Below are 57,671 nucleotides of genomic sequence, written 5' to 3' on the forward strand. Positions count from 1 at the left end.
AAATAATGGAATAAATTAATAAAGGGACTGTTCCTGCTTTTCTAGGGTACTGCCCCTTCTTCCTTGACGGCTTTATTTTTTCAATCCAGCTGCAAAGAAAGGTCCATTAATTGTTATCGTTGATAAAATTTGAGCCATTTCTTGAGGAGATTCTTTCCTCCCGCTATTCAACCATTGCTGAATGACCCCTATATGAGCTGATGCGATATAAGAAGTTAAATATTGTCCTGGAACAAGCAAATTTTCCTGCTTAATAAGTGAGTTTGGATTGTTTTCAAATAGCGTTTTCCACATAAAGTCTTTCAGTTTTGTTTGGAAAGATAAATCTCCTTTTGGACTTAACACCGCTTTCATAAACCCACTATTTTCATCTAGGTATTCGAAAATTGAAACAATAAAGGTAAATGGTTTTACTGGAGTAGAGTTAGTTCCCAGTTCTGCAATAACATCTGGGAAGCTCGGTTTTACAATGTTGAACATTCCTTGCATAATTTCTTCCTGACATTTGGTCATTAAATCAAATTTGTCCTGATAGTGAGCATAAAAAGTTCCCCTGTTTATTTTTGCTTTATTTGTAATATCTTTAACCGTGATTGCTTCAAAGCCTTTTTCCTCCATTAATTCTACTAATGCATTTCGGATCGCATCTTTTGTACGAATCACCCGCAAATCCATGTTTTTATCCCGCAAGGTATTTCCTCCTTAATTTTATCCAACACATTTATTAAAGGTGTATGATAACCAACATATATGCGATTTTTGATTGTTGTATATGACTTCATCTGAACATATACTTTAAATAAATATAAATAAACAACACGTTGTTCATTATTATAACTCAAATCAAAGGAGGAATAAATTGAAATGTTAAAAAGCAAACTTGTCCTTTTATCACCAATCATTGCGCTGGCAGTTATATTTATTTTTTCACTAACCTTATTTCCATCGGTCCAACCTCAACCGAAAAATTTACCGATCGCAATTGTAAATGAGGATCAAGGAGTAGAGATTCCAAATCAACCAAAAATGAATATGGGGCAAACCATTGTTGACATGATACAAAAGTCATCAAAAACGGATAAAGATCCTGCTGTTAAATGGGTGGAAGTAAAAAATAAAGAGGCAGTCCAAAAAGGTTTAGATAATCAAAAATATTATGCGACATTAGTGATTCCCGAAGATTTTAGTGCCAAGCAAGCATCATTACAGACACCAGAGCCTTCTTTACCTGAAGTACAAATATATATTAATCAGGGAATGAATATGGCGGCATCAACCGCGGCGGGCCAAATATTGAATGGAGTAGTTGACAATATGAACAATAATGTTCGTACTCAACTGCTAAAAGGATTTGAATCACAAGGTAAAACTTTGACAGTTGAACAGGCTTCAAGTTTAGTAACGCCAATTACAAAGAAAGTTACAAATGTAAATGAGGTTGGAAAAAATAGTGCAAACGGTAACTCTCCTGTTTCCTTATTCCAACCACTATGGATGGCAAGCTTAGCTAGTGCGGCAATAATCTTCATGGCCGTTAGCAAAACGCCGATCAGCAATAGAAAAGAAAACCTTGCGGCAAAGTTAGGACAAATTTTAATAGGTGCTGTTGCAGCACTTGTAATTGGATTTGGCCTTACCTGGATAGCGGATGGAATGGTAGGATTGAATATCCCAGATTTCATGGATACAGCTTTATTTTTAACCATTACTTCCTTTACTTTCTTCCTAATGATTTCGGCTGTACTTTCATTAGTAGGGTTTAAGGGTATCGTTGTCTTCGTCTTAATGCTATTCTTCGGTGCACCTTTATTAGCATTGGCACCTGAAATGATGTCTCCATTTTACCAAGATTGGATTTACTCTTGGCTGCCAATGCGATTTATGATAGAAGGTCTACGGAAATTATTCTTCTTTGGGGAAGGATTGACCTGGAATACTCCTGTTTCTATCCTTGTTTGGATTGGGTTAGTAAGCATGTTGATCATACTAGGTACTGCTTTAAAACCTAATTCAGTAAAGGAACAAGTTACCGAAGTAAACATTTGAATAAATAAGTAGAGTATAAAGCCGTTTCCTAATAAAGGAACGGCTTTTCTTGTGAAATATGAAAAGTGCTTTTCTTTAAATGAAATTGTAAAAGCTCATAGGCACATTGAAAGTGGACGGACAAAGGGGAAGGTTGTTCTTAAAATCTAGTAAATATATTTATGGATCATATCTATTAATAAAACAGTCTCATAAAAAAAAAAGTTAAATTAAAATGGATGCAATTTCAGAACGGTCAAAGAGCTGAATATTATCGGATTTCGGCTCTTTATTCTTGTGTAAAAAGGTCAGATTAAATTATTAAGAGATGGTGAATTTCAACGCTAATGCAAAAAAGAAGGCATTCAAATATGTTTGTTCAGAACGTCTTCTTTCTCGTTTGGCACTATTTATTCTATGTACCCCAAAAAGCTAATCTTTAATGATTAACCCCATTAGGGTTGCAAACTGAACAGCTTGATGTGTGGATACTTTACATCCTTTTAAATCGTTTATTGAAACCGTAAGTGTCTCAAAAGTAGAAGAACTAATATCTATTCCTTTTAGTGAAGTTTCTTCAAAGTTTGCTCCATTAAGATTACATAATTCGAATTCCACTTTTTTTAGTTTACAGTTATAAAAATCTGCACTTTCTAATGAAACATTTTTAAATATCACTTTTTCAAGCTTTGAATTTCCGAATATAGCCAAGTTTATTATCGAGTTCTCGAAAGTAACATTACCAATATAAGATTCAGGAATGTTACTACCAAGTAATTTACAGTTAATAAATTCGACTCTATGAATGGAAGATTTACTCAGATTCACATTTGATAAATCACAATTATCAAATCTGACATCTGTAAGATCAATATTACTAAAATCTGTATTGGTGAACTTGCAATTCTTTATGACCGCGTTATATAGTCGTACTCTGTCTACAGCCTCATTGGTAAAATCAGAGTCGGTGATTTCACACATTTCAAGTATTGGATCCTCTTCATAAAAAATATCATGAAAATTCCTCGCCGTTAACTCCAGCGATATTCTTGGAGTATCAATTTTCATTTTATATCCTTCTTTCAGTTAATTAGTTAGCTAACTAGTAATTAAAGTGTATCATACACATAGTTAACTACTGTTATTTATGAAGTGTTTTGATTGCTTTGACTCAATATTCCTTAAAAAACTAAACAATCAGATAATATTCACCGGTATCATTAGGGTGAAAGTACAATTTGAGAAGTGTGGGGGTTATGTTTTTAAAAATTTTTATCAATGTGTCGATTTTGAAGATACCGGTTCGTTGTATTTATAAAGAGGTCAATTAGGGGATTAACCTCTAAAAAAGAAGGAGGAAATTTTTATGCTGTTTATGTTGATTGTCAAAGCCTCGAAGAATTCGGAAGGCGCAAATCTCCCGAACCCAGAGCTCATGGAAGCCATGGATAAGTACAATGAGGAATTAGTTAAGGCAGGCGTCCGGGTTATGGCTAAAGGACTTCATCCAAGTTCAAATGGGATTCGCATTTCGTTTCCGAAACCAGGGGAAAAGCCAGTGGTTACGGATGGCCCATTTACGGAATCGAAAGAATTGATTGCCGGGTTCATACTGATTGATGTGGAATCGAGAGAAGAAGCCATCGAGTGGGCCATGCGGATGCCGGACCCGCAAGGACATGGGGAAGGTCAGATTGAATTGCGTCAAGTATTTTAGGCACTGGAGCTGACCGAGGATCTTTTGAGCAAGAACTGAAGCTAAATATTGGTTGGCGGCCCTTGTTTCTTATTCCACTAGCGGGGGCAAGAGTTAAAGAGCAGAGCTGTCATTTTGGCAGCTTTTCTTTTTGAGCTAACGGGTCAGAAGAGCTGAATAGCAAAATTTTCCTAAAAAGATATTTTTGGGTGCTGTCTACCTTAAATAATCGGAGGATAAATAATTGATTAAACTTATTTCAGTGTCTTATGAAAGTAAACATATTCTGGAGAATATGTTTCAGTTTTATCTTTATGATTTTAGCGAACTTACACAGGAAGATATAAATAGACACGGATTATATGATGTAGATTTAGAGTATTTTTGGCAAGATCCTCGATGGAATCCCTTTTTTATAAATCACGATGGTAAAATTATAGGTTTTTTAGTTGTCTTATTTGAAAATTATGATGTTGCCCCTGACCCAACTCATGTTATTTATGATTTCATGATTCTTAGGAAATATAGAAGGAATGGATTGGGGAAAGAAGCGGCAATAAAAGTATTTAATCTTTACAAGGCAAATTGGAAAGTTGCTCAGATGGCTTTAAATGAACCTGCCATACAATTTTGGCGAAATATAATTAAAGAATACACGAATGATTCATATACTGAGATATATAGACAAGACTTAAAAAAGTACATCCAATCTTTTTGTACCAAAGATTTATGAAACCCTTAAATGGTTAATGTTCAACTAAAAGGGTAGCTTCTATTGAATATCAAAGATCCGATCCACCTATATGAAAAGTGGATTTTTTATTTTGCCGAATGTATGAATTTGGTTTTACCTATCTGTATAAGCAAAAAGAAACCTACAATCTATATGTGTTGTAGGTTTAACTATTTGTTAATGATAGTTAGTTTAAGTGGTTTGAAAATATTTATATGGACGATTCCTTTTACTTTCTTTTTTATCACCTAATTGTCCGTGGTCATTACTCCCCCACAACCATACGCTACCATCCTTCTTCATTGCGATAGCGTGCTTTGTCCCAGCCGCAATATGAATGACATCATTCAATTCGGGAATTTCTCTTGCTTCACATTTGTTTTCGTAGGTACTGTCTCCAAGTTGACCGTAATTATTTGATCCCCATGCCCAAACTGTGCCATTTTTCCTCAGAGCTAATGTAAATGCACCACCAGCTGTGATTGCTTTTATATCGGTTAATCCAGAAACCATTCTTGGTTCACATGAACACCCGTTTACAAACTTTCCATCTCCCAATTGACCTTCATTATTGTACCCCCATGTCCAAACTGTACCATCATCTTTTAAAGCTGCACCGTGCGAACCTCCTGCAGCAATTGCAACTATTTGATCAATAGTTTTCACACGCACAGGAATCGGACTTTGATCCTTTATTGGAAACTCGCTGGTCGAATCTCCAAAACCGCCCCATCTCCAAACAGTGCCATCACCTTTTAAGGCTAATGAGTGGAAGAAACCTGCAGCCACTTCTTTAACACCTGCCAAATTCTCAACAATTAAAGGAGACTTACTCTCATTGTATGATCCATTTCCAAGTTGACCATACCAATTTGGACCCCATGTCCATACCCTCCCATCGCCTTTTAATGCTAACGTATGAAACACACCTGCTGAAACAGAAACAACATGATCTAGACCCTCTATTTTGATGGGTACAGTAACATAGTCTTCGTTAGCATTTATTCCAAGTTGACCGTGGTCATTACTCCCCCATCCCCAAACAGTACCATCGTTTTTTATAGCAAATGAATGATAATGCCCAGATGCAGCTGCTACTGTCTTTACATTTGACAGAAGAGGAACAAGGGGCTTTTCAGATCCAACTGAGCATTCTTCCTGACCAAAATTCCCCCATCCCCAAACAGTACCATCAGCTTTGACTGCCAAGGTATGTTCGAATCCTCCTGCAGCGTACTTTTTCTTGCTTTCTTCGATGTCTGTAATATCAAAACCTTCGAACATATCTTTCGGATTCATTTTCATCCCTCCATTTATGGATTCAATCGTTTTATATACCGTGTTGATGATATCTTCCAGGCGTTTTTTCTTTTGGAGAAGAACATCTAAATGGACTTCTAACGCCCGTTTGCGATCAAAATCTGAATGGTCTAGATTTTTTTGGATTTCCTTTAGTGAAAACCCCATTTCTTTGAAAAACAATATTTGCTGTAATCTCTCCAACTCGTAATCTGTGTAAAGACGATATCCTGCTTGGTTAACCGATTCAGGTGAAAGGAGACCGATTTTATCATAATGATGGAGTGTAGCAATACTCACACCTACAAATTCGGCAACTTCTTTTACTTTGTATTTCATACCATCATCACCTCTATATATAATTATAGATTCTCATGTAACATGAGGGTCAATAAAAGTAAGGAAATCTTTTTAAGATAAAGGGTGATTAATCGAAGAAGGATTAACGTTTTTTTTGTTGAAGTTATTAAGCTAACGGGCAGCTTAGTTGAACAAGGTATTAACAAAGGATAGAACGAATATCCCTTAATAACTGTAGAGTATAGGGGGAATAAAATGAAAACGTATCTCGAAGAAATAGCGAAAGATGTGTATGCTTTTTTAGTGTGGGATGATTCTTGGGACTCATATAATAACTGCTACTGGTTGCTCGAAGACAATGATATTTTACTTATTGACTCAGGAAAAGAAGAACATTCTCGCTTCCTGTTCTCGGCTTTAAATGGTAAAGGGATTTCTAATAGTGATGTAACTCACTTTATTGCCACACACGGTCATAAGGACCATATTGGAGGAATTCAATACTTAGGAGAAGTAGACGGATTTATTCATAATAACGATTTAGAGTTGATTCCTAAAAATCTTAGACACAAACTAAAGATGAATCTCCCAGATCATGGTTTAACTGCTGGTAATTTAAAATGTGTCCTCCTTGGACACCATACAAAAGGTTCTGTTTTACTATATCATCGTGAAAGCAAAGCGTTATTTTGTGGAGACCATATTTGCTTCTTTGCAGAACCTTTAAATGGTAATAAAGTTGTAGATACAGGTACCCTTGAAAGAGAAAAGTTTCAACAGTTTGTGTCTGATTGGTCTCAAAACGAAGAAATGAAAAGACAACATAATTTTAATTTATTTATCGAAGGTTTAAAGGCTGTAACAAATTTGATGCTGAATATTTATGTACGGGACACGGCGTGATCTTAAAAGGAAATATAAATAGATTTATTTCGGATTTACTCGAATTTGAATAGTAAACCAAAGATTCCTTATTCAACTAATGGTGCTTGAGTTTAGCAAAAAGTTATAGCGGCAGCTCTTTATCTTGTTACAATAAAGGACAGATCGTTTAACAATAAAATCTTTTTTATATCTAATAGGAGGTCATGATTATGAAAATTAAAGGATTCGGTGGGGTTTTTTGGAGAACAAAAGATGTTGTTTCATTAAAAAATTGGTATAAAGAAACTCTAGGCATATCGATGGGAGAGTGGAATGGTACTATCATCAAGCCCGACGCTGACAACGAAACAATCTTTTCTTTGTTTCAAGAAAGTAATGATTATTTTCCAGAAGAACAATCTGTGATGCTCAATTTTCAAGTAGAAAATATCGAAGCTTGGATGGAGCATTTCAACAGAATTGGTATACCACTTCTAAAAGAACCTGAAAGTAGCGAGTTTGGAACATTTATTTGGATTTCAGATCCAGAAGGGAGATGGATTGAAATTTGGGAGAGGAATTCAAAATAAATTGTGCAATGGAAAGATAAATTTTACTTACTATTCTCAAAAAGGAGAATAGCTCTTTCTTATTGAAGTAAAGAGGAAGTTAGTTCAAGTGAAAATATCCACAATGTTAATTATATATTAAATAGAAAAAGGAGAATGCACCTTGTGTTTAAACTAGGTGTATTCTCTTTTTTCCTATTAACGCATCTTGCAACAGATGTTGGTTAATCTTACTACGTCAGGAGCAGAGGCTGCCGTCAAGTTGGCAGTAACCGATTTGGACGCATTGATGTGCAGGTCAACAATCCAGGTAACCTATGGTGGCTTCTACGAAGAATACATTATTCATAATATGTTTACGAGATTATCCTCTACATCGAAAATTTCGCCTGAATTTCTTTTGAAAACATATCAGCAGCTGCAGAAAAAACCTTATGCTTTTTCCAAACAATATTTAAGCCAGATTCAAGTCTTGGCTCTAACGGTCTAAAACAAAGATTACTGTCACTAGACGTATTCACTATTTTATCAAGGGTTATCGCATAACCAATGCCCTCCTCAACCATAATGGCAGCATTGTATGCAAGATTGTATGTAGTTACGACGTTTAATTTATCAAAATCTTCACCAAACCAATCCGCAAATTCATTTTTAGAAAATGTCTGTTTAATAGCCTGTCGTGAACAGATTAGCGGAACATTTAATAAATCTACTGCTTGAATGGCATCTTTGAAAGAAAGAGGACTGTCTTTCCTCATAACAACACCCCAAACATCTTTGGCTGGGATGTTCATATAATTGTACTTTGATAAATCAGCTGGTTCAATTAATATACCAAAGTCAAGCAATCCCATGTCCAGTCGTTCCGTCACATCGTCTTCGTTTCCGCTGTAGAGGTGATACCGTATATTGGGATAACTTAATTGTAAATCTTTTACTACCCGTGCAATCTGCTTCATGGCGTCCGTCTCCCCACCACCTATGTAAACATCCCCACGTATTGTTTCTTCCATGGAACTGAATTCTGCCTCTAATTTATCAACCATATCAACGATTTCTTCTGCTCTCTTTCGTAGGAGCAATCCTTCATCTGTGAGAATGATACTGTGACTACTGCGAATAAATAGTTTTTTCCCTAACTCTTGTTCAAGGTCTTTTAATTGTCTTGACAAGGTTGGCTGTGTAACATGCAAAAAATTAGCAGCACCTGTGATGCTTCCTTCTCTTGCAACAGTAAGAAAATATCGCAAAACTCTAATTTCCATCTCATAACTCCTCCTTTATTATGTTTTAGTTTATACATTTCAGAAATGCCCTTCAAGCATATCTCAATATAAGATATAAGTATTAGATATATACAAAAAGCATAGCTAGAATAAATAACAAAGGGCAAAAAAACAGTAAAAAAAGCGTTTTTATATGTCTATTATTCAAGATAAAGCTGTTGAAATTATGGGTGCATCAAGTGGAATTGGTGAAGCAACTACGAAGAAACTTGCACAAGAAGGAGCAAAACCAGTCATTGCGGCTCATCGATAAGATCGCTGGAGTCATGCCACATTCACCTTTTAAGAAGGGCATCTTTAGAATTTGAAACATGCCAAATTTCGAAGACAGAACACTTCATGGAACAGTTTCGGTTTTTTAAAATTGACTAATGATTATTGTGACTAAAGGAGTCTTTTCCAAGTTTAGAAAAAGAAACCAGGAGGAAATAAATATGACTGAAAATAAGAAAGTTTGGTTTATTACGGGCGCCGGGCGCGGGATGGGTGTTGACTTCGCGAAGGCGATTCTGGCTACTGGTAATCAAGTCGTTGCGACAGGCCGAAATACAGACAGAGTTGCAAAAGCCCTTGGCGATGACGAAAACCTGCTGGTCGTAAAACTGGATGTCACTAGCCCGGCTGATGCCGAGGCAGCTGTCAAAGCTGCGGTTGACAAGTTCGGAAAGATCGACATACTCGTCAATAACGCCGCGAACTTCTATGGGGGTTACTTTGAGGAGCTGACCCTGGACCAAATAGAGTCGCAACTGAGGACGGCACTTATCGGACCAATGAACGTTACCCGAGCAGTTTTGCCTGTAATGCGCAAGCAGCGTTCCGGTCACATCATCTCGATTTCTTCAGGCGCTGGCATTTCTGGATTCGAGTTTAATACCGCTTACGCCGCGTCTAAGTTCGGTATCGAGGGATGGATGGAGTCGTTGCAGCCCGAGGTGTCGCCGTTCGGCATCCATACTACCATTATCAACCCAGGGATGTTCCGCACCGAGCTCCTCACGAAGAAGTCGGCGACCTACGCAAATCCTTCGATCGAGGACTACTCCGACCGCAGAGCAATTAATCAAGATGCGTATAATGCCCAGAATGGCAAGCAAGCCGGCGACCCAGCCAAGCTCGCCAAGGCACTGATTAAGATCTCAAATGAAGAGCGGCCACCACGTCGCTTTATCGCCGGCGCTGACGCCGTTGGCATCGCAGAGCAAAAGATTGCTGACCTCCAAGCGCAGATAAATGCCTATCGAGACCTTTCGACTTCCCTCGCTTGCAAGGATGCATAAGCTGTTAGACGAAAGTTAACTGAATTCAATTTGAAGAACCTTTTAAATAAAATGCCCCCTATTGTTTTTTGGGGGGTATTTTATTGAAGATCGGAGTTGTTTTTTTGACTAAACGAAATAATTTATTGATTTTCATATTAACTATAGGAGTATTCGGTATCTTAAATACCGAAATGGGGGTTATTGGCATCCTGCCTTCCATTGCTGATCACTTTCAAGTCAGTGTATCAAAAGCTGGAATGCTGGTGAGTCTTTTTGCCCTTGCTGTTGCTGTATCCGGTCCAACTATGCCGTTATTATTTTCGGGCATCAACCGGAAAAAGGTTATGTTACTGGTACTGGGTGTTTTCGTTTTGGGGAACATCGTATCCATATTTACATCTAACTTTACCATTCTATTAATTGCTCGTATCATTCCAGCCTTTTTTCATCCAATTTATTGTTCTTTGGCATTTTCGGTAGCTGCTGCTTCAGTAAGTAAAGAAGAAGCTCCAAAAGCTGTTTCCAAAGTATTCATTGGAGTATCTGCCGGTATTGTGATCGGTGTGCCTGTCTCAAGCTTAATTGCTAGTGCAGTTTCTTTACAAATGGCGATGGTATTCTTTGCTCTTGTAAATGCTCTAGCATTCATTGCTACATTACTATTTGTACCATCTATGCCGGTTGAGGAAAGACTTTCTTACGGGGCTCAATTATCGGTATTGAAAAAATCAATTACTTGGCTTTCCATTGTGACTGTCATTTTATTAAATTCTGCCATATTTGGAGTTTATAGTTATCTTGCTGATTATCTGAAAACAGTTACGAATATGCCTTCGTATTCTATTAGTTTAATGTTATTCATCTACGGTGGGGCCAATATTATTGGAAATATTGTGGCAGGGAATTTATTAACCAAAAATGCGAACAAATCTGTCATATCTTATCCTTTTGTATTGGGGGCAGTGTATATCATCTTATTTTTCACAGGACAGTTTTCCATACCTATGGCGATCATTACTTTAACTTGGGGAATATTGGCTGGTATTGGGGGTAATATCGCTCAGTATTGGATTATGTCTGCAGCTCCCGAAACTCCTGATTTCGCTAATGGATTATTTCTAACATCCGCTAACTTAGGAACAACGTTTGGTGCAGCTCTAGGCGGGTTATTCATATCAGAAATAGGTACACAATACGTCGTATTGGTTGGAATCCTATCATTGATACTAAGTTTGTTAACTATTTTACTAAGAAATTATATGTATAGTCCTACAAAACAACTCTCCGCATAAGGAGTATCCCTTTTAGGATTTTTATATGCCACTCAATCAAAGAACGAGAAATGGAGGAGTAAAATGACACACGATAAACAAGTTGCGCTTGTAACTGGCGGGAATCGAGGAATTGGGAATGAGCTGGTCAAACAATTGGCTTTGAAAGGTTTTAAGGTGATTTTGGCAAGTCGGGATCCAGAGATGGGTTATGAATCTGTGCAAAAACTTATGGAGTCAAATCTTGACGTTTCTTTTGTAGAAATGGATGTAGATAATCAAGAAAGCATCAGTCAAGCCACAATTACAATAAATGAGCGATATAGAAGATTAGATGTATTGATTAATAATGCAGGCGTGCATTTAGAAAAGAATGAAAAGTTATTGGCAATGGACCCTTATATTCTGGAGAAAACAATAATTCATTGAAAATTTGAAGCGGAAAACCTCAAAATATAATGTTCCATTTTATGACCGTAAAAGGGCGATTTCTTCAATAGGAAGGTCGCCATTTTTGTTAAATCCAACAGTTTGATTGCACTTAAACTAAAGGGGCTGAGTTTTAATAAAGAGTTGCTGCAGCGACTCTTTTTCTTATTCCACTAACAGTCAGTTTGTTTAATAGGATCTTAATTATTTTTGCAAGTATTGGGGAATAGTGCACTCTATCAATTTTTAACATATTTACACTAATTTGTAAGGTTTATCTTGTATACTAAAGCAGTATAAAAGTCTGGATCCAAAGGAGAACAATATGACTAAAGTGAGTAAGTGGAAAGCACTCTTAACACCCATTACCCCTGATATTTATTCAAGGAATGATATTTTGGCTGGTACAGCAATCACTAGCTGTGCAATGATTGGTATTTTTGTAGCAAGTATAATTTTGGGATTAGTAGAGATAACAAATATCGGCTTTCATCTAAAAACCTTTGTTTACTATACAGGACTCACATTACTATCATCAGGCTATGAAGAATTATTATTCAGATGTATCTTATTAACTATTCTCGTAAAGGTATTCAAAAAACCATGGTTCGCAATACTTATTACATCTATGTACTTTGGCTATGTGCATCTTGATAATGACCATGCCACCCTATTATCTGCTTTCAGCAATGGCTTAGGCGGGGTTATGTATGGACTAGCTTTTATCTATACACGTAAAATTTGGCTTCCTTGGGCACTACATTTCGCTTGGAATTATGTACAAGCACCAATTTTAGGTTTCCCTCTTAGCGGATTTAAAGTAGAAGGAATTTTAAGATTAAAACTTTTAGATCACTCCTGGCTTTCCGGTGGATTATATGGTCCAGAAGGTGGAATCGTAGGGATAGCTTTTCGTTTCATCGTTATCATGCTTATTGTTTTATGGATTAGAAAGTCTCGTGGTGGTTTAAAACACAACATCATTCAGCCTTATCATACACAAGGTTAATTTTTAAGTAACACTATATGGCATGAAATTACCGAGGAGAATTTAGCAATTATCTAATAACCATCGATTTATACAAGCTAATAATTACAAAATTATTTAATTAGAGCCTGAAATATAAAGAGAGCAATTTTTGATTGGTTCAATTGTGAAGAATTGTACTAAAAGTAACAGAGGCTTTTGTTTTTCAATAAGATTTTGCATATTTCCAGCTTTCAAATAACATACTGCCATTTTTAAATTTCCAAATACAATTTTAGCTTATTTAGGGTACAGGTTAAAAAATTACCTTTTATTTTTAACTAGATATTTTAACTAGATTACGCTCCCTTAATTCAAGATATAGGCAGACGTTAAGTTTAATAGAAAATACTCTATATAACATAGTTGCAACCGTAAATTGACAAAGTGCAACTGCCAGAATATAGAATGTAAAGCAATGTTTTAATACAATTTAACTATTCAGAGAAAGGAGTTCATATTATGACATTTAGTGAAAAACTTTTTAAACTAAGAAAAGAAAATGGCTTATCCCAAGAAGCCTTAGCTGAGAAATTAAACACTACAAGGCAGGCCGTTAGTAAATGGGAAAATGGTCAAGGTTTTCCAGAAACTGAAAAACTTCTAATGCTTGGAAATATTTTTGAAGTGTCAATTGATTACCTACTAAAAGATACCGTTGAAAGTAAAGAAAATGAAAAAGGATATTATGTAAGCAAAGAAATGGCAGAAGGGTATCTTCTATCACAACGGAAAATGTCAAAATATTTTTCCCTGGGATTTAGTCTTCTTATTTTATCCACTTTACCTTATTTCATTTTTAAACAAGATCCAATCATTTATACCATCCTCATTAGTATGATTGCTGTTCTTGGGATTGGAGCGATTGCAGCAGGTTTTATAGAAGAAGATCGATATACAATACTTAAGAAAGAAGCTTTAATATTTGATCAACATTATCTTAAAGAGTTGAAAGCTAGATACGAAGATATTAAGAAAAAGTATATTGCCATAATGGTAGTTGGGGTATGTTCTATTGTAGTTGGTGGGATATCCTTTTTATTAGTAAAAAAAGAATTTGTGGCTCCAGATGTTTTAATGCCTTACTATCCAATCCTAATTGCTTTCATTGCCGTTGGTGTCTACATTTTAATACGTACGTTAGCAATAGTAGATGCATATAGAATATTAGTGAAAAATGAGGAACATATTAAACGTTTAAGTAATAGTATTTTTAAAAGAGTCAACAAGAAATTAGATAACTTTTTATAGTAGTTAATGATAGGAACATCTAAGTTCACAGTTTTTGTGAAGTAATACACTTAAACTATCGGGGGCGTTAATCGGAGAAGGATTAACGCTTTTTTTGTTGAAGTTATTAAGCTAAAGAGCAGGTTAGTTTAACAAGAAGACAATAAATCGTTGACTGTTGCTAATTGTCTTTGTGAACACTAGTACAATGAGAGTTATGACTACACACTTACAAATAGGCAAATATCTATTCCTCTTTGAACATGGACACATACACTAATTTTGAAACAATTTGAGGAGGAGATAAAAAATGGAAAGGCAATTCTTTGGAGGCGGAATGGGTATGGGCGGCTACCCTGGCATGGGTATGGGTGGTTACCCTGGCATGGGTATGGGTGGTTACCCTGGCATGGGTATGGGCGGTTACCCTGGCATGGGTATGGGTGGTTACCCTGGCATGGGTATGGGCGGTTACCCTGGCATGGGTATGGGTGGTTACCCTGGCATGGGTATGGGCGGTTACCCTGGCATGGGTATGGGCGGTTACCCTGGCATGGGTATGGGTGGTTCACCTGGCATGGGTATGGGTGGTTCACCTGGCATGGGTATGGGTGGTTCACCTGGCATGGGTATGGGTGGTTCACCTGGCATGGGTATGGGTGGATCCCCTAGAATGGATGTACCAGGAATGCTATAACCTCGATTTACAATACTTTAGTGATATCAAAATATAGATGACATTAGTAAGGTTAACCCTAACGTCAACGTTTTTCCCTTAGGGCTTTTAATTTCATCTACTGTAAGAAAAAACATAAGCGGAACCCCCTGATAACGTATTAGTAAGTGACTAGGTAGAAAATAGAAAAAGAATGAAGGCCAATACAAAGCGTTTTCTTTAAGGTTGCTTATCAATATAAGGAACTGCTTAATGAACTTACGAGTGCCTTAGTTCATTATGGATTCCGGTAGATAATAAACTAATGATCGCTGCGGTGGTCTTTTTTTTTTGAGCTAGTGTTTCAGGTTTGTGGAGTAAGTTAGGGTATCTTCATTTCGTTACGTCAACAATAATGCTGGTACATTGCTTATTATGAGATGTCCGGATTTTTTTGTAATTTATACTTTACATCATGTAAAGTTTATATTACATTATGTATAACACACTTTACAAAATGTAATTAGAAAATACAAGGGGGGGAAACCATGACCTATCAAGTAAAGAAAAGCATCGTATCATTGATCAGTGCCATACTCATTTTCGGATGTTACTGCTTTTACATGTACCCGCAACACCCCGAGGGTGGGCTGGAGTCGCTGGAAACCTTTCGTTATTGGGGCTTTTTCGTCCTCATGCTAACTTTGTTTTCAATAGTAGCCCACATCATTATCAGCATTGTTTTTAACATCATATTTAGAATTACGACTGGAGAAAAAGAACCATCATTTGCGGATGAACTTGATAAGTTAATTGAATTGAAAGCGAACCGAAATTCTTTTTTTGTTTTTATCATCGGCTTTGTACTTGCAATGGGATCGCTGGTTATCTATCAGCCGTCACAGGTGATGTTCATTATCCTGATTTTTTCAGGGTTCATTTCCGATGTGATTGGATCCATTACAAAACTTTATCACTATCGGAAAGGAGTCTAATAATGGGCAAAAATCTTGTCGGCAATCATATCAGAAGATTACGATTCGACCATAATGAAATGACCCAGCAGCAATTGGCTGACAAGGTAGGCGTAACAAGACAAACCATCGTGGCTCTCGAAAAGGGAAACTATTCCCCGTCACTAGAACTCGCTTTTCGCATTGCTCTTGCTTTCAACTTACCGTTGGAAGAAGTATTCTTCTATGGGGACAACACAAAGAAATAAGAACTATGATGTTTTTTTGCTTTACCGTTTTTGAATTTATTAAGAGAAGGGGATAAAAAAATGAATTCAAATAAAAAAGCAGCAAAAATTGTGGGATCACTTTTTATACTTGCATCTGTTACGGCGGTAATTGGTCTATACTTATACAATCCTATCCTAAATGGTCCCGACTACCTGATTAATGGTTCAGAACACGCCAACCAAGTGATAACTGGAGCGTTGATGGAGTTAATTCTCGTCGTTTCAGTGGTTGGTACAGCAACTATACTGTTTCCATTTTTAAGAAAGTACAATGAAACGATTGCTCTTTGGCATGTTTGTTTCAGGTTTCTTGAAGCGATTATCATTACGATTGGTGTAATAAGCGTGCTATCCCTATTAACATTAAGTCGGGAATATGTAGCAGCTGGTGCTCCGGATATCGCCTCGTTCCAAGCTTCAGGCGTTTTGTTAAAAGCGACACATGACTGGACATTTTTGCTTGGTCCCAATTTCATGCTGGGTATCAATACGATGATGTATAGTTATATATTTTTTAAATCAAAGCTCGTACCTAGATTTATAGCTATCTTGGGTATGGCAGGGGCAACTCTTATTTTTTTGGCAGCATTGTTAGAAATGTTTGGAGTCATTCAACAAATTTCGGTTTGGGGTGCTATACTGGCGCTGCCAGTAGCAGCTAATGAAATGATTTTAGCAGTATGGCTCATCTTTAAAGGATTCAATGAATCTGCACTTGCTACCATATCTACAAAAAAGAAAACGTTTGGAAGCTCCACTTGAGATAATGCGTTCCGAAACAATAAAAACAGACTTAATGTCATTCAAATAAGTCGGAATGAATTTTTATTTGAACTAAACATTCGAAATATTTCCAACTATGTTAGATCTTATAAAAAAGAATAAGTTTATCAGTGGGGATATTAGATGGTTTCAAAGGGATGAGGAGGAAAATGAATGAAAGCCATCGTTTATAACAAATATGGTTCACCCGATGTTCTTAATTTAACAGAAGTAGATAAACCTATTCCTGAGGATAATGAGGTACTGGTTAAGATTCATGCATCATCCTTGAACTATGGTAATCTAGTGCTTCTGAAAGGAGAGCCCTTCTTAGCACGTTTTGCCTTCGGTCTTCTAAAACCAAAATACACCATACCCGGAGGTGACATTGCGGGTCGGGTCGAAGCAGTTGGTAAAAATGTTACACAGTTTCAGCCGGGTCAAGAAGTATTTGGAGACCTATCCACTTCTGGCTGGGGTAGCTTTGCTGAATATGTATCTGTTCCTGAGAATGCATTGGCATTAAAACCAGAAAATCTCACATTTGAGGAAGCTGCTGCGGTACCTATGGCGGCAGTTACAGCCTTACAAGGTTTAAGGAATAAAGGCAAGATTCAGGCGGGACAGAAGGTATTGATTAATGGTGCCTCTGGTGGAGTTGGGAGTTTTGCAGTACAGATTGCCAAATCTTTCGGTGCAGAAGTAACAGGTGTTTGCAGTACGAGAAATTTAGAAATCCTTCGATCACTTGGCGCAGATCATGTCATTGATTATACGAAAGAGGATTTTACCGAAAAAGGACAGAAGTATGACTTGATTCTTGCTGTTAACGGACACCATCCGATTACAGCTTATAAGCGATCCCTAAAGGCTAATGGAACTTTTATTCACGTCGGAGGATCGGGTGCACAGCTGTTTCAAACGATGACCTTAGGGCCTTGGTTCTCACTCTCTGGAAAGAAAAAAATGTCTAGCTTATTACAAAGGCAAAACCAAAATGATTTAATTTTAATGAAAGAACTCCTAGAAGTCGGGAAGGTAAAACCAGTCATTGATAAAACTTTTAAGATAAGTGAAATTAAAGAAGCTTTCAAGTACTTTGAACAAGGGCACGCTCAAGGAAAAATTGTCATAACTTTTTGAAAACTTTTAATAAAAAAAAACCGAATACTCGAAGACTGGCGATACTTTAAGGTGGTATCGCCTTTTTTGATCATTCGTTTGCTAATTGTTTGTGAAGTAATTCCATGTTTACATGGTATAATTTTACAATGGATCTACAACTAGTAATATTTGAAAATAAAAAATCTAACTCTCTAAATCATTTAAATAAAAATTAAGGATAAACACTAATATTGTAAATGTACAGTTGATGTCGAAAATTACTGAAACACCTTTTTTTGCTTTGCTCCCATGCACATATAGGGCAGAACTGGCTCTTACGGGAATTACCATTAAAGGAGGTCTATAAGTGGGAAACATTGATAAAAGAAATCGATTAGACGAAGCTCCATTTAGCTACCAGGTTACCAAAAATAATACTGTTCTTATCAAATATAATGGAAACCAAGTAAAAGTATTAAAAGGTAACCATGCTGAAAAAATTTTAGAGAAAATTAACATTGCTGAAGATGAAAAAGCAGTGCAACTGATATTGGCGAAGATAACAGGAAATTTTAAAAGGGGAAATGAACAAAAAAATTAAATTGGAAAGTAATATGTGACTTCCTTGTATAAGCATCCATCCCCCTAAATCTATTAAAACACCAAAAATCCCTGCTATTTGATCAAAATCAGGGATCTTCTGTGTTAAAGATTATCGTTTATTTTGAGCCCATTAGTTGAGTAAGATGTTGGATTAATTATTTTTATCTCCTTGTAACAAACAATCCTATTCATTTTTCTTAAAATAATGTACAGGACGAATTTCAATACGCCAGCCAAATTCCTCTCCTGAACTCACTTGCGTTGTCGGATGAAGCAAGGCAATTTGAATCGCTTCTTCCATGTCTTCTGCTTCTATGAGAAATACACTTCCAATCAATTCTTTCGTTTCTGTAAAGGGCCCATCCATCACCCTTACCTTTCCGTTTACCCGCTGCAAGCATTTTGTCTCCTTTTCAAGACCAGCATCTAACATTACTTTACCGCTGTTGTAGAATTCTTTTAGATGGGGCTGACATTCTTCCATCACAGCATCAATCTCATTTTTGGGCCTGGCGTCCATTTTTTCTGCATTAAAATAACCCATACATAGAAATATCATTTTAACCTCTCCTTTTAATCTCTTATCTACTTTAACGACGAGCAACAAACAGCAAAATCGACACACTTCAAAATTTTTTATAAAAATTTAATTAGTATTATTTTCGGTATGGTTTTTGGGTTTACCTGCCATTTTAATGAAATCGTTAATAGTTAGGAGTAGTGTTATACTTCAATTGCTATTGGAGTTGTTGAAACCTTCTGATTTGATCAAACGTAAGAATGTGAAAGTGAGGTGATGTAAGGTGAATGTGGGGGAAGAATTTTATTTTTCTGGATTTGAATTTTCATTATTTTCTATTGTTCCTGTTTTTATCGTTATTGTTTTTGCAATCGTCATTATTTCAATTATCTTCAACTCTGTCAGAGGCATTCAACAATGGCAAAAAAACGAACAATCACCACGCTTATCTGTCCCTGCCATTGTAAAGACAAAAAGGACAAAAGTAAGTAGGCATACACATGTTGATGGGAACAATATGCACTCCCATCATACGAGTACGTCTTATTATGTTACTTTTGAATTTGAAAGCGGTGATCGCACGGAATTTAAAGTGTCTGGAAAGGAATATGGCCTACTGGCAGAAGGAGATACCGGTATTCTTACTTTCCAAGGGACACGTTATCTTGGGTTTGAGAGGTCTCTAAACTAGGCAAAACATCTTTAATCTCTAACAAATCGTCTATGATGATATCAGCTTTAGCAAGTTCATCCGCATGAGCGAAATCGAAATTACAGCCTATCGAAATGAAGCCATTTTTCTTTGCTGCATGAATATCAGATAACCTGTCTCCTACGACAGCACCGTTATCTATTTTATACTTTTGCTTAATCAGTTGGACTAAATCTCCTTTGTCTTGAGTATGTATTTGTTCGATACTGAAGGTTTCTGTCACCCAACGGTCTAATTTATAATATTTTTCAATTACGTTTAAATACTTCACTAATCCGTTACTGGCAATAAAAATGGAATAGTTATTCTTCTTAAGATGGTCAAATAATTCAAAGACATGAGGGTATAAGTCCCCTTTTCCACTCTTTATATTATTAATGAGTTGTTCATGAAAATAGTCATTTGCTAATGTCCGAACTGTACTCGTATGGTTCGGCATTAATGTTTCCCACACGACTGGGAGCGGAACGCCCATTATTTTTTGGTATGTCTCTATTGGTGTTTCTCCGCTCCACATATCGTTTTTCCTTAAATAGTCAAAAGTATCTACTAGTGAAATATCCAAGATTTTATTTGTTTGAAAAAGTGTCCCGTCCATATCGAATATAAGTGAACGTATCATTTTAAAACACCCCACTATTAGTCTAATAATTTTCCGGCAATCAATCCTAATAGTACGTTCGTGATGAGTAAACCGCTCAATCCATCAGCAAAGATGAATGTAAGAACCCCTGCTATAGTTGCAATAATAATTGAGTTTATCGTCATGATGTATACCCCATTATGTTTATTTTTTTCTACCTACTAAAATTTCCAAATCGATCGTGATTTCTGTAATATGCACTTCGTTAGCTCCATCGATCTTATTCCACGTTAACGGAGTCATTTGAAGTAAAGGCTGAATAAGATTTTCATGAAGAGGAACTTTGTAGGATAGCTGATATGTTTCCATATTTCGAAAGTTTTCCTTAAATCGTTCAACAGTTTGCTCATTGGAGTATGCTTCTGTATAGAAAATATCCCTAATTTCTTTTAAATACCCGCTCTTCGGAACTACTTTTATTAAAAGCCCATCCTGTTTTACCAGTCGTGTAAACTCTGCATAATTAGCTGGCGATAAGATGTTCAAGATGATATCAAAAGACTCTTTCGAAAATGGACTATTCGCTAGATCTCCTACGCACCAAATGAAATCGTCATAATATTTCGCAGCAGATAAAATACCTTCTTTTGCAATATCAATGCCTACCCCAACAGCTCCACTTACATCTCTTAGGATATGCGATAAATGCGAACCTTCTCCACATCCTGTATCCAGTACTTTCGGAGCTTTTTCCTCATCTATGATTTCCCTAATCATTGAGTGAAGTCGTTCATATAACCCGCTGTCTATCACTGTTTTTCGTGCTTCAAATAATGCCTTATCATATTCGGAATGAACAGGACGAGTGAGAAAATTGACATAACCTTGTTTGGCAATATCAAACGTATGATGTTGATCGCAAACGACACTTTTCAGCTCAATTATTTTCATTGGGCTCGTACAAACAGGACATTGAAAAATAGATTCAAATCGCTGCATGTACATGGCACTCTTTTCTTTTTTCTTCAACTTGTCCACCTCTACTCGACATTCGATTCTATATTATCATGCAACTATTTCCAGTCTTTGTCTAGCTGTACAAGGACTTCAACAATTCATAACTAAAAAAGGAGCTCCATCTACGAACTTGTAGAAATAGCTCCTTTCTTAAAATGCCATTCAATGACTGTTCTTTTTTCATTTTGATGTTTTCCTCGGGAAGAAATGTCTAAAAGGAAGCATCAATCCTAGGAAAGATATGACAATGAAAACAACCTGATGGATATGATCATTCCCTGGCGGCAGTCGGCCTACCAAATGCAATGTCCAGAAGATGGGGTAAAACCAGAGAGTAAACCACGCCCATCTTTCTTTTCCTCTGTATGACTTGAGAGTGATCATGGTACCGAAAAATCCCATTCCAGTCGTAGCAACGCCAAGCGCTCGAATCAATCCTAAATCATAAGGACCTGCAATCTGTGGAAACGTGGCAACCAATATTCCAAAGATCAAAATCCCCAATCCGGTAATGAGAAGGAGCATCCAGCTAATTCTGAGAAGCATAGTCTGCTCTTTGAATCTTGCCAAAGTCGAACACCCTTTCCGCGTTTACACTATACTAATTCGCAGCGTAAGAAATGATATCCCTATCGTCGGACAGACTCCTATTGTTTTTTATCATCAAGATGCTTCAATACGTTATCAATAATAAAGAAAACAGTTACATAAATAAAAGCAATGATTGAAGCAGTAAAAGACATTAATGAAAATAATCCCGCACAAACGATCCCACATGCTACATGTTTCAAATACGACCATCCAAAATGCTTGCGTGTACTAGTCGATTCAATCACTGCAGACAATGGCACCCCTATAACGATCATTATTGGCACAGTTACCATACTCACAGCGAGACCTATTAGAAAATAATCATTTTGTGTAGAATTAAAAAATACAGGGACGATAAAAAAACTAATGATTGAGGTTAAAAACGCTGCTAATAATTTTCGAAAGAATATACTGAACGCCCCCTTTTACGGGACCTTATCTTGCTTTGTTTATCAACGACACATCATGAGGTGGTTTCCATCTGGATCTTTAAAATTAAAAAAATGACCGTGCTGGATTTCAGTAAAGATTTCTATGTTTTTACTTTTTACATAATCGTATGCTTCTTCGATATCTTTTGTTTTAAATTGGATAAGTGGAGACTTAATAACGCGATCAGGCGCATATATTCTACTATCCAACACAATTCCTGGCCCTTCCATAGGCAAAACATACAAATGTCCAAACGGGATTTCTCCATCATTTGGCACACCTAATAAATCGCAATACCAATCACGGGCTTTTTCAATATCGCTTACTGGGATGAAGACACCGCCGAGCTCATTTAAAACAGGACTTTTCATAGAAACCACTCCTCATTTTTGATATGAATATATTTCTTTAGAGGTACTCGATTTCCCTTTTTATTTTATTAATTCTTCTATGAAAGGCTCTATGTAACTACGATACTCATCTCGAAGTCCATCGGGCAATTGATCTAAGCTAAAATACTGAACATCGACCGATTCAGATTTATTGATTTCAATATTACCTTGGACATCCTTTGTCATATAAACAGCGGAAACACAATATAGCTCGTCTTTATTTGGTAGTTTAAAATAATATTCTTTGCCTGAAAAAACACCAAGAAGTTTTAATTCTCCTATGATGAGGCCCGTCTCTTCCTTCACTTCACGCCTTGCTGTATCTTCCAAACTCTCCCTAATTCCATTAACCCACCGGGCAATCCCCAGCCCCCATCGGTTCGGTGCTGCAATAGCAACTCTTTCTTCTCATTAACAATCAAGACAACAGAACCAGTGAGAATGAGGGGTCTGTGACCTACTAATTTCCTTAATTCCATAACATAATCCAGTTTAATCACCTCTTATAATTGGAATTCTTCTTTTATCATTTTTGCGACTTCCTCTGCACTCAAATTCGTATTATTTATTCTCAAATAATGTTCCCGATTGATTTCTCCTTCAATTGAGTTCAATCGATACTTTTCCATCGACTTAAGCAAATCGCGTTCCGACCACTCAATATTTCTTTTCGTAGGCTTTTGCTCAAGTCGATGCGGACTTTTATTCCGCTCCAATCTTTCTTCAACATCAGCCTCTAGCTCAACAAAATACACAGTGCCGCCCTTTGATTCGAAAATTTGACAGATCTCATCCATGTAGTCCAAATCTTCCTTCATGTTAAACGCACATACATACGTAAAAATTAAACCTGGTAAATCGCTATTGGCGACCTCCTTAAAAATCTCCTCACGAAAAAGCTTTACTAATCTTTTCCCAGCATCCGTCCCATAACTAAAAAAGGGAGTTACCATTTCAATCGTTATATGATTGTGAAAAAGTTTTAGGTCTGTCATTTTCTCTAATTCTTGTCCGATTGTCATTTTTCCAACAGCCTGTGGACCAACGATTAAAATAAATTTCATCGACGCCCCTCATTTCTTTCTATATTATTCATAACTGAACATATTTTGTTCTATTTGTAGTTAATTGAACTCGTTTCAACCTTAAGCGAAGAGTTTCAAACTTTCTATTTGATGATTATACAGTTCTATTAGACGTTTCTTGACTCCTATTAGATGATTTGGGATTCTATTAGACGTTACAGGCATTCTATTAGATGTTTTGAGTTTCTATTAGACGTTTTGCGACTTCTATTAGATGATTTGAGTTTCTATTAGCCGTGATTCTATTAGCCGTTATCCCAGTTCTATTAGCTATAAAAGAATTCAGCCAATATTCAACTTCAAATATGTACAGCAATTCGTTTAGCGACAGTTTTAAAATACGTGTCCTGATGTGGTACGAAGTCATTCTTGCTAATATATTGATGAATAGATTCGGTTTCTGAAATCACCAATATTTCTTCTACTTCTCCAAAACAAAACTGATAAAAATCATTGAAATTCGCTTTTACGATTCCAGAAACCTCCTCTACCTGCAATTTAAATGTTAATGGTTGTTCGGATATGTATAAAAAATTGTTCCCAAATTCATTATCAATGAAATGACCTGTTACAATTGTATTCTTAATAATGCCTAGTGGGATTAACTCATTCATTGTAACGTTGATCCCCAATTCTTCCTGGACTTCCCTAATCCCATCTTCCACCGTTTCATGAGAAAGGATATGGCCGGCTGCCGTAATATCTAGTAAACCCGGAAAATCAGCTTTTTCATCGCTACGAATTTGGAAATATATATAATCGGTTCCATTCTCTTTCCCGACAATCCAGCATTGAAAGGTTTCATGCCAATATCCTTTTTCATGTACTACTCTGCGTGATTCTTTTCTCATTACTTTTCCGCGTTCATCAAATATGTTCAGAATTTCATTTTCCATGTCTGGCAATCTCCTAGTTAGACCATATTCTTGTAACATTAAGCAATAATTCATTTGAAAAAACTAAACGGTAAATATCTGGTTTTGTTGTACTTCTCCAAAAATCAAATCCATATTGTTGATTGAAATAGTTCATGATTATGGTCATGATATTTCCATGTGTGCCTACTACAATCGATTTTCCTTTATTTCATGATCAATGTCGTCTCCATCTTGTCTCCTTACCCTTCCTTCTCCAGCAACTCAACGCTGTTTCCATCGGGATCTTTTACAACAGCCCGTTCTCCCCAAGGACTTACTGTCGGTTCTGTTACGATTTCTGTACCTCTTGATTTAAAAGATGCGATGACATTTTCCATATGTTCAATGCTAAATCCGATGCGTATTTTTTCATTATGGTGTTGTGTTGCAGGGTAGATCTCAAATACTAGATTATCAAGTTCACATGCATAATGCTCCGGACCATTGCCGTGCTGTTCTTTTTGAAATTGAAGACCTAACTCTTTGTAAAAAGCGACGGATTCTTCAAGATTTTTAGATTTAATGACTACAAGATTTAAAGATATGGTCAATGACAAAACCCCGATTCATAACTTTTTAGCGATGCAAAACATTTCCGCAAATTCATTTACGATTTTTTTATTAGGATTATTCTTTACATCCACTCTCATTTTTTCTAATCCTTCTTGGTACTCGTTATCACTGATTAATGTTAACACTGAAATATCCCTATTTTCGGCGTAAACTAGGTAATCCGTTACCTTTACTTCTTCCATCCGATAAGCAATTTTTAAGTCTACATGAAAGTCTCTTTTTAAAAGTTCTTTGAAAATAAGATTCTTATCCCAATATCTTTTTTGGTCTTCCTCATAGGCTGAAGGGAAATAATGATAAACCCACCATTGGGGCATATCGTGAATACATATATTATGCATTTTATAGATTCCGTTCTTTACGAGGATCCGATGTATTTCATCTAAAGCTAGATCCTTTTTAGTAAAGTGATGAAAGGCATAGTTATTTGAAATGAAGTCAAATGTATCAGATGTGTATGGCATATCTTCAGCCTGTCCGTGAGTAAAAGTGACATCCGTTACCTTTTCCTTTGCTTTTATCAGCATCTCTTCCGATGCGTCTAATCCATGCCAGTTAATACGCTCTTCCCTAAAAGATGTTAACTGTTTATCCAGATATAAACCTGTTCCGCAAGCTAAATCCAAAATGTGATATGACGGTTTTGCTATGTTATGTATGTATTCTTTAATGTCTGTATCAAATTGCACTTCTTTTATTCTAAATGGGTTTTGGTCGTACCTTTCTGCAATCTTAGAATAGTCCGTTAATTTCAATTCCAACACCTTCTTTTTTTATAAAAGCTGTTTTTTGTAAAAGCCCAAAAGAAGGCTTTTACACCTATTCAATGAAGTTTAGCTGTCCCTATAAAGTTGGCAGCTCTTTTCTCAGCAGTATGATTCATTTTTGAGGTTCAAATCAATTTCTAATTATAAAAATTTATATGAAATAGCAACAATGTTTGAGAAAAGAGCCTTTATAAAAGTGAATACGTTGTACAATTCCAGTGCTTTGAATTTGTTTTTCTTGCTCCATTCCAGCCCATCTTATTCAGTTCTTTTGCGATAAGCATATTGAAAAAACCATGTCCAACCAAAACGATATGTTGATGTTCCTTAGCATAATTAACTAAAAGTATTGCAGCTTTTTCTGCTCTTTTCTTCGCTTCTCTTATAGACTCACAACCTCTTGAATAACCAATAAACCATAGGCAGCGCAAAAGCACTGCCCACATACTTGCATTTAGTTTTAATCCCCAACATGTTGCTAAAGGAATTGGTAATTCTGTTTCCCGAAACGAGGTATCCGAAATCGTTTGTATATTGGAATTTAATAGTTTCGCTGACTCGATGGACCGTTTCAAATGGCTCGTAATGATCATTTTTGCGGCTGCCATTTTTTCAAGAGTTTCCAAAGGATATGATTTTTCTTCAAAAATGCCATGACTATCATATCTCTCAACCCATATCCTAAACTCCTGACAAGTGATTGGCTTATTTTCAGTCCATAAAGATTTTCCGTGTCTGACTAGCGAAATTTCCATGTTAAGGCTCCTTACTTATCCCACTCCAACAATTCAATCCGATTTCCAAATGGGTCTGCAACATAAAATCTCTTGGCTCCTGGAAGATTGTTGTCTTCAATAATATCGACAGCGTACTTTAACAGATGTTGTTTTAATGCCTCGAGATTTTCTACTTCGAATGCAGGATGTGCTTTTTTAGCTGGTGAAAAAGGATCTTCAGTTCCTACATGTATTTGCACATTTCCATATGCAAACCACACTCCACCATTCTTTTTTAACACTTCAGGTTTTTCAATTTCAGCAAATCCTAAAATGCGATTGAAAAAATGTCTCGCTAATTCTTCGCTTCCTTTTGGAGCTGCCAATTGAATATGATCGATTGCTTTAAACTTAAAATTCATGTTCAGCCTTCCCCCTTTTTATGATGTTCGTTATGTCCAGCAAATCCTCTATGATATAATCCGCTTCAACTTGATGCCATTCGGGATCTTTTTTCCAAACACCTATCATTCCCGCGTTTTGTGCACCCCTTACATCATTTTCAGGATGATCTCCTACATATATACATTCATGTGGCAAAACGTTTAGACTAGTCGCAGCTTTCCTAAAAATATCGGGATTCGGCTTTTTCATTCCTTCCCATTCAGATATAAGAATGGCATCAAAATAATGCTCGATTCCTAGAGCCTTGATGTTATCCATTTGAAATTGCCCAAAACCGTTCGAAATTATTCCAAGGCGAACTTGCTTTCTTAAATCGTCAAGCATGTTAATCAGATTAGGAAAAGCTACGCAATAATGTTTAAATTCCTCTATATAGTCCTGAAGCAAGTCTTCCCAAGAAATGTTCTGAATGTTAAACTCTTCGACCATTTGTTGGTAAACCTTATCCTTCCAAACATATCCTCTACAATCCAACTCTACGAACCTGGAGATATATGTTTCATGTGGAACATTTCCAACATATTCTATTAACCGCTCGTATTGTGCGTGGATAAATTTCTTGACGGAGTTATCTCGATCGAGCAGCGTCCCATCCAAATCGAAAATGACAGCTTTAATCATATTGAAATCACCCTTTTTTTATCCCGATAGTACAGAAATACGATGACAAACATTAAGGCTGCCGCCATTAACAAAATGGTTGTATTTAGGAAAGAATGAATATTTCCTTTCGTCATTAGAAAAATCCCATCACCATATTGACCTGAAAGACCAAAGATCAACCCGTATGCCATATTTAATCCAAAATGGATGCCAGTAGAAGCCCAAATGCTTCCCGTTTTAAAAAATGCATATGTAAGTGAGAAACCTAACACAACGGAAAAAACAAAATTCAAGATGCTGAGATCTCCATTCCAAAAGTCATCCAATGCATAAACCAAAATGCTAATGGTTGCTATAGCTAGAGGCGGGATTTTCCCTTTTAATATGCTAATGAGAAAACCTCTCGTCACTAAATCATTAATCAATGAACCGAGGAAAAATCCAACGATAATTTGACCAATAATCCACCAAGCCTCAAGTCCTGTTTTAACGCCATTGATCTCAAATTTTCCGGCGATATGATATGTAACGTACATGAATGCCCAGCATCCAAACCCAATAAGAAAACTTGCCGTAAAATACTTCGGCCATTTTTCCCGTACCATTCCAATTCCTCTAAGTCCTTGAAGCCCATTTAACTTGGCGATAAATGATGCAAGTGGAAAGAAAAGTAGAATACTAATTAATTGGATAAAGATATTGAAATTAATAAAGTGCGTTGTAACATTGAAATATAAATCGAGTATGAAAAAACTAAGTATGCCAGTAATAAACTTTTTCATAAATTCTCCTTACGTTGTATGTCCATCTATCATATCAGAAAGTAGAGAAATTATTTTGAAAAAACTTAATTGTGTCAAAATGGGTTAACTTTTTCAAAATAGCTTCTTTTTCCACAAACATCATTTCATCTATTTCATTATCCTGTGGCTTTAGACCATTCGGATCCCCAACATATTCAAAATGAAACATCGTCGTCTCTTGGCGATCACATCCAATTTTCGTTCTTAGATTAGGAGGGAAGTCGAAGCTGATTTTTTCGGTAAATTGTTTGATACATTTATAGCTTTTTGAGCCTGTTTCTTCCTCAAGCTCTCGTAACATCGCCTTTTTCAAATCTTCGTTTTCCTTGACTCCGCCTTTTACAAAATCCCATTCTCCTTTTATGTCCTCTTTTCCTCCGCTAGTATTGATTTTCACTTTATGTATGATCAAAAATTGTTTACCGTAAGTTACAATCGCCCCTACCGCTCTTCTAATCATTTGATTTTCCCCAATGCGATACATCTCCTTCTAGGACGACCATCCCTTCATCACCATCAAACTCTATCAGTGTAAGACTCGTATCATGGATGTATGGTGGGTCCCATACGTTTTCAATTGAAAGCTTTTTAATAAATGCCAGTAATACCTTTATTACGGCTGTATGGGTAACAATTAGAACGTTCCCGCTCTCGTACGTTTGCTTTATTTCGTCGATCGCTTTTAGAACTCTTTCCTGTAACTCTAAAAACTTCTCACCCTTCGTTGGCACATACAAATGAGGAGTATTCCAAAATGCATGAAAATTTTCTGCATCATGTTCCTCTAAAAAGAATCTCGTTTTCCCTTCCCAATCACCCATATGGATTTCTCTTAATTTTTCATCAAAGAAAATGGGGATGTCTCGATTCCCCCGAATCAACTCTGACGTTGCTTGCGTCCTTTTGCTCGTACTAGAATAAATGGCATGAAAATCGACACCTTCAAGCCTTTTGCCAAGTAATATTGCATTTCTAATCCCATTTTCCGTTAATGCGGAATCTCCCCAACCTTGCATTCTAATTTGAACATTCCATTCCGTTTCTCCGTGTCTTGTAATATAAAACGTTAGCACTCTTTTCCACCTACTCTATAAATGATGTATTCTCTTTGTCTCCAATATTTGTTCAATATGATGATTGGCATGTTGAATATCATGTTTTATAGCATCCCGAACGGTTGCTTTTCCGTCTTGATGAATGAGCACTCTATCTAATGCATTTGGTAAACTGCTACAAAGATAAGCAATATACTCCCTCATGATGTTAAACAACTGTAATTCAAGCTGAAGGGATCTTGTACTATGATCCATGGTCTTGTTCCACGTATTGGGGTCGAATTCATTAAAGATAAATTTTGCTCCTGTATCTGCCAATGCATACCGGTTAATTTGAAAATAATTAAGATCACATTCGATGATATGGTGGGCAATTTCCCGTATAGACCATTTACCTTCAGCTCTTTTTTTATCCAGGTCACTGTCATGGAGACCTGATAAGGCTTCTGCCAATTTCTTCGGTGCTTCGTTGTATTGGTTTATTAGGTCTGCATCCTTCAATACAATCCCTCCTGTTCTTTTTTATAAATAGTTTACAAGACTTTCCACTTTTCATATCGCTCCACACCCATTCCTAACTCATTCGTATCGAGCCAGTTTACTGCTTTTAGTACTAAGGGAGAAGCATTTTCGAGATCAAGCATCTCTTTTGGTACCCATAAGGCCCCTAGCGAGTCTTGTCCTGGAAATGGATCAGGCTGCACAAGCGTTCCTCCTACAATCGAGACCGTATAAAAAACTGCAATATGATGAACGTGGGTAAATCCTTTCCAATCCCAAGGCAAAATAAAGTCTGCAACTCCAATGTGTTCATCCACTTTTATTGAAAAACCTGTTTCTTCTAGCACTTCTCTTTCTACACATTCTACAAGACTCTCTCCTGTTTCAAGACTTCCACCTGGCAAATCAAATCTATTTTTATATGGCCCACCACCCTTATTAATGACTAGTAATTCATGACTGCTATAACAAATTCCATAGACCCCAAATGCCCGGTGATAGTGCTCTTTTTTCATCATGACCTCTCCTCGAAAATCTCATAAATACTAATTCTCCATCGTATTTAAAAAGCCTTTTTCTATTTCCCAACCTTCAAAAATAAGATTGACTACTCAAATATAAATGAAATAATATAATTGAACATATCAGTAAAAGAAGGACAGGGTGGACAGCTTGATTGAAATAGCATTGCGAAAAATTTTAAAACAGGTAAAAAGTTCAAATCCAGAAACCCGTTACGAAGCCCTTGGAAAACTATTTGAATACAAGCAACAGGATGGTTTGGAAGTCCAAATTGACGTTCTGAAAGAGGTCATTAAAACAGCCGCTTCAACATTTCCGGAGCGTGTCGATCATTGGGATAATCCATCTTTTTATCTCATAGATTTTGTATGTGATTTTCCAATGCCTGAAGTCGTAGAAGGCCTGATGAAGCATTTTGATGGACTCGACTTACATGCGAAAGAGCGAGCCATTGAATTTTTATTATTAACAGAAGATGAAGAAGTGTTTTATTTTCTTGAAGATAAGATTGTCCATTTAATTAACACGGAGGATTACAATATACCGATAGGTGAGCTGTCTTCCTACCCAATGCTAATAAAAGGAATTCTTGACGTCACTTTAGACAAAATCCAGTTCAATCATTATAAGTACTTGATGTACGATTTAATTCTTTCCCTTAACAATTCCGGCGTCGAGCAAGGGTATAAAAAAGAGTTTGTGCTTGCTTCTTTACTTGCAGACTATGAATCTGTTAAGCAGGAATACTTAAAATTTGATCCGGATTATTCCACGAAATATGTATATACCGCGTGGAAAGATAGTTATCTTATCGTTCGGAATAAAATGAGACTTTTCATTAGTTTAATGAAATACTATTTTTCACAAGAAATAGCTCAAGAGTTAAATGAGGCATTACGTTTCAACGATCCATTGATCAAAACAGAAGCGCTGCTCGTGTGCATCTCTAAAAATCTGCAGTATCCCGAAAGTGTGTTGCTTGAATCTGCAGAGCATATTGAAAGTGCGGAAATGACGTATTGGGAACTGGACGACAAAAATTGGGAGCATCTATATCCAATTACAGAACGTAAACAACCGCATTTAGCAAAAACGAGGCTTTTTTACACTGTCATCAATTCGCCCGAAGATGAAGGCGTCATACGCTATCCAGAAGACATTCAAGTGGTGGATCAAATTGAAACGGAAAATTCATATGGACAGCCCATTCGTTATTATGTAATGCGTTTCAAAGAGCATCAAACGGAGTACATAGGCTGGGTTGGCGGTTATGCGCTTGAAGCTGGGGACGATGCGGCAAATTTATGGGACGGATCATATACTGATTTTATCGAGTTTGATTCCGCTAGTATTGAAAAACATAAGCAGGACTTCTTTGAAAAAAGAGAAGAAGAACAGCTGGTGCACGAAAACAGCGTATATTATGAAAGTTCACCGAAACTGAGTAAGGGAGCATGGTTCTTTTTAGCCCTACTGATCGCCCACTGGTTTAGGCAAATATTATCGGGATTCAATGGCTCCATCCTACTTTCCATTTTCTTTACCGTTGTCGGTGGAGGTTTATGTCTATACGAACTAACCCAAAACAAAAAACGAAAAATTACTATTATCGGCGATCAACTTATCATGCAAGACGGTTCCAAGCAAAATAGCATTTATTTACACGACATCAAAAAGATAGAATATAACAAAAAACATATTTTCATTTATAACAGGAAGCAAGAACTTGCGATTAAATTCCCACTTAGATGGGTTCATTATGACGTGTTCTCCTATCATATAAACGAACATACCGCCCATTTAAAAGAAACGCCATTTATTCAGTCGTAACGATAAAAACAGGTAGAAAAGATAAGTACCTTTCTACCTATTTCGTATTTTTCTAGTGTGTTAAAAGGAATGCGAGAGTTTCTTGCATTCCTTTTTTCGATGAAGGGGTACGCGACTGCTTCTTGCATGCCCTTTGTCATTCCTTTTTCGGGTGAAAGGTCACGCAACGACTTCTTGCGTGACCCCTAGCATTCCTTTTGCGAATGAAAGAACACGCGACTACTTCTTGCGTAACCTCTGCACTCCTTTTTTCGGGTGAATGGGCACGCGACAGCGCCTCCTTTAACGATATCGGGTATATACACTCTACTGCTCTATCTTACGCATCTTAAAAAACCCACTAATGATATCCCAAACCAATCCAATGATCAGCATAATTACGATCCATCGAGTAGATATATTCCAAATGGTTTGGATGGTTTTATAGGCTTCACTACCGACCGAAATATCATGGATTTGGGATAGTTCTAGCATGAAATTCGGGTTCCAAAATGACGACATGGTCATCATCAAGATCACTACTGCCATTGAAACTACATTAATGAGAATCGTGTATAAAGCTAGTTTTTTCGTCCAGCGTTCATAGACGAGTTTTAATGCTTCTTTTAAAATGGCTAACCCTAGAATAACAATGATCACCGGTAAGGATGTTAAGATTGTTTCTTTATTTAAAAATGGAATTACTGTAGAGAACTCGCCATTTTTAAAAACAAAGATTCCGAAATATTGACTCGTAAAGACAAATGTTAATATAACTAAAAACACGATACCGGCAATCGATTCAGTACGTTTGATCTGTCTTTTTGTATCTGGAAGAGGTGGAAGATCTGTTGGTTTCCAAGCTTTTTGAACATTAAATTTGCTTTCATTAATGCCTCCAAAATACTCTATCGAACCAAATACCAATGTCATCCAGCCTACTCCTTGTGGGATAACGGTTACAATTGACACTATAAAACTTACAAAATGGTCGATTATATGAATCGGATCTATCGCCACTTTAATGCCAAACACAACGGTCATAGCCACAACAATCGAAATCAAGGAAATTTTCAATACCGAAATATACGAATCAAACAATACAGGTCCGATAATATACTTATTTTTACCTCCATATTGCCGCGCCAGTTGTCTTGGATCACCCAATTCCAACAATACTTCTTCAATATCCGAATCTGAAACTTCACCTTCTCCGGCTCGCTCATCCAGCATATCGGCAATCAACCCGCGCAGTTCCTTCTCGACATCCGCTCTCTGTGATTGAGATAAGCGACGGGTGACTGCGTAAATATATCTTTCAATCATCTCCATTTTCATCATCCCTTTTTTGATTGATTAAGTGATCTAAACTTTTTACCATGCCTCCCCATTCAACACACAAAAGCTTATACACCTCTTTCCCCGTTTCACTTAATAAGTAATATTTCCGTGGCCTCGCCTCATCTGTATCCCACTCGCTCACCAATAAGCTCTGCTTTTCTAATCTTCTTAGAAGTGGATAAAGAGTTCCCGGCTCCACTTGGATGCCATTATCTCCTAGCATCTTCACGAGCGAATAGCCATATTGAGGCTCTGATAACTGACTGAGAACACCGATCGTAATCGTCCCACGCCGCAATTCCAACATTAATTTTTCAATATGTTCGTTAACCTCTGTCATATGATCATCTCCTGCTTTTATTATAGTGTATGCCACACACTATTGTAAATGATACATTAATCTAATATTCACATTATTTTTAACAACAAAAAAAGTGCTCACAAAAATGAACACTTTTTTTCTAATCTTCTTTTTCAAGTACTGGTTTTAACTCATCTTCAATGGTCGAATCCGCGAGCTTCACCTTGGAACGATAAGCTGCCCGGATGATGAGATGCCCGGATACTGGGGCTGTAATAAATACAAATAATATTCCAGAGATAACGCGAACACTTATGAAGGCGTCGCTAAACCAAATATAGAGAAAGGCCCCTAGAAGAGCCAGTAATACGGCTAAAGTTGAGCTTTTCGTCGCGGCATGTGCACGCGTATATACATCCGGAAAACGAATAATGCCGATTGCGCTGATTACACTAAAAATGCTTCCGATTAAAATGAGAAATGCTCCAATGAATTCACCGATCTCGTTTATGCTCAATGATGACACCTCTCTCTATGAATTTTGAGAGTGCGATCGTACTAATAAAAGCCAATATACCTAAAATAAGGATGACCTCTAAATACGCTTTTGTATTTAGCAAAATGGAGATAGCCGCAATGGCGGATATAAGATTCACTCCGATCATATCCATCGCGATTACACGATCAGGGATTGATGGGCCACGAATGATGCGATACAGTGATATGACGATCGCTAAAGCAAACAGTGTAAGTGAAATCTTCAGCATGATTCCAATCATCGTGTCACCTCCATAATGGCTTTTTCAAATCTTCCTAAAGAGCGAATTAAATCGCCTTTATACCGTTCAATATCGAGTGCATGAATATAAAACACGTTGCCTTCAGGTGATACCTCCATGACGACTGATCCAGGTGTTAGGGTTAAAAGCATCGCGAGCGTCGTCACTTCCCAATCACTCTTTAATGAAGTCTCATACGTAAAAATACCAGGTTTAATATCAATTTCCCTGCTTAAAATATGTTTCAAAACGACGTATGCAGACATCACCAGTTCGTATATAAAAATGAGGATCAGCTTTAACACATAATAGAAACGATGTAGGTAAAATTGCTTTCCAAAAAATCGCTGCATAAGAAAAATAATAAAGATACCAACGAGAAACCCTTCAAAAAAGGTGGAAAACCGTAATACCTCTTCGTCATTCAATACCATCCAAAGAAAGGCTATAAATAAATTCAGGACGAACTGAGCTGGCATTCACCGTCACCTCTACTTTCACAATAAAGTGTTGCCCTTTTTTACCGGCAGGAATTTTCACTTACTCGCCTAACACAGCCTCTACGTAAATGCTTGGATTCAATAATGTAGTTGCCGCATCCTTCACATACATAGCAAAGTTTTCTGCGCCTAAACCTAATCCAATCGAAAGAGCTGTAAGGATAACACAAGGAATGAGCAAGGTTTTTTTCAACGGCACTTGTTCTTCCTCACTAATGATCGTTTCTCCCCAAAAACAATTCTTGAAAATTCGCAATAAGGAATATAAAACAAATATACTCGATATCATGGCAAGTGCGAGTAGGACATAATTTCCTCCCTCAACAGCGCCTTGTCCTACTAAAATTTTCCCGATAAAGCCGCTTAATGGCGGGATGCCTGCAAGTGCCAGCATGACAATAAAGAACAACCAGCCTAATAATGGATAATTTCGAATAAGTCCGCTCATCCTATCAATCTTCGCGGTTCCAGTAAGAGCAATCATTGTACCCGCAATTAAAAATAAGAGTGCTTTCACAATCATGTCGTGGACTAAATAATAAATCGATCCTTCTACTGCAGATGGTGTTGCAACGGCAAGACCCACCAAAATAAAGCCTACTGCGATGACAACATTATATGAAACAATTTGCCGGATATCTTTATACGCCACTGCTCCTAGGCTTCCACCTACCAATGTAATTCCTGCCATGATCCCTATTAATGTATGCGTGATAGAAGGCTCATGATAGAAAAGTAGAGTGAACATGCGAAATATCGCGTAAATGCCTACTTTCGTTAATAGTGCGCCGAATAATGCTGCCACTGCTGTTGGCGGTGCACTATATGAACCTGGGAGCCAGAAATAAAGCAATAAGCCCGCCTTTAATCCAAACACTAATAAAAATAAGATGCTGATAACCGTTACTAAAGGGGGCTGCCCCGCTTCAGCAACTCGAGCAGACAAATGAGCCATATTCAACGTCCCTACCGCTCCATACAGATAAGCAATAGCGACTAAAAATAACCAAGAAGAGACAACATTGATCACGACATATTTAATAGATTCTCTAAATTGAGGTTTAGCCCCTCCGAGTGTAATCAGTACGTACGATGCCAATAACATCACTTCAAAGCAAACATATAAGTTAAAAAGATCCCCCGTTAAAAAGGAGCCATTGACGCCTGCTACCATAAATAGAACAAAAGGATAAAAAAACATTTTTTCCCGCTCTTGTCCAATCGATAAAAAAGCGTAAATCAAACAAATGCCAGTAACGATACTTGCCGTTAAAACTAAAAGTATGGAAAACGAATCGCCTACAAAAAGAATGCCAAATGGCGGTTTCCAATTACCAAAATCAAGACGGATGATTCCATTCGTTTGAATCATCTCTAACATATAGATGCTTAAACCGGAAACGACGATCATTGCCCCTAAGCTAATCCATCTTTGTAAACGGATAAAAGGCCTTAAAAAAATGAGAATAATCCCCGTTAATAGCGGGATGACCATCGGAAATACAAGAATATTATTCATTTTTCAACCCTCTTGCTATCTTTGAAAGATCCATTTTATTTTCTTGGTGCGTTCGATAGGCAAGTACAAGAAGGAATGCTGTTACGGCAAAACTGATCACAATGGAGGTTAAAATTAAAGCTTGAGGAAGTGCATCTGTGTATGTTCCGTCTCCCTCTCCAATCACAGGCACGCCGCCTGTTTTCAATCCGCCCATTGACATCAATAATAAATGTGCAGCATGGGATAGGATGGCAGTCCCTAAAATAACCCGTAAAACCCCTTTCGACAGGAGTAAATAGGTGGCAACCGTCACCAACACTCCAGCTAAAATAATGATTATTGTTTCCATAATCCTTACACATCCTCACTAATACTCAAAATAATCGTTACGACAACCCCAACTACAGCCAATGCCACTCCGGCCTCAAATAAAGTGACGGTTGCAAGTGCCGTTTTTCCAACCACTGGTAAGTTTACGTAGGAATGCGCCTGACTTAAAAAAGGAACATCAAAAAATATCGCACCTGTTCCCGTACCTAAAACGATAAATCCACCGGTAGCGGCAACTTTTTTAAAATCCAAAGGGATTCCATTCGTAATCGTTTCAATATCAAAAGCAAGGCAAAGCAATACGAACGCGGAGGCAAGAATAAGACCGCCGATAAAGCCACCACCTGGACTATTATGTCCTGATATAAATAAATAGATGGCCATCGTCAAGATAATGAATACAACAATTTTTGTAACTGTTTGTAAAATCACATCATTGATTTTCAATATTCTCCGCCTCCTTTCTTGCCTTCAGTTTGATCAATGTATATACACCTATTCCACCAATAAAGAGGACAATCACTTCAAGCATCGTATCAAATGCACGGAAATCCCCCAATATCGCATTGACAATATTATGTGCACCTGCAAGTTCATACGCATTTTCAAAGTACGCTGAAATGGTCTCGAACAGTTTTCCGCCTTGAACGGAAAGTGCCACGGAAACAAAGATGATACCGACTAGAATAGAAACTATTACATTTACACTTTTTGTTTTTTGAGCGGTATCCTCCTTTTCCTTTTCAGGCAAGAAATAAAAGCAAAGGAGGAACAAAGCGGTCGTCACGGTTTCAACGACTAGCTGAGTAAGGGCTAAGTCCGGTGCACGGAATAAAACAAAGAGTAATGCAATTGAATAGCCAAGAACCCCATTCAATAAGATCGCCGTAATCCGTGATTTAGCAAAAATAATCGCAATTACTGCAGCCATCATTGTAAATACGATCAGTGATTCATAAAGAGTAATAGGTGCATTACTAGACATATCGAAGGTAAAAGCATCAGTAAATAAGAAGATGCCACCAACGGATACCATTAGGAAAAGAAAAATATAAACTAAATAATCACGCAGCGAACCTGTCATATAAAAAGAAGTTATTTTAAATCCACGTAGTTCAATTTGTTCAAGAGTAGAATTGTACAATTGATCAAATGTCCATTTGCCAGGTGGAATATAAAGACTCTTCCTGCGGCTTTGAATTCTAAATATGACTATCCCTATAACCACTACCCCTATTGTCATCCATAATGCTGGATTAAATCCATGCCATATAGAAATAGGTTCATAACTCCCCTCCAATGAAAGAGAAGGGAAAATGCTTGCTAAACCAGGGCGCAGTATATAGTCGCCTAACATATTCGGGAATATAAAAATGCCTATGATTAAAGCAGCTAGGATAATAGGAGGAATCAACATTCCAACCTTAGCTTCGTGAGCTTCATGCTCCAATTTCTCAGGGCGGTATGGACCAAAGAATGTTTTAAAAACGATAATCATACAATAAATGAATGTAAAAACACTGGCGATCCAAGCAATGATTGGAAATAGCAACCCGAAAACATGAATAGAAAAAATATCGGATTGACTCACATTTACAACCGCTTCAAAGAACATTTCTTTACTTAAAAAGCCGTTAAAAGGCGGTAAGCCTGCCATCGAAAAGCTTCCAATCAATGCAATCGTAAACGAAACAGGCATAAATGCCATCAAGCCACCTAATCTTCGAATATCCCTTGTACCTACTTCATGGTCGACAATACCGACAACCATAAAAAGTGCCCCTTTAAATGTCGAGTGATTGACAAGGTGGAAAAGCGCGGCAAATGAGGCTTGAGTATATATGATGGAATTTTCACTTGCCCCTAATTGAAGTGCGATTGAGCCGATTCCAAATAGACTCATTATTAGTCCTAATTGGCTGATCGTTGAATATGCCAGCAAGGCTTTTAAATCAATTTGTCGAACAGCGTTAAAGGATCCCCAAAATAATGTGACTAGCCCTATGCTACTAACGAGCCAAAACCATACTTCATGGCTTCCAAAAACAGGTGTAAAACGAGCAACTAAGTAAATTCCAGCCTTTACCATTGTCGCCGAATGGAGATACGCACTAACAGGAGTCGGTGCTTCCATGGCATCCGGAAGCCATATATGGAATGGGTATTGGGCTGATTTCGTGAATGCACCAATAAGGAGTAATAATAAGGCAGGGATAAAAAGAGCATGATTCGTATCAATCAACGAAATAATCTCACGAACGCTCATCGTATCGGTCATTATATAAATCATCAGAAAACTCGACAGCATTGCAATCCCACCACCAAACGTGATGAGCAAAGCTTTTTGTGCACCATACCGTGATTTTTTCCGGTGATACCAGAATGCAATCAACAAGAAGGATGAGATGCTAGTCAATTCCCAAAATACGTATAAGACCATTAAATTGTCAGAAAAAATAACCCCGAGCATGGCACCCATAAATAAAAGCAAGTAAATATAAAAATGATGCAGTGATTCTTTTGCGGATAAATAATAAATGGAATATAGGATGACTAAACTTCCGATACCTGTGATCAAAAGTCCAAAAATGATACTAAGTCCGTCAACGTATGTCGTGAAGTTAATGCCATAGGAAGGAATCCATTGAACGGTATTTATATAGGCCTTTCCTTCTGCTATGGAAGGAATAAAACGTATAAGAGAAATAAATAAAACGATTGGTACAGTTAGTACAAACCAACCAATGTGTATACGGGGTAGTTTTTTGTAAAAAAATGGAGTGATGATGGCAGCTAAAAAAGGAATCATAATTGCCAGTTGTATCGATATCAATATATAACCTCCCATTATCATAAGGTCACAAATAAATGTTGGTTTCCATATTTGCAGTGGCTTACATCTTTGTAGGGGTTGACTCATATGTCAACAAACGGGATAATTAAAGACCATAACCTTTTTAAAAAAGGAGGACTCCTATAGGGGTAGCGATTTTAGGACCGACATGCGTCGGAAAGGGATAGATACTCATAAAGCCAATGCAATATGAGCCGGGTACTTTTTATTTTCCCTTAATATTATACAATAAAAGACATCGTAGCTACACAAATGAAGCTTAAGTACATAAGATTTTCTTATGAAAAATGTCTATTTCCATAACTTTTTATTAAACCTTTTATCGTCTATTGTGTTCTCTAGCATTTTTATATATAATAATTTAGTTTTAATCTTGACGATTCTTTAACATAATATTTATGATTGTAAGAAATTCGAATGAATGAACCATTAAGAGGTGAATTTTTTCATGAACAAAGTGAAGGGTCGTATGGATGAGAGTATTCTCGTTTGTGTATATTACGGTCCAAATGGCGAACGCCTAATTAGACGCGGTCATAAAATGGCCAGTATGTTGAATTGCCCTTTATATATTCTGTCTGTAGATCCCCTTCCGTATGATAAATTTGATGCGGAGAAATCAGGCTATGTTGAAAAGTGGAGAGAATTAGCTGAAGAATTCGACGCTGAAGAGTTTATTCTGCAAGACAATGAAAAGCGACCCGTTGCCAAAGTCATTGCAGGAATCGCACATAAATGTAATATTACACAAATTGTCATTGGACAAACCGCCCAAAACCGCTGGGAAGAAATCACAAAAGGATCGTTTGTGAACGTTCTTTTGCGAGAAATCTCCTCTTTTATCGATATCCATATCGTCGCCTTGGACCGAACCATTAAAAGTGGAGAAGACATCACTTATGAAACTGGGGTCCGCGGATATTTGCTAAAAGAAAAAGACGGATATCGACTCTGTTTTACGTGCCAAAAGCATATTAGCTACGAAGGAATCTTTTACAAAGAAATTGGGACCGATTTTAATAATGGACTATTCAAATTCGTCCACAATGGAAAAACATATCAAGTCCATGTGACAGAAGATAAAGTAATCGATCCAATGGAAGAACCTCAAAAAATTATGTAGGATTAAGCCCCGGTGCTTAATCCTTTTTCTATTTTTTCACCTTCTGAGCCTAAAGTTTCAATTTTAAGCAAACTCGCAAATCTTTCTCATTTTGTTATTATCCGATAGATGCGTTCGAAAGTCATAGATTAAAAGGTTGAGAATTGCATTTATCCGTCTGTTACATACTCCTCCTTCCCTCCCATTCTCTTATTTTATATAACTTCTTTTATTAGGGATGAAGCCCCAGTTTCAATAACAGCATGGTTTAAAGCGTTTTCAAATCCTTTGTTATTGTATTTTTTCCTTAGTATAATGCAAAAAGATAAGGTTCATATCTTTTTAAATACTAATTCGACTAGATTAGGAGGCTACTATGAAAAAACAAAAAAACTGGATTGGCATTTTGATTGGGCTTGTATTACTTTTAGTCATTGTAAATCCGTATTTCGTAAACGCCCAATATCCCGGCGTAGGATTCGGAGCCTTAAATGAGAAATTTAAAGATGAAAAAGGTCAGATTGAAGATTTGAGTAAGGAAGAAAAGAAAGCAGCTAAACAGGCGTTAAAGGAGGAGAAGAACGCCATAAAGCAAAAAGCAAAGCAAGAAAAAGAAGAAATCAAAGCGAAAGAAAAAGAAGGTTGGGAACTAACATTTTTAGACAACTTTGATGGTGATGCGCTAGACCCTACAAAATGGAAACATGCTCCAGAATGGCCACGACAAGGTGGTGCTGGTCAATGGTCTAACGATGAAGCCTTTTTGAATGGAGAAGGACAACTCATTATACAAGTTAGTGAAATTGATGGAAAGTATTATTCCGGAGCCGTTAGAACAAGGGATTTATTTGAACAAACGTATGGATATTTTGAAATTAATGCAAAGATCCCGAAAACAGAAGGATATTGGAATGCCTTTTGGTTAATGACGGACGGTGTTCATACTGTAGGTAATGATGGTAGAGACGGTACAGAGATTGATATATTTGAATCACCGTTCGCAAAAGATGGCGACTATATTCAACATGCCATTCATTGGGACGGATATGAAGAGTATCATAGAAGTGCCGGACAGGTAGCACATGTACCAGGAATATATGAAGGTTTCCATACTTTTGCACTTGAATGGGATCCAGATGAATACATTTTTTACATTGATGGACAAGAAACATGGCGGACAAATGCCGGAGGAGTATCGCAAGTTCCAGCGTATATGAAAATCACAGCTGAAGTCGGAGGTTGGGCAGGTAATATTTCAAACGCAAGTCTTCCTTCGCAAATGGAAGTTGAATATGTTCGTGCATATAAAAAGAAAGATAAATAACGGTTTTAGCCCTCGAAATCATCGGGGGCTTTATTTATTTCATACGTCACTGTTCTTTCTTGAAAATCCCTTTCTGCCGTTACAATCGCTCCAACTTTGGGCAACAACCAGCTTAGACACTTTTCATTCCATTCTGCATCTAATGCGCCCTTTTTTTCTAAAGATTGACATTATTAATAAAAGATACATATAATAAACATATGAATAATTGCTCATATATTCATTTGTAAAAAAAGAGGTGTTTTTATGCAAACTGTAAATACAATTCCTGAAACTTGCAGTCAAACCGTTATTCACGAGGATGTTGTTCAAAAGGTGCAAGCCACCATCCCAAAGGACAACAGCTTAATTGAAGTCGCGGAGCTTTTTAAAGTTTTGGGAGATCGTACAAGAATTAGAATTCTCCACTCTTTATTCCAAACGGAGATGTGTGTTTGTGATATTGCTTATTTATTGAACATGACACAATCCTCCATTTCTCATCAATTACGCGTATTGAAGCAAGCTAAGTTAGTAAAGAACCGAAAAGAAGGAAAAGTGGTTTATTATTCACTTGCAGATAATCATGTAATTCAAATATTTGATCAAGCACTCGAGCACGTTAATGAAGATAAATTCTAAAGTGTTTTAGGAGAGAGAAAAAATGGAGAGGCAGAAACTAAAAATAAAACAGGAAATCCTCCTAGAAGGATTGGATTGTGCAAATTGTGCTATGAAGATAGAAAATAGCGTTAAGGGGATGGAAGGAATTACAGAGTGCTCCGTTAATTTTGTCAACAAAACCCTAACGCTTGAAGCAACTCAGGACGAAGCTTCGGATATCGTTTCGGCTGTAAAAAATAAAATAAAAATGCTCGAGCCTCATATTACTCCTTTAGAAAAAGGGAGTGATCACGACCACGAACATGACCATGGCAGTAAAAACATTAAGATGATTGTGTTCCGCTTAATATTAGGAACTCTTTTAGCAGCTATTGGTATGTTTTCACCTTTATCCGGAATGATGGAGCTGGGGATTTTCATCATTGCCTATATAATCATCGGTGGAGATATCGTATTACGAGCTGCAAGAAACATTGTCCGCGGACAGGTTTTTGATGAAAACTTTTTAATGGCGCTTGCAACCATAGGGGCTTTTGCGATCAAACAATATCCTGAAGGCGTAGCCGTTATGCTGTTTTATCAAGTGGGAGAGCTATTCCAAACGATTGCGGTTAACCGCTCGCGCAAATCAATCAGCGCACTTATGGATATTCGTCCGGATTCCGCTAATCTGAAAAGAAACGGAAATATCGTCTTGGTTTCTCCTGAAGAAGTAAAAATCGGTGAAATCATCATTGTGAAGCCCGGCGAAAAAGTTCCATTGGATGGAAAGATTATTGAAGGCAGCTCTATGGTTGATACGTCCGCTTTAACTGGTGAATCTGTTCCTCGCGAGGTAGAAGCCGGAAGCGATGTGTTAAGTGGATTCATTAATAAAAATGGTGTTCTTACAGTAGAAGTAACGAAGGAATTTGGCGAATCTACCGTTTCAAAGATTCTTGATTTAGTTCAGAATGCGAGCAACCGCAAAGCGCCAACAGAAAATTTTATTACTAAATTTGCTCGTTACTATACACCTGTTGTCGTCATCGTGGCGGTTGTCTTAGCCTTTCTTCCCCCTCTCATTTTGAGTGGAGCCACTTTTTCAGACTGGATTTATCGTGCGCTTGTGTTTCTAGTTATATCTTGTCCTTGCGCCCTTGTTATTTCCATTCCACTTGGCTTTTTCGGAGGAATCGGATCCGCTTCAAAATCAGGGATTCTTGTAAAAGGAAGCAACTATTTAGAAGCATTAAACGATGTGAAATATATCGTTTTTGATAAAACTGGGACATTAACAAAAGGCGTATTTGTAGTTACAAGCATTCATCCACAGAACATTTCGGCAGAAGAATTATTGGAGTACGCTGCCTTTGCGGAAGTACATTCCAACCACCCGATTGCCCTTTCCATCAAAAAGGCATATGGGAAAGAAATTAATGAAGAAGCAATTCAAAATTACAATGAGATTTCTGGTTTTGGAATTCAAGTCACGGTTGCTGGTAAAAAGATTGTTGCTGGAAATGCAAAACTAATGAACAAAGAAAATATCCTTTTTGAACAGCCAGATATCATTGGTACCCTTGTTCACGTTGCTGTTGATGATCAATATGCTGGATACATCGTCATTTCTGATCAAATAAAAGATGATTCTGCACAAGCGATTCGTTTGTTAAAGGAACTCGGCATTAAGAAAACAGTCATGCTTACAGGAGACGCGAAAGCAGTTGGCAATGCTGTAGGTAAAGAACTTGGCATTGACGAAGTACACGCCGAGCTTTTACCTCATCATAAAGTGGAAGAAATCGAAAAATTGGATGCCAGAAAAGCAGCGAACGAAAAAATCATCTTTGTCGGCGATGGCATTAACGATACACCTGTCCTTGCACGTGCCGACGTTGGAATGGCAATGGGCGGATTAGGTTCCGATGCAGCCATTGAAGCTGCTGATATCGTCATTATGACAGACGAACCATCAAAAATTCCTACTGCAATCAAAATCGCAAAAAGAACACGCAGTATTGTATGGCAAAACATCCTGTTCGCTCTAGGCGTCAAAGCCGTATTTCTTATACTAGGAGCATTTGGAATTGCGACAATGTGGGAAGCTGTATTCTCAGATGTGGGTGTTACACTTTTAGCCGTTTTGAATGCGATGAGGGTGTTGAAGATGAAGGAATTTTAATGAATAAAACACGCTTGGATTTTAATTTTGAACTGCCCCCAGTCAAGTAGACAGTGGAAATAATAAAAACTAATCTAAGCGGCGTTAGCTCTATATTCCAGAGGGCTAAGGCCGTTTAGTCGTTTTTGATATCTTTCATGATTATAAAAACGAATGTATTCATTTATCGCTTTAGAGAGGTCTTCAAATGTCTCGTACTTATCTAGATAATACTTCTCGCATTTGAGTGTACCCCAAAAAGATTCCATCGGTCCATTATCGATACACCTACCAACTCGTGACATACTCTGTGTCATCTCTGCTTTATCAATTCTACGTTTAAAGCCATGAGAGGTATATTGGAATCCACGATCACTATGAATAAGTGGATGATTCTCGTCCAATTGTTTTGTAGCTTGATCAAGTGTTTTAAACACAAGGTTATTATTATTGGAATGTCCTAAAACATAGCTAACAATTGAGCCATCATACAGGTCAAGAATAGCGCTTAAATAAGCTTTCTTTGATGGACCATATTTAAATTCTGTGACATCAGTTACCCATTTTTCATTGGGCTTTTCAGCTTTGAAGTCACGATTTAATACATTCTCCGCAACATGTTGGGGGATAGAACGCTTATAACGTTTCTTCTTTTTCCGTATGATGGATTGTAAACCAGCAACCCTCATCAGCCTATAATAACGTTTGTGGTTGAAGTTCTGCTCGAATTTTCGATTTATGTTCAACATCATTCTACGATAGCCATAAATGCCCCCCACTTTTTCATGGAGAGCCTTCATCTCTTTTATAATTTCATCATTCTGAAGTTCTCTTGCAGATGGTGTACGTTTAAGCCACTTATAGTAAGCAGCTCTTGAAATACCAGCGATTTTACAAAGCAAGAAAAGACTCAAATCTTCCTTCACATGAACCTCATGAATAGCGATATAAATAGTTTCAAATCGGATTCGGCTTACTTTCGCCTCCTTTCGATCTCCTCTAACTTTTTTAAGAATAAGTTCTCCGCACGTAAACGTTCATTTTCTCTTTCTAACTTTTTCATCTGAAGTTTGATTTTCTCTTCTGGCGTTAGCTCAGCTTCTTCCTTCTTTCTTCCACGTTTATCTTTAAGTGCCTCATCTCCGCCATCTTCATACTTCTTAACCCACTGATACACTTGTTGATAAGAAACTTCAAACGTCTCTGCTGTTTTTTGATAATCTTTACCGTTCCCCAAGAAATCCAGCACTATTTGTATCCGTTCATCCCAAGTAGTTTTTCTCCCTTTAGTCATAGAGATCGTCCTTCCTTTCGACGTATCCTTTAATTCTCTATGATTATTATACTTGTTAATCCATTTTCTGAGGACAGAGTTATCCGAGATATTGTACTTTCTCACAATCTCTCGAAGAGAGAATTCACCTGACTGATAATCCCGGACAGCAGCTAGTTTTAATTCTTTACTGTACTTTTTCCAAGATGATGACTCTTTAAGACCTTCGGTACCATATTTATCAAATTTATATTTCCACTCATTAATTGTGGAAATATTCACCTTATACTTGGTAGAGATTTCAGTTAATGTCCATTTTCCATCCTCGCATGCTTTTATTACTTTATACTTATACTCCGCTGTGAAAGCTCTTTTAGACACAAAAATGCCCCCTTTTTGGTAGTCAGATTTTTATTTTTTAATCTGTCTACCGTAAGGGGAGCATATCATTTTCCAAGCGTGTTTTATTAAATAATCTCTATTACTCGTCCTCATCTTCATGAATAAATATATTCTCGAATGGAATGTACTGAGATTGCGTTACCCCATATTTTTTATAGGAAAGCCGCATCTCCCTAATGTCATTGTCAGCATTATCACCATGGAATTCCACACGTAATACCAGGCTAAAATCTTTGTCTATTTGAAACCCCTCGTAAGGAAATAAATTTTTATCTAACCCTTCATCCTTAACATTTTCTTCATCCAATATTCCTATTGTGTTTGTGTTTGACTTTTCAATGAATGGCTCAATACGAAATTCATCATCATCTTTCGCTACAATCGATCCATCTCTCTTAAAGAATTCCACTTTTTCAAGTGTTGGACTCCCAATCCCTTCCCACCTAAAATCATAACCAATATAAACTGCCTTACCGTCATCAAACAAATCTATCGGTACATTTCCATGGCTCCATTTAGTAAATTCACCATCGCGACTCACATAATGAAATGTCCACCAAAAACTAATAATCAGTATTGTTATTACGGATAATATCGCAATCGTTTTCTTCACCGGAAATCCCCCTGACTCCCATAAACTCTATGACGTATTCTATATACATATTCAGAATACCTTTTGTAAGATTAAAAAGCTGAAATCCGTATAAAGATTTCAGCTTTTGGAGTGGATTACTCTTGTATATATGCATCCTCACTTACTTCTTCCATCAAAAACGTTCTCTTACCCATAGAGAAAAGATGCAGCTCATGCATTGCCCTTGTACAAGCTGTATAAAATAACTTTCTTTCATACTCGCGTCCATACTGCTCATTTGATGCGTTATAGATAATTACTGCATCAAATTCAATCCCTTTCGCCAAGTAAGCTGGCAGGATGATGATCCCTTTTTCATAGGAATTTGCGTTTTTATCCATTAAGCGAACAGGTGATGATGTTTTTAACGCGTCGTATGCTGCTTGGCTTTCTTTCATCGTTTTACATATAATCGCAATTGTCTCGTGACCTTTTTCTTTTAAACGATGGACACATTCTTCTATTTTTCCATGAAGTGCGACAGTGTCATTAACTTCGATTAAGATCGGTTTTTCCCCATCCCGATTAAATGGTTCGATCATTTCTCCGCCTGAAATTAGCCCCTTCGTAAAGTCAACAATTTGCTTTGTTGATCGATAGCTCCGTCTTAATACGATTTTTTCCGTTCCCTCAGGTTCCAAATTTAATAAGGACGGCGCATCCACTGTATGAGCATAGATCGCCTGGTTCACATCTCCTAAAATCGTCATCTTACAATGTGGGAACAGCTGTTTTAAAAACTCAAATTGAAACGGTGAATAGTCCTGCGCTTCATCAATGAACAAATGGCGTATAAGCGTATTGGATTTTCTCCCTTCCAACTGATCCTGTAAATATAAATACGGAGTTGTATCTTCATAGGACATAATATTCGCATTTAAATTTTTTATCGTTTCATCACAAATTTCTTCCCATCCATTAGGCCATGTGAACGGATCTTTTATTGTAAAAAGCTTCTTATATACAGCTTTCATATTTAAAAATCGATTCTGCTTAACGGCGCTTCGTATTTTTTTGAAGTGTTTATTGACGATTGATTTAGCTAAAATCTGAAACTCGCGATCGGCATCATCAAATGTTTCTTCATCATGATTTTTTTGCATATGCTGAAATGCTTCCAAATAGTCGTTTTTATCCAAAAGCTCAGCCTCGTTCAAAACCCATTCTTTTGATCTTTCCAGCTTCTCTTGTTTGTTAATTTCCTTTAACAGCCAATCAGATGTCAGCTTCATTCGATTTGGAATCGAAATAGATGGATCAAGTGAATAAAAATACTTAGTAATGTCTTGAGCAGAAACAATGGTCTCGCCGCGAAACGATATCGTTTTAAAAATCAGCCCTTTACTTGATAGTTCCTCAACATAACGATCTATCTGCTTTTTAAAATCTAAGCCTGCTTTATAACGGATGGAATTCATTTTCGCGTCGTATCCTGGTTCATCCATAGCAGTTAGGGTATATTCCATTTGAAAAAAAGAATCATCTACACTAAATTGGCTTCCGAGCCTTGTATTTAAATATTGCTGATATGTGGTTTGCTCCATATTTTCTTCACCGAGCTCAGGAAGAACAGTTGCAACATAGCTATTAAAAAGAGGATTCGGAGAAAATAGCATAATATTATCCGACGAGAGCGTATTACGATAGCGGTAAAGTAAGTAGGCGACACGTTGCAAGGCTGCAGAAGTTTTTCCACTACCGGCAACCCCCTGTACAATCAGTATCTTACTTTTTTCATTTCGAATAATATGATTCTGCTCACGTTGGATTGTAGCAACAATACTTTTCATTTGTGTGTTCGCGGTTCCGCCGAGCACCTCTTGAAGAAGGCTATCGCCAATCGTAACTCCTGTATCAAACATCCCCATTATTTTTCCATTTTTTATGATATATTGGCGTTTTAACTCCATCGTTCCTTCAATCATACCTGAAGGAGTGTTATATTCGGCTGGTCCCGGAGAATAGTCATAGTATAGGCTCGAAATAGGAGCACGCCAATCGTAAATAAGAAATTCCTCGTCATGCACATCCATTAAGGAAGCAACACCAATGTAGATGCATTCAGCCGATTTTTCACCATCTTCGTGAAAATCGATGCGGCCAAAAAAAGGAGAGTTTTTTAATCTGTCTAGTTGTTTAAGAAATCGATAGGATTGCCCATGAGTTCTTTCCCTTTCAGCAAGCAGCTCAGCCTGTTGTTTAAGACTTGTAAAAGTTTCTATAACATCATCAGGCTCATCAAGATTGACGGTAACATCTTCCCAAAAAGTTTTTCGTAATTCGATAATTCCGCCTTTTAGTCCACCCAAATTTTCATGTAAATGAACAACTTTTTGATCAATCACATCTTGAATGAACTCCACTCTTTGCTGTTCTTTTTCCCACTCCTTATTCATCCGCAGAACACACTCCTTGTTAAAAATAAAAATACTTGACAACATAATTGTTTATTGATAAAATTATATTGGGTAAATATGTTTAAGTATACAATAATGTTGTGCAAACAAAGTTAAGCATATCACGATAACGTGAATTTATCAATGGCTGAACAGATATTTCTGTTCGGTTTTTTCGTTTGAAAAAATATGAAATATTCTGTAAAATGTACATAATATTGATAAAGGATGTGGAAATGTTACATTGCGAATTGAAAGAGAAGAATTACCAGTACTTAGAATTTAAAGAACCGCAGTAAATTGTCCGCTAAAAACGAGTTTTTCCTTTTTAGGCTTGAAAAAGGCTCTAAAGGTGAGCAAATGTTTGATGATTGGGTGAACAACTTATCTAAAGAGTGGCTCGTACTGAAAGATCTATTACTAGAAAGTAATAATAACATTCTTCTAATTGATTCTATGATCATATCGCAAGCACGAGCACGCGAGTACTCCTCCCATGACCGTCTCTCCCCTTTTCCACCTCTAAAGGGCACGCAGGATTAAGAAGGCATTACATAAAAATTAATTCTTTTGACAGCATATGCGTGCAGAGACCATATATATCCCATCCAATAAAAAAACACCCCCAATCAAGGAGGTGCATACCCTATCTAAGCTCCCGGAGGAACGCCGGCGTCGTCAAACCTTCGTTCGAGGTTAACGAATTTGTTGTATTCTTTAACGAAAGCTAGCGAGACAGTCCCAACTGGACCATTACGTTGTTTCGCGATAATAATTTCAATAATGTTTTTATTTTCCGATTCGTGGTCGTAATAGTCATCACGGTATAAGAAGGCAACGATATCGGCGTCCTGCTCAATACTTCCCGATTCCCTTATGTCTGACATCATCGGGCGCTTATCTTGACGCTGCTCCACTCCACGGGAGAGCTGTGAAAGTGCGATAACAGGGACTTGTAGTTCACGGGCAAGTCCTTTTAGAGATCGAGAGATTTCCGATACTTCTTGTTGGCGGTTTTCACTTGAACGACCGCTTCCTTGAATGAGCTGTAAATAGTCGATCAAAATCATGCCAAGTCCACGTTCTTGTTTTAAGCGACGGCATTTCGAACGAATCTCGCTAATCCGGACCCCTGGAGTATCATCTATATAGATTCCAGAGTTGGATAAACTCCCCATTGCCATCGTAAGTTTGCGCCAATCTTCATCTGTTAAGGAACCTGTACGTAAATTTTGCGCATTAATATTCCCTTCTGCACAGAGCATCCTCATCACGAGCTGCTCCGCTCCCATTTCCAGACTAAAAATAGCGACATTCTCTTCAGTTTTTGTCCCGACATTTTGAGCAATGTTAAGTGCAAAAGCTGTTTTCCCTACAGATGGACGAGCTGCCACAATAATTAAATCATTGCGCTGAAAACCTGCAGTCATGCGATCAAGCTCTGCGAATCCAGTGGGAATTCCCGTAACGTCCCCTTTTCTATTATGGAGAAGTTCAATATTGTCATACGTGTCAACGAGTACATCCTTAATATCTTTGAAAGCACTCGAATTTTTTCGCTGAGCGACTTCCATAATATGCTTTTCTGCTTCATCAAGGACTGCCTCTACTTCATCTTCCCGGGAGTATCCATCCGTTACTATATTCGTAGCTGTTCGAATTAATCGACGCAACAATGATTTTTCTTCAACGATACGGGCGTAATAGCCTATATTGGCGGCAGTTGGTACAGAAACGGCTATTTCACTTAAGTATGAAACTCCACCTACATCTTCCAACATTTTCGAGGCTGCCAATTCTTCCGTAACGGTGACTAAATCGATTGCCTTGCCCTCTTCACTCAATTTAAGCATACAATCATATATCTTTTGATGGGAACTTCGATAAAAATCCTCAGGAAGTAAAATTTCTGAAGCAAGTATTAATGATGATGGCTCCAAAAATATAGCTCCGATTACTGCTTGCTCAGCTTCTATATTTTGCGGCGGCGTTCGATCCGAAATATCAACATTCATAGTACTCACCTTCCACAATCCTAATCACGATTTACTTTTTCGATCCTCACGATATAAAAAATGTGACCGGTCAAAACCGCATCACATTTATTTTCTAATTCTATTTTATCATGAAAACATCTACTTACCATATGGTAATTTTAGTTTTCTTCTTTTACATGTACATCGACTGTTGCCACGACTTCATGATGAAGCTTCACAGGTACTTTCGTTACTCCTAAAGAACGAATCGCATCTTCCAATCCAATTTTTCTTTTATCAATTGTAATTTTATGCGACTTTTTTAATTCATCAGCTATTTGTTTGCTCGTAATTGATCCAAATAAACGGCCGCCTTCACCTGATTTAGCTTTCAACTCTACTGTTAGTTTTTCAAGAGTCTCTTTTAATTTTTTTGCTTCTGCTAATTCTTCACTAGCAAGCTGTTCTTCTTTTTTCTTTTTGTTATCTAAATTTTTCATATTTCCAGTTGTTGCTTCGATTGCTAGCCCCTGTTTTAGTAGAAAGTTATGTGCGTAGCCATCCGCTACATTTTTTACCTCGCCTTTTTTACCTTTACCTTTGACATCTTTCAAGAAAATTACTTTCATGATTCTTGGCTCCCTTCCAAATAATCATCTAAAACTTGTTTTAATTTCAACTCTGCTTCTACAATATTGACATCGGATAACTGTGCAGCGGCATTAGATAAGTGCCCGCCGCCGCCAAGGGCCTCCATGATGATTTGGACATTGATTTCGCCTAAAGAACGAGCACTGATTCCAACTACATCACCCGGACGCCTTGAAATGACAAATGAAGCAGAAACCCCATCCATTGTTAATAAAGTATCAGCCGCTTGGGCAATGACGATCGGTTCATAAACTTCATCTTCCGATCCACTTGCAATGGCAATTCCTTTCGAGTACAATTCAGTAGTTTCAATTAATTTGGATCGTTTAATATACGTATCCATATTTTCTTTTAAAAACTTTTGAACTAAAATTGTATCTGCCCCATGCGCTCTTAAATACGAAGCAGCATCAAACGTTCTCGATCCAGTCCTAAGCGTAAAGCTTTTTGTATCTACAATAATACCAGATAATAAAGCTGTTGCTTCTACCGTGTTGATCGTACTTCCCTTTTCCCCTTTTGGCTGATACTCAAGAAGTTCTGTCACTAATTCAGCTGTCGAGGATGCATAGGGCTCCATATAGACTAAAAGTGGTTTTTTAATAAAATCTTCACTGCGACGATGATGGTCGATAACGACAACTCGTTCTGTTTCAGATAACAGTCTATCGTCAATGACAAGACTAGGCTTATGTGTATCCACAACGACAAGAAGTGTTCGGTCAGTCGCTAGTTCCATCGCCTCATCTGGTGTGATAAATCGTGAGAAAAGATCAGGATATGCTTTAGTTTCTTCAATAAGCCGTTTCACACCTGTATCAATCTCGGAAGCATCGATTACTATATAACCTTCACGTTTATTCAACTCTGCTGCTTTTCGAATGCCGATTGAAGCGCCAATCGCATCCATATCAGGATATTTATGTCCCATCACGATAACTTTATCGCTTTCGACAATCAATTCATTCAACGCATGAGAGATGACTCGTGCCCGGACCCTCGTTCGCTTTTCCATTGGGTTTGTTTTTCCACCAAAAAACTTTAATTTTCCATTTGGCATTTTAATTGCAACTTGGTCGCCGCCCCGTCCTAACGCAAGGTCAAGACTGGATTGGGCTTGGACACCTAAATCGGGTAATGACATATCCCCGATTCCAACCCCGATACTTAAAGTAAGAGGTACGTTTTTCTTGGCCGTTTCTTCTCTTACTACATCTAATATTGAAAATTTATCATTTTCTAGATCTTGATATATTTTTTCATTTAGCAATATTACAAATCGATCTGAAGATGTCCTTTTTAGAAAAATACCACGTTTTAGAGCCCATTCATTTAAAAGTGAGGTTACCGTACTGTTTAAACCACTTTTCGTCTGATCATCCATACCTTGAGTGGCATCGTCATAGTTATCAAGAAAAATAATGGCAATTACATTTCGTTCTGATTCATATCTTTTAACTGTTGCAACTTGATCGGTTACATCGAAAAAGTATAGTAACTTCTCATCCAACTTAAGCTCAACACGAAATTTTTTATCTTGAATCGTCACGATTTCGCTTTCAATTTCTTGTTTGATCAATGGAATGATTTGATCCCCGATTTCATAAAGCGACTTTCCAATAAGAGTATTTTCATGAAAACACGAAGACATGTATGAATTGGACCATTCGATGATAAAATCATCGTTAATGAGCATAATACCAATCGGCATTTCCATCAAAGCTTCTTCGCCGACTTTTTTCACTCGATATGAAAGAGTCGATATATACTCTTCTGTGTCCTTTATAATGCTTTTTTCTAAATGGACAGCCATATAAAATAAGGCAAAGAGCAGCCAAAAACCAATTATCGCTACCCATAAATGCTGAAATGCTATAAAAACTAGTAAGATAGCTGTAGTTGCTACGATACCATATAATGGGTAGCGTAATTTTCCGCCATTAAAATATGAAGGCATTCTTTCAGCTCCTTTATTACTTTAGCCATTAGTGCAAGAGCCATCTTCATCGTCGAAGATCCTTTTTCGTCCTTATCCTTACGTTAAAGTCGGAAAAGCGGAAGGCGTTCGTACAGCCCTGACAAGCATTATGTTCCGGGCTAAAAAAGTCTTTATTTTGACTTGTATTGTCGCCAGTTTATGTCCTCGATGAGCTGGAGTCTACAGCTAGACAAGACGAATTGATGACTGTTGCGCTATACAGTAATAGTCTAATTTCAATAAAGCAGAACTATTAATCATTTACATGTTCCTATCTTTTAAATGTAGATGCTACTTTTGATTTATTCGTTGTCTAAAATTAAATCCTAAATCAATTATACCTAACACCCGAACAATTGAAAGAACTATAGGCAATAAAAATGTAAATATAACGACTATTATTGGGATTGCAATTGACCATTTCTTCAAATGACAATAAAAGAAAATAAACGATAGTCCTTGAATAACCAAAAGTGTTTGTAATATTAATCCTGCATTGATTACTGCCATATGTAAATATGAATCGGTCTCAAATTTAAAAATAATCGAAAGGACTAGCACTATTAAATACATCCACAAAATGCTTTTTGGAAAGGTCAAACGACGAAATGGTTGAAACTTCGGAACTTCTACCCCTAGCCTTTTTAAAATTGGAAAGTTTACAGACATGATAATAATCACACTTATAAAAGCAGTTCCAATTAGTATTGAAGGAAGCATCGAGGTCATTAAATTAGCCATATTATTTAATTGTTCCTGGAATTCAACTGGCGGGGTCATCCCCATCATATTCATTGCATCCGTGTATTGATTGATGGATGTTTGAAACATATCCTTAAGTTCATCCATAAAGTTATAGCTGAAAAACATTGCCGCAACCATAAAAAATAATATGATATTTGCAATGAAAACGATGCTTGAAGATATGAATATAATCTGTTTACTTTCCTTTACTCTAATCCCATATCCCATCATTAACCCTGTTGTTCCAAAAAATATTGCAATGGGCAATGCCATAAATGATCCAAAAATAAACGATACTATCATCGCACCTATAATTAAGATGATGGAATGTTTCACTGAATATTTTGCGCTGTACAGAAGGAAAGGCAAAATAAAAAACAAGTATACAACAATGGTTGAAATAGGAATAAAAATAGCTAATAGTAGCATCAGAGTATATAAAGCTAATAATAACGCTCCTTCTGTTAGCGTTCGTGTATTATTCACTCTTCCACCTCTTTCTGTTTATATTTCTTTATTTCCAAACAGATTTACTTCTTCTATTTTAACGGTCAACCGCATATCAATCAACTTTGCTGACATAAAGATCTAGCTGTACTTAAAGAAAAAAGGCTAGCCCAATTCTTGGTATCATGCTTCATAACAGTAAAACTGTATAAAAGTATGATACCAAGCTCTGGACAGCCTTTATTTCATAAAGTCAATATTACTCGCCTGAAACGAATGGAAGTAAAGCCATTTGACGAGAGCGTTTGATAGCTGCTGTCAATTTGCGTTGGTACTTCGCGCTTGTTCCAGTTACACGACGTGGAAGAATTTTTCCGCGTTCAGAAATGAACTTTTTAAGTAAATCAACATCTTTATAATCGATGTGTGTAATTCCATTCGCTGTGAAAAAACACACTTTACGACGTTTGCGTCCGCCTCTGCGTGCACCTGCCATATCAATAACCTCCTATCTTAATTAAAATGGAAGATCGTCATCAGAAATGTCAATTGGTTGTCCATCATTCGAGAATGGATCTTCATTTGCTCGGGTAAAGTTTTGATTGCTGCGCTGATTCTGATTTTGGCCATGAGAACGGTACTGGTCATTTGGTTCTTCACCATATGGGCTTCCGCCAAAATCACTGCGACCTTGTGAAGCGGAACTTCTAGGTTCAAGGAATTGAACAGATTCGGCTACCACTTCAGTCACATATACACGCTTACCATCTTGTCCGTCATAGTTGCGAGTCTGGATGCGGCCATCGACACCAGCTAAACTTCCTTTTTTCAAGTAATTAGCAACATTCTCTGCAGGCTTTCTCCAAATCACACAGTTTATGAAGTCGGCTTCCCGCTCCCCCTGTTGATTCGTATAAGTACGGTTAACAGCCAACGTAAAAGTTGCGACTGGCACTCCATTCGGAGTATAGCGCAAATCAGGATCTTTTGTTAAACGACCTACTAATACAACTCGGTTCATCATCAGAATCAACCTCTTCCCGTATACTTCTTTATATAATGTTTCACGTGGAACAATTAATTTTATTTTTCGTCTTTAACAACAATATGACGAATGATATCATCACTGATTTTCGCAAGACGGTCGAATTCCTGAACAGCTTCAGGTTCTGCATTCGTATGGATTAAACGGTAGAAACCGTCACGGAAATCCTCAATTTCGTATGCAAGACGACGCTTACCCCAATCTTTTGATTCGATGATTTCCGCACCTTGTGAAGCTAGGATATTGTCAAAACGCTCAACTACAGCAGCTTTTGCTTCCTCTTCGATGTTCGGGCGGATAATGTACATGATTTCGTACTTTCTCATCGTTCAGTCACCTCCTTATGGACTATGCGGCCCTCTTTGAATAAAAGGGCAAGGAGCAATTTTCATTACTCACAATGAGTAAGTATAACATACAAAGCTTGATTGCGCAATGACTGGGACGATTTTTCGACGAAACTGAAAAACCCGGCTAAGGGATATTCCTTTGCCGGGTTACATTTATTTCCACTCTTCTTCTTCGTCTTCACTTTCATAAGCATCTCTTGAGGGATTATATAATCGATCAAGATCCGGTTCTTCCGCAAACTCTGTAGCATATCTACCATTAATTACTTCTCTATTATCTTCGTCGCGTGAACCAACATCAGCTGTTTCAGAATTAAACAGTAACCCGAGACAGATGACTCCGCTGATTCCAACTAGAGTGAAAATAAATCTTGAAAAGCCAGAATCAGTTCCACCAAAAATACTTCCAACTAAATCATACTGAAATAAACCAATTAAGCCCCAGTTTATTGCGCCAATAACGACTAAGGCTAATGCAATTCGTCGTAATGTTTTCACTAAAGTACTCCCCTTTCATCAAAATCAAATCAAAAGCAAAATAGTGACGCTATTGATTCAGTACTATTATTTGAAGAA

At 37.3% G+C, this 57,671-nt stretch carries 67 protein-coding genes and 2 pseudogenes; 24 read left to right on the forward strand and 45 right to left on the reverse strand.

Annotation, left to right across the window (positions count from 1 at the left end; genetic code table 11):
* Window positions 1–72 precede the first annotated feature (72 nt).
* Window positions 73–690, reverse strand: coding sequence for a TetR/AcrR family transcriptional regulator (locus KHA93_RS17010; RefSeq protein WP_233711210.1), 618 nt, complete (start codon window positions 688–690; stop codon window positions 73–75).
* Between the two features lie 174 nt (window positions 691–864).
* Here KHA93_RS17010 and KHA93_RS17015 point away from each other — a divergent pair, with 174 nt between their 5' ends.
* Window positions 865–2,046: a YhgE/Pip domain-containing protein gene (locus tag KHA93_RS17015; RefSeq protein ID WP_213111825.1), complete on the forward strand. Its 1,182-nt coding sequence runs from the start codon at window positions 865–867 to the stop codon at window positions 2,044–2,046.
* Window positions 2,047–2,097: 51 nt separating this feature from the next.
* On the forward strand, window positions 2,098–2,196 hold the full coding sequence (locus KHA93_RS23900) for a zinc-binding dehydrogenase (RefSeq protein WP_213111826.1): 99 nt from the start codon (window positions 2,098–2,100) through the stop codon (window positions 2,194–2,196).
* Between the two features lie 261 nt (window positions 2,197–2,457).
* On the opposite strand, the gene KHA93_RS17025 is transcribed toward KHA93_RS23900, so the two are convergent.
* The gene (locus tag KHA93_RS17025) at window positions 2,458–3,093 is read right to left on the reverse strand and encodes a pentapeptide repeat-containing protein (RefSeq protein ID WP_213111827.1); all 636 of its coding nucleotides are present in this window, start codon (window positions 3,091–3,093) and stop codon (window positions 2,458–2,460) included.
* A 298-nt stretch (window positions 3,094–3,391) separates the two neighbouring features.
* Between KHA93_RS17025 and KHA93_RS17030 the strand changes: the two genes are divergently transcribed.
* Together KHA93_RS17030 and KHA93_RS17035 are read left to right on the forward strand one after the other, a co-directional pair.
* Window positions 3,392–3,742, forward strand: coding sequence for a YciI family protein (locus tag KHA93_RS17030; RefSeq protein WP_213111828.1), 351 nt, complete (start codon window positions 3,392–3,394; stop codon window positions 3,740–3,742).
* 223 nt (window positions 3,743–3,965) lie between these two features.
* Window positions 3,966–4,454 carry a GNAT family N-acetyltransferase gene (locus KHA93_RS17035; protein WP_233711211.1) on the forward strand — a complete coding sequence of 163 codons (489 nt, stop codon included), beginning with the start codon at window positions 3,966–3,968 and terminating at the stop codon, window positions 4,452–4,454.
* A 192-nt stretch (window positions 4,455–4,646) separates the two neighbouring features.
* On the opposite strand, the gene KHA93_RS17040 is transcribed toward KHA93_RS17035, so the two are convergent.
* Window positions 4,647–6,092 (reverse strand): RCC1 domain-containing protein, encoded by a 1,446-nt coding sequence (locus KHA93_RS17040; protein ID WP_213111829.1) that lies wholly within the window; start codon window positions 6,090–6,092, stop codon window positions 4,647–4,649.
* 216 nt (window positions 6,093–6,308) lie between these two features.
* Here KHA93_RS17040 and KHA93_RS17045 point away from each other — a divergent pair, with 216 nt between their 5' ends.
* A complete protein-coding gene (locus tag KHA93_RS17045; protein WP_233711212.1) occupies window positions 6,309–6,956 on the forward strand; it encodes an MBL fold metallo-hydrolase in 648 nt (215 codons plus the stop codon).
* A 191-nt stretch (window positions 6,957–7,147) separates the two neighbouring features.
* The gene (locus KHA93_RS17050; protein ID WP_213111830.1) at window positions 7,148–7,507 is read left to right on the forward strand and encodes a VOC family protein; all 360 of its coding nucleotides are present in this window, start codon (window positions 7,148–7,150) and stop codon (window positions 7,505–7,507) included.
* Window positions 7,508–7,857: 350 nt separating this feature from the next.
* On the opposite strand, the gene KHA93_RS17055 is transcribed toward KHA93_RS17050, so the two are convergent.
* Window positions 7,858–8,751 carry a LysR family transcriptional regulator gene (locus KHA93_RS17055; RefSeq protein WP_213111831.1) on the reverse strand — a complete coding sequence of 298 codons (894 nt, stop codon included), beginning with the start codon at window positions 8,749–8,751 and terminating at the stop codon, window positions 7,858–7,860.
* Between the two features lie 154 nt (window positions 8,752–8,905).
* Between KHA93_RS17055 and KHA93_RS17060 the strand changes: the two are divergent.
* The 12 genes and pseudogenes from KHA93_RS17060 to KHA93_RS17115 all read left to right on the forward strand — a co-directional run.
* Window positions 8,906–9,022 (forward strand): annotated as a pseudogene (locus KHA93_RS17060) (oxidoreductase); the annotation flags it as partial.
* A gap of 184 nt (window positions 9,023–9,206) precedes the next feature.
* Window positions 9,207–10,052 carry an SDR family NAD(P)-dependent oxidoreductase gene (locus KHA93_RS17065; RefSeq protein ID WP_213111832.1) on the forward strand — a complete coding sequence of 282 codons (846 nt, stop codon included), beginning with the start codon at window positions 9,207–9,209 and terminating at the stop codon, window positions 10,050–10,052.
* A gap of 104 nt (window positions 10,053–10,156) precedes the next feature.
* The gene (locus KHA93_RS17070; RefSeq protein WP_213113003.1) at window positions 10,157–11,326 is read left to right on the forward strand and encodes an MFS transporter; all 1,170 of its coding nucleotides are present in this window, start codon (window positions 10,157–10,159) and stop codon (window positions 11,324–11,326) included.
* A 63-nt stretch (window positions 11,327–11,389) separates the two neighbouring features.
* Complete coding sequence (locus KHA93_RS17075) at window positions 11,390–11,734, forward strand: SDR family NAD(P)-dependent oxidoreductase (RefSeq protein WP_213111833.1); 345 nt, start codon at window positions 11,390–11,392, stop codon at window positions 11,732–11,734.
* A 325-nt stretch (window positions 11,735–12,059) separates the two neighbouring features.
* Window positions 12,060–12,743 carry a CPBP family intramembrane glutamic endopeptidase gene (locus KHA93_RS17080; protein ID WP_213111834.1) on the forward strand — a complete coding sequence of 228 codons (684 nt, stop codon included), beginning with the start codon at window positions 12,060–12,062 and terminating at the stop codon, window positions 12,741–12,743.
* Between the two features lie 480 nt (window positions 12,744–13,223).
* Window positions 13,224–14,012, forward strand: coding sequence for a helix-turn-helix domain-containing protein (locus KHA93_RS17085; protein ID WP_213111835.1), 789 nt, complete (start codon window positions 13,224–13,226; stop codon window positions 14,010–14,012).
* Between the two features lie 289 nt (window positions 14,013–14,301).
* Window positions 14,302–14,688: a hypothetical protein gene (locus KHA93_RS23345; RefSeq protein WP_233711213.1), complete on the forward strand. Its 387-nt coding sequence runs from the start codon at window positions 14,302–14,304 to the stop codon at window positions 14,686–14,688.
* A 506-nt stretch (window positions 14,689–15,194) separates the two neighbouring features.
* Window positions 15,195–15,641 (forward strand): hypothetical protein, encoded by a 447-nt coding sequence (locus KHA93_RS17095; protein ID WP_213111836.1) that lies wholly within the window; start codon window positions 15,195–15,197, stop codon window positions 15,639–15,641.
* Between the two features lie 2 nt (window positions 15,642–15,643).
* Window positions 15,644–15,868 (forward strand): helix-turn-helix transcriptional regulator, encoded by a 225-nt coding sequence (locus tag KHA93_RS17100; protein ID WP_213111837.1) that lies wholly within the window; start codon window positions 15,644–15,646, stop codon window positions 15,866–15,868.
* Window positions 15,869–15,928: 60 nt separating this feature from the next.
* Window positions 15,929–16,651, forward strand: a complete 723-nt coding sequence (locus tag KHA93_RS17105; protein WP_213111838.1) for a DUF4386 domain-containing protein — start codon at window positions 15,929–15,931, stop codon at window positions 16,649–16,651.
* A 174-nt stretch (window positions 16,652–16,825) separates the two neighbouring features.
* The gene (locus KHA93_RS17110) at window positions 16,826–17,794 is read left to right on the forward strand and encodes an NAD(P)-dependent alcohol dehydrogenase (RefSeq protein ID WP_213111839.1); all 969 of its coding nucleotides are present in this window, start codon (window positions 16,826–16,828) and stop codon (window positions 17,792–17,794) included.
* A gap of 328 nt (window positions 17,795–18,122) precedes the next feature.
* The gene (locus KHA93_RS17115; protein ID WP_213111840.1) at window positions 18,123–18,356 is read left to right on the forward strand and encodes a hypothetical protein; all 234 of its coding nucleotides are present in this window, start codon (window positions 18,123–18,125) and stop codon (window positions 18,354–18,356) included.
* A gap of 186 nt (window positions 18,357–18,542) precedes the next feature.
* Here the strand turns inward: KHA93_RS17115 and KHA93_RS17120 are convergent, their stop codons facing one another.
* Window positions 18,543–18,917 carry a YciI family protein gene (locus KHA93_RS17120; protein ID WP_213111841.1) on the reverse strand — a complete coding sequence of 125 codons (375 nt, stop codon included), beginning with the start codon at window positions 18,915–18,917 and terminating at the stop codon, window positions 18,543–18,545.
* 244 nt (window positions 18,918–19,161) lie between these two features.
* Here KHA93_RS17120 and KHA93_RS17125 point away from each other — a divergent pair, with 244 nt between their 5' ends.
* Window positions 19,162–19,569, forward strand: coding sequence for a DUF2500 domain-containing protein (locus KHA93_RS17125; protein WP_349772309.1), 408 nt, complete (start codon window positions 19,162–19,164; stop codon window positions 19,567–19,569).
* Here the strand turns inward: KHA93_RS17125 and KHA93_RS17130 are convergent.
* The 20 genes and pseudogenes from KHA93_RS17130 to KHA93_RS17215 all read right to left on the reverse strand — a co-directional run bounded on the left by KHA93_RS17130 (window position 19,520) and on the right by KHA93_RS17215 (window position 30,608).
* The gene (locus KHA93_RS17130; protein ID WP_213111842.1) at window positions 19,520–20,212 is read right to left on the reverse strand and encodes an HAD hydrolase-like protein; all 693 of its coding nucleotides are present in this window, start codon (window positions 20,210–20,212) and stop codon (window positions 19,520–19,522) included. The genes KHA93_RS17125 and KHA93_RS17130 overlap by 50 nt on opposite strands.
* Before the next feature lie 17 nt (window positions 20,213–20,229).
* Window positions 20,230–20,358: a hypothetical protein gene (locus tag KHA93_RS23605; protein ID WP_267917524.1), complete on the reverse strand. Its 129-nt coding sequence runs from the start codon at window positions 20,356–20,358 to the stop codon at window positions 20,230–20,232.
* 19 nt (window positions 20,359–20,377) lie between these two features.
* Complete coding sequence (locus KHA93_RS17135; protein WP_349772310.1) at window positions 20,378–21,211, reverse strand: putative RNA methyltransferase; 834 nt, start codon at window positions 21,209–21,211, stop codon at window positions 20,378–20,380.
* Between the two features lie 159 nt (window positions 21,212–21,370).
* The gene (locus KHA93_RS17140) at window positions 21,371–21,760 is read right to left on the reverse strand and encodes a hypothetical protein (protein ID WP_213111843.1); all 390 of its coding nucleotides are present in this window, start codon (window positions 21,758–21,760) and stop codon (window positions 21,371–21,373) included.
* A gap of 77 nt (window positions 21,761–21,837) precedes the next feature.
* The gene (locus KHA93_RS17145; protein ID WP_213111844.1) at window positions 21,838–22,035 is read right to left on the reverse strand and encodes a hypothetical protein; all 198 of its coding nucleotides are present in this window, start codon (window positions 22,033–22,035) and stop codon (window positions 21,838–21,840) included.
* 198 nt (window positions 22,036–22,233) lie between these two features.
* Window positions 22,234–22,584, reverse strand: coding sequence for a VOC family protein (locus KHA93_RS17150; RefSeq protein WP_213111845.1), 351 nt, complete (start codon window positions 22,582–22,584; stop codon window positions 22,234–22,236).
* A 60-nt stretch (window positions 22,585–22,644) separates the two neighbouring features.
* A pseudogene (locus KHA93_RS17155) lies at window positions 22,645–23,096 on the reverse strand (NUDIX hydrolase).
* A 12-nt stretch (window positions 23,097–23,108) separates the two neighbouring features.
* Window positions 23,109–23,669, reverse strand: a complete 561-nt coding sequence (locus tag KHA93_RS17160; RefSeq protein WP_213111846.1) for a DEAD/DEAH box helicase family protein — start codon at window positions 23,667–23,669, stop codon at window positions 23,109–23,111.
* A 320-nt stretch (window positions 23,670–23,989) separates the two neighbouring features.
* A complete protein-coding gene (locus tag KHA93_RS17165; protein WP_213111847.1) occupies window positions 23,990–24,586 on the reverse strand; it encodes an NUDIX hydrolase in 597 nt (198 codons plus the stop codon).
* A 13-nt stretch (window positions 24,587–24,599) separates the two neighbouring features.
* Complete coding sequence (locus tag KHA93_RS23610; protein WP_267917526.1) at window positions 24,600–24,734, reverse strand: hypothetical protein; 135 nt, start codon at window positions 24,732–24,734, stop codon at window positions 24,600–24,602.
* 73 nt (window positions 24,735–24,807) lie between these two features.
* Window positions 24,808–25,158 carry a VOC family protein gene (locus KHA93_RS17170; protein WP_213111848.1) on the reverse strand — a complete coding sequence of 117 codons (351 nt, stop codon included), beginning with the start codon at window positions 25,156–25,158 and terminating at the stop codon, window positions 24,808–24,810.
* A gap of 15 nt (window positions 25,159–25,173) precedes the next feature.
* Window positions 25,174–25,935 carry a class I SAM-dependent methyltransferase gene (locus KHA93_RS17175; protein ID WP_213111849.1) on the reverse strand — a complete coding sequence of 254 codons (762 nt, stop codon included), beginning with the start codon at window positions 25,933–25,935 and terminating at the stop codon, window positions 25,174–25,176.
* Between the two features lie 200 nt (window positions 25,936–26,135).
* A complete protein-coding gene (locus KHA93_RS17180; RefSeq protein WP_213111850.1) occupies window positions 26,136–26,702 on the reverse strand; it encodes a histidine phosphatase family protein in 567 nt (188 codons plus the stop codon).
* A gap of 11 nt (window positions 26,703–26,713) precedes the next feature.
* Window positions 26,714–27,085: a VOC family protein gene (locus tag KHA93_RS17185; RefSeq protein ID WP_213111851.1), complete on the reverse strand. Its 372-nt coding sequence runs from the start codon at window positions 27,083–27,085 to the stop codon at window positions 26,714–26,716.
* Entirely contained in the window at window positions 27,075–27,749 is a 675-nt protein-coding gene (locus KHA93_RS17190; protein ID WP_213111852.1) for an HAD family hydrolase, read from the reverse strand. The genes KHA93_RS17185 and KHA93_RS17190 overlap by 11 nt, the downstream gene beginning before the upstream one ends.
* Entirely contained in the window at window positions 27,746–28,513 is a 768-nt protein-coding gene (locus KHA93_RS17195) for a CPBP family intramembrane glutamic endopeptidase (protein WP_213111853.1), read from the reverse strand. Before KHA93_RS17195 ends, KHA93_RS17190 begins: the two co-directional genes overlap by 4 nt.
* 34 nt (window positions 28,514–28,547) lie before the next feature.
* Window positions 28,548–28,994: an NUDIX domain-containing protein gene (locus KHA93_RS17200; protein ID WP_213111854.1), complete on the reverse strand. Its 447-nt coding sequence runs from the start codon at window positions 28,992–28,994 to the stop codon at window positions 28,548–28,550.
* Window positions 28,987–29,607, reverse strand: coding sequence for a histidine phosphatase family protein (locus KHA93_RS17205; RefSeq protein WP_213111855.1), 621 nt, complete (start codon window positions 29,605–29,607; stop codon window positions 28,987–28,989). Before KHA93_RS17205 ends, KHA93_RS17200 begins: the two co-directional genes overlap by 8 nt.
* 15 nt (window positions 29,608–29,622) lie before the next feature.
* Window positions 29,623–30,090 carry a DinB family protein gene (locus KHA93_RS17210; protein WP_233711214.1) on the reverse strand — a complete coding sequence of 156 codons (468 nt, stop codon included), beginning with the start codon at window positions 30,088–30,090 and terminating at the stop codon, window positions 29,623–29,625.
* Between the two features lie 32 nt (window positions 30,091–30,122).
* Entirely contained in the window at window positions 30,123–30,608 is a 486-nt protein-coding gene (locus KHA93_RS17215; protein ID WP_213111856.1) for an NUDIX hydrolase, read from the reverse strand.
* Between the two features lie 154 nt (window positions 30,609–30,762).
* Between KHA93_RS17215 and KHA93_RS17220 the strand changes: the two genes are divergently transcribed.
* Window positions 30,763–32,442, forward strand: a complete 1,680-nt coding sequence (locus KHA93_RS17220) for a hypothetical protein (RefSeq protein WP_213111857.1) — start codon at window positions 30,763–30,765, stop codon at window positions 32,440–32,442.
* A 306-nt stretch (window positions 32,443–32,748) separates the two neighbouring features.
* Here KHA93_RS17220 and KHA93_RS17225 read toward each other — a convergent pair whose 3' ends face one another.
* The 9 genes from KHA93_RS17225 to KHA93_RS17265 all read right to left on the reverse strand — a co-directional run bounded on the left by KHA93_RS17225 (window position 32,749) and on the right by KHA93_RS17265 (window position 40,006).
* Window positions 32,749–33,762 (reverse strand): HAAS signaling domain-containing protein, encoded by a 1,014-nt coding sequence (locus tag KHA93_RS17225; RefSeq protein WP_233711215.1) that lies wholly within the window; start codon window positions 33,760–33,762, stop codon window positions 32,749–32,751.
* A complete protein-coding gene (locus KHA93_RS17230) occupies window positions 33,740–34,102 on the reverse strand; it encodes a PadR family transcriptional regulator (RefSeq protein ID WP_213111858.1) in 363 nt (120 codons plus the stop codon). The genes KHA93_RS17225 and KHA93_RS17230 overlap by 23 nt, the downstream gene beginning before the upstream one ends.
* 121 nt (window positions 34,103–34,223) lie before the next feature.
* Entirely contained in the window at window positions 34,224–34,580 is a 357-nt protein-coding gene (locus KHA93_RS17235) for a Na+/H+ antiporter subunit G (protein WP_213111859.1), read from the reverse strand.
* Entirely contained in the window at window positions 34,558–34,842 is a 285-nt protein-coding gene (locus tag KHA93_RS17240) for a Na(+)/H(+) antiporter subunit F1 (protein WP_213111860.1), read from the reverse strand. The genes KHA93_RS17235 and KHA93_RS17240 overlap by 23 nt, the downstream gene beginning before the upstream one ends.
* A complete protein-coding gene (locus KHA93_RS17245; protein ID WP_213111861.1) occupies window positions 34,839–35,321 on the reverse strand; it encodes a Na+/H+ antiporter subunit E in 483 nt (160 codons plus the stop codon). Before KHA93_RS17245 ends, KHA93_RS17240 begins: the two co-directional genes overlap by 4 nt.
* A gap of 61 nt (window positions 35,322–35,382) precedes the next feature.
* Window positions 35,383–36,861: a Na+/H+ antiporter subunit D gene (locus tag KHA93_RS17250; RefSeq protein WP_213111862.1), complete on the reverse strand. Its 1,479-nt coding sequence runs from the start codon at window positions 36,859–36,861 to the stop codon at window positions 35,383–35,385.
* A complete protein-coding gene (locus KHA93_RS17255; RefSeq protein ID WP_213111863.1) occupies window positions 36,854–37,192 on the reverse strand; it encodes a Na(+)/H(+) antiporter subunit C in 339 nt (112 codons plus the stop codon). Before KHA93_RS17255 ends, KHA93_RS17250 begins: the two co-directional genes overlap by 8 nt.
* 5 nt (window positions 37,193–37,197) lie before the next feature.
* A complete protein-coding gene (locus KHA93_RS17260) occupies window positions 37,198–37,620 on the reverse strand; it encodes a Na(+)/H(+) antiporter subunit B (protein WP_213111864.1) in 423 nt (140 codons plus the stop codon).
* Window positions 37,607–40,006, reverse strand: coding sequence for a Na+/H+ antiporter subunit A (locus tag KHA93_RS17265; protein WP_213111865.1), 2,400 nt, complete (start codon window positions 40,004–40,006; stop codon window positions 37,607–37,609). The genes KHA93_RS17260 and KHA93_RS17265 overlap by 14 nt, the downstream gene beginning before the upstream one ends.
* A gap of 469 nt (window positions 40,007–40,475) precedes the next feature.
* Between KHA93_RS17265 and KHA93_RS17270 the strand changes: the two genes are divergently transcribed.
* The 4 genes from KHA93_RS17270 to KHA93_RS17285 all read left to right on the forward strand — a co-directional run bounded on the left by KHA93_RS17270 (window position 40,476) and on the right by KHA93_RS17285 (window position 45,220).
* On the forward strand, window positions 40,476–41,150 hold the full coding sequence (locus KHA93_RS17270; RefSeq protein WP_213111866.1) for an adenine nucleotide alpha hydrolase family protein: 675 nt from the start codon (window positions 40,476–40,478) through the stop codon (window positions 41,148–41,150).
* A gap of 355 nt (window positions 41,151–41,505) precedes the next feature.
* Complete coding sequence (locus tag KHA93_RS17275) at window positions 41,506–42,453, forward strand: glycoside hydrolase family 16 protein (RefSeq protein ID WP_213111867.1); 948 nt, start codon at window positions 41,506–41,508, stop codon at window positions 42,451–42,453.
* Window positions 42,454–42,699: 246 nt separating this feature from the next.
* Window positions 42,700–43,074 (forward strand): ArsR/SmtB family transcription factor, encoded by a 375-nt coding sequence (locus KHA93_RS17280; RefSeq protein ID WP_213111868.1) that lies wholly within the window; start codon window positions 42,700–42,702, stop codon window positions 43,072–43,074.
* Window positions 43,075–43,096: 22 nt separating this feature from the next.
* Entirely contained in the window at window positions 43,097–45,220 is a 2,124-nt protein-coding gene (locus KHA93_RS17285; RefSeq protein ID WP_213111869.1) for a heavy metal translocating P-type ATPase, read from the forward strand.
* A gap of 74 nt (window positions 45,221–45,294) precedes the next feature.
* Here KHA93_RS17285 and KHA93_RS23905 read toward each other — a convergent pair.
* The 11 genes from KHA93_RS23905 to KHA93_RS17340 form a co-directional block, all read right to left on the reverse strand.
* Window positions 45,295–46,853, reverse strand: a protein-coding gene (locus KHA93_RS23905) for an IS3 family transposase (protein ID WP_432806324.1) whose coding sequence is annotated in 2 segments (ribosomal slippage) — window positions 45,295–46,220 and window positions 46,220–46,853 — 1,560 coding nt in all. Because the reading frame shifts where the segments join, the coding sequence is not laid out codon by codon here.
* A 100-nt stretch (window positions 46,854–46,953) separates the two neighbouring features.
* Window positions 46,954–47,487, reverse strand: coding sequence for a hypothetical protein (locus tag KHA93_RS17295; RefSeq protein ID WP_213111870.1), 534 nt, complete (start codon window positions 47,485–47,487; stop codon window positions 46,954–46,956).
* Window positions 47,488–47,603: 116 nt separating this feature from the next.
* Window positions 47,604–49,904 (reverse strand): RNA polymerase recycling motor HelD, encoded by a 2,301-nt coding sequence (helD, locus tag KHA93_RS17300; RefSeq protein WP_213111871.1) that lies wholly within the window; start codon window positions 49,902–49,904, stop codon window positions 47,604–47,606.
* A 650-nt stretch (window positions 49,905–50,554) separates the two neighbouring features.
* Complete coding sequence (gene dnaB / locus KHA93_RS17305; protein ID WP_213111872.1) at window positions 50,555–51,919, reverse strand: replicative DNA helicase; 1,365 nt, start codon at window positions 51,917–51,919, stop codon at window positions 50,555–50,557.
* A 140-nt stretch (window positions 51,920–52,059) separates the two neighbouring features.
* Entirely contained in the window at window positions 52,060–52,509 is a 450-nt protein-coding gene (rplI, locus tag KHA93_RS17310; protein WP_213111873.1) for a 50S ribosomal protein L9, read from the reverse strand.
* Window positions 52,506–54,488, reverse strand: coding sequence for a DHH family phosphoesterase (locus KHA93_RS17315; RefSeq protein WP_213111874.1), 1,983 nt, complete (start codon window positions 54,486–54,488; stop codon window positions 52,506–52,508). Before KHA93_RS17315 ends, rplI begins: the two co-directional genes overlap by 4 nt.
* Before the next feature lie 312 nt (window positions 54,489–54,800).
* Entirely contained in the window at window positions 54,801–55,739 is a 939-nt protein-coding gene (locus tag KHA93_RS17320) for a YybS family protein (RefSeq protein ID WP_213111875.1), read from the reverse strand.
* A gap of 220 nt (window positions 55,740–55,959) precedes the next feature.
* The gene (gene rpsR / locus KHA93_RS17325; protein WP_213111876.1) at window positions 55,960–56,196 is read right to left on the reverse strand and encodes a 30S ribosomal protein S18; all 237 of its coding nucleotides are present in this window, start codon (window positions 56,194–56,196) and stop codon (window positions 55,960–55,962) included.
* 21 nt (window positions 56,197–56,217) lie between these two features.
* Complete coding sequence (gene ssb, locus KHA93_RS17330; protein WP_213111877.1) at window positions 56,218–56,724, reverse strand: single-stranded DNA-binding protein; 507 nt, start codon at window positions 56,722–56,724, stop codon at window positions 56,218–56,220.
* A 59-nt stretch (window positions 56,725–56,783) separates the two neighbouring features.
* Window positions 56,784–57,071, reverse strand: a complete 288-nt coding sequence (gene rpsF, locus KHA93_RS17335; protein WP_213111878.1) for a 30S ribosomal protein S6 — start codon at window positions 57,069–57,071, stop codon at window positions 56,784–56,786.
* A 177-nt stretch (window positions 57,072–57,248) separates the two neighbouring features.
* A complete protein-coding gene (locus KHA93_RS17340) occupies window positions 57,249–57,593 on the reverse strand; it encodes a DUF378 domain-containing protein (protein WP_213111879.1) in 345 nt (114 codons plus the stop codon).
* Between the last annotated feature and the right edge of the window lie 78 nt (window positions 57,594–57,671).

This window comes from Lederbergia citrisecunda (assembly GCF_018343695.1).
Lineage (GTDB): Bacteria > Bacillota > Bacilli > Bacillales > Bacillaceae_C > Lederbergia > Lederbergia citrisecunda.

Bases quoted from the DNA above. Each gene is read 5' to 3' on its own strand.
- KHA93_RS17225 (WP_233711215.1), bottom strand. From the start codon at position 33,762: ATGATGAAAATGGAGATGATTGAAAGATATATTTACGCAGTCACCCGT.
- KHA93_RS17075 (WP_213111833.1), top strand. From the start codon at position 11,390: ATGACACACGATAAACAAGTTGCGCTTGTAACTGGCGGGAATCGAGGA.
- KHA93_RS17065 (WP_213111832.1), top strand. From the start codon at position 9,207: ATGACTGAAAATAAGAAAGTTTGGTTTATTACGGGCGCCGGGCGCGGG.
- KHA93_RS17215 (WP_213111856.1), bottom strand. From the start codon at position 30,608: ATGATGAAAAAAGAGCACTATCACCGGGCATTTGGGGTCTATGGAATT.
- KHA93_RS23605 (WP_267917524.1), bottom strand. From the start codon at position 20,358: ATGACGATAAACTCAATTATTATTGCAACTATAGCAGGGGTTCTTACA.
- KHA93_RS17190 (WP_213111852.1), bottom strand. From the start codon at position 27,749: ATGATTAAAGCTGTCATTTTCGATTTGGATGGGACGCTGCTCGATCGA.
- KHA93_RS17040 (WP_213111829.1), bottom strand. From the start codon at position 6,092: ATGAAATACAAAGTAAAAGAAGTTGCCGAATTTGTAGGTGTGAGTATT.
- KHA93_RS17030 (WP_213111828.1), top strand. From the start codon at position 3,392: ATGCTGTTTATGTTGATTGTCAAAGCCTCGAAGAATTCGGAAGGCGCA.
- KHA93_RS17120 (WP_213111841.1), bottom strand. From the start codon at position 18,917: ATGATATTTCTATGTATGGGTTATTTTAATGCAGAAAAAATGGACGCC.
- helD (WP_213111871.1), bottom strand. From the start codon at position 49,904: ATGAATAAGGAGTGGGAAAAAGAACAGCAAAGAGTGGAGTTCATTCAA.
- KHA93_RS17130 (WP_213111842.1), bottom strand. From the start codon at position 20,212: ATGATACGTTCACTTATATTCGATATGGACGGGACACTTTTTCAAACA.
- KHA93_RS17110 (WP_213111839.1), top strand. From the start codon at position 16,826: ATGAAAGCCATCGTTTATAACAAATATGGTTCACCCGATGTTCTTAAT.
- KHA93_RS23610 (WP_267917526.1), bottom strand. From the start codon at position 24,734: ATGACCATAATCATGAACTATTTCAATCAACAATATGGATTTGATTTT.
- KHA93_RS17150 (WP_213111845.1), bottom strand. From the start codon at position 22,584: ATGAAAAGTCCTGTTTTAAATGAGCTCGGCGGTGTCTTCATCCCAGTA.
- KHA93_RS17180 (WP_213111850.1), bottom strand. From the start codon at position 26,702: ATGGAAATTTCGCTAGTCAGACACGGAAAATCTTTATGGACTGAAAAT.
- KHA93_RS17200 (WP_213111854.1), bottom strand. From the start codon at position 28,994: ATGATTAGAAGAGCGGTAGGGGCGATTGTAACTTACGGTAAACAATTT.
- KHA93_RS23345 (WP_233711213.1), top strand. From the start codon at position 14,302: ATGGAAAGGCAATTCTTTGGAGGCGGAATGGGTATGGGCGGCTACCCT.
- KHA93_RS17195 (WP_213111853.1), bottom strand. From the start codon at position 28,513: ATGAAAAAGTTTATTACTGGCATACTTAGTTTTTTCATACTCGATTTA.
- KHA93_RS17315 (WP_213111874.1), bottom strand. From the start codon at position 54,488: ATGCCTTCATATTTTAATGGCGGAAAATTACGCTACCCATTATATGGT.
- KHA93_RS17055 (WP_213111831.1), bottom strand. From the start codon at position 8,751: ATGGAAATTAGAGTTTTGCGATATTTTCTTACTGTTGCAAGAGAAGGA.
- KHA93_RS17025 (WP_213111827.1), bottom strand. From the start codon at position 3,093: ATGAAAATTGATACTCCAAGAATATCGCTGGAGTTAACGGCGAGGAAT.
- KHA93_RS17270 (WP_213111866.1), top strand. From the start codon at position 40,476: ATGAACAAAGTGAAGGGTCGTATGGATGAGAGTATTCTCGTTTGTGTA.
- KHA93_RS17245 (WP_213111861.1), bottom strand. From the start codon at position 35,321: ATGCCAGCTCAGTTCGTCCTGAATTTATTTATAGCCTTTCTTTGGATG.
- KHA93_RS17100 (WP_213111837.1), top strand. From the start codon at position 15,644: ATGGGCAAAAATCTTGTCGGCAATCATATCAGAAGATTACGATTCGAC.
- KHA93_RS17280 (WP_213111868.1), top strand. From the start codon at position 42,700: ATGCAAACTGTAAATACAATTCCTGAAACTTGCAGTCAAACCGTTATT.
- KHA93_RS17250 (WP_213111862.1), bottom strand. From the start codon at position 36,861: ATGAATAATATTCTTGTATTTCCGATGGTCATCCCGCTATTAACGGGG.
- KHA93_RS17275 (WP_213111867.1), top strand. From the start codon at position 41,506: ATGAAAAAACAAAAAAACTGGATTGGCATTTTGATTGGGCTTGTATTA.
- KHA93_RS17185 (WP_213111851.1), bottom strand. From the start codon at position 27,085: ATGAATTTTAAGTTTAAAGCAATCGATCATATTCAATTGGCAGCTCCA.
- rpsR (WP_213111876.1), bottom strand. From the start codon at position 56,196: ATGGCAGGTGCACGCAGAGGCGGACGCAAACGTCGTAAAGTGTGTTTT.
- KHA93_RS17285 (WP_213111869.1), top strand. From the start codon at position 43,097: ATGGAGAGGCAGAAACTAAAAATAAAACAGGAAATCCTCCTAGAAGGA.
- KHA93_RS17240 (WP_213111860.1), bottom strand. From the start codon at position 34,842: ATGATTGGAATCATGCTGAAGATTTCACTTACACTGTTTGCTTTAGCG.
- KHA93_RS17255 (WP_213111863.1), bottom strand. From the start codon at position 37,192: ATGGAAACAATAATCATTATTTTAGCTGGAGTGTTGGTGACGGTTGCC.
- ssb (WP_213111877.1), bottom strand. From the start codon at position 56,724: ATGATGAACCGAGTTGTATTAGTAGGTCGTTTAACAAAAGATCCTGAT.
- dnaB (WP_213111872.1), bottom strand. From the start codon at position 51,919: ATGAATGTTGATATTTCGGATCGAACGCCGCCGCAAAATATAGAAGCT.
- KHA93_RS17105 (WP_213111838.1), top strand. From the start codon at position 15,929: ATGAATTCAAATAAAAAAGCAGCAAAAATTGTGGGATCACTTTTTATA.
- KHA93_RS17160 (WP_213111846.1), bottom strand. From the start codon at position 23,669: ATGAAATTTATTTTAATCGTTGGTCCACAGGCTGTTGGAAAAATGACA.
- KHA93_RS17085 (WP_213111835.1), top strand. From the start codon at position 13,224: ATGACATTTAGTGAAAAACTTTTTAAACTAAGAAAAGAAAATGGCTTA.
- KHA93_RS17080 (WP_213111834.1), top strand. From the start codon at position 12,060: ATGACTAAAGTGAGTAAGTGGAAAGCACTCTTAACACCCATTACCCCT.
- rpsF (WP_213111878.1), bottom strand. From the start codon at position 57,071: ATGAGAAAGTACGAAATCATGTACATTATCCGCCCGAACATCGAAGAG.
- rplI (WP_213111873.1), bottom strand. From the start codon at position 52,509: ATGAAAGTAATTTTCTTGAAAGATGTCAAAGGTAAAGGTAAAAAAGGC.
- KHA93_RS17165 (WP_213111847.1), bottom strand. From the start codon at position 24,586: ATGGAAAATGAAATTCTGAACATATTTGATGAACGCGGAAAAGTAATG.
- KHA93_RS17230 (WP_213111858.1), bottom strand. From the start codon at position 34,102: ATGACAGAGGTTAACGAACATATTGAAAAATTAATGTTGGAATTGCGG.
- KHA93_RS17015 (WP_213111825.1), top strand. From the start codon at position 865: ATGTTAAAAAGCAAACTTGTCCTTTTATCACCAATCATTGCGCTGGCA.
- KHA93_RS17045 (WP_233711212.1), top strand. From the start codon at position 6,309: ATGAAAACGTATCTCGAAGAAATAGCGAAAGATGTGTATGCTTTTTTA.
- KHA93_RS17095 (WP_213111836.1), top strand. From the start codon at position 15,195: ATGACCTATCAAGTAAAGAAAAGCATCGTATCATTGATCAGTGCCATA.
- KHA93_RS17050 (WP_213111830.1), top strand. From the start codon at position 7,148: ATGAAAATTAAAGGATTCGGTGGGGTTTTTTGGAGAACAAAAGATGTT.